This window comes from Pseudomonas cremoricolorata DSM 17059 = NBRC 16634 (assembly GCF_000425745.1).
In the GTDB taxonomy this organism is placed as follows: domain Bacteria; phylum Pseudomonadota; class Gammaproteobacteria; order Pseudomonadales; family Pseudomonadaceae; genus Aquipseudomonas; species Aquipseudomonas cremoricolorata.
Genome location: NZ_AUEA01000006.1, coordinates 335,315 through 392,985 on the forward strand (window position 1 = coordinate 335,315; position 57,671 = coordinate 392,985).

At 62.0% G+C, this 57,671-nt stretch carries 49 protein-coding genes and 1 pseudogene (2 of these 50 running past the window's edge); 16 read left to right on the forward strand and 34 right to left on the reverse strand.

Annotated elements, in window-relative coordinates; all coding sequences use genetic code 11:
• The 6 genes from moaA to H618_RS0108325 all read left to right on the forward strand — a co-directional run.
• On the forward strand, nucleotides 1-34 hold the 3' end of the coding sequence (gene moaA, locus H618_RS0108305; RefSeq protein ID WP_028694636.1) for a GTP 3',8-cyclase MoaA. The gene continues 962 nt to the left of window position 1, outside the view; only the last 34 of its 996 coding nucleotides appear in the window; its start codon lies off the left edge, out of view; it ends in the stop codon at nucleotides 32-34.
• 121 nt (nucleotides 35-155) lie between these two features.
• On the forward strand, nucleotides 156-1,040 hold the full coding sequence (locus H618_RS0108310; RefSeq protein WP_028694637.1) for a LysR family transcriptional regulator: 885 nt from the start codon (nucleotides 156-158) through the stop codon (nucleotides 1,038-1,040).
• Nucleotides 1,041-1,093: 53 nt separating this feature from the next.
• The gene (locus H618_RS0108315; RefSeq protein ID WP_028694638.1) at nucleotides 1,094-2,383 is read left to right on the forward strand and encodes a M18 family aminopeptidase; all 1,290 of its coding nucleotides are present in this window, start codon (nucleotides 1,094-1,096) and stop codon (nucleotides 2,381-2,383) included.
• 125 nt (nucleotides 2,384-2,508) lie between these two features.
• Nucleotides 2,509-3,054 (forward strand): lipocalin family protein, encoded by a 546-nt coding sequence (locus tag H618_RS0108320; RefSeq protein ID WP_028694639.1) that lies wholly within the window; start codon nucleotides 2,509-2,511, stop codon nucleotides 3,052-3,054.
• A 107-nt stretch (nucleotides 3,055-3,161) separates the two neighbouring features.
• Nucleotides 3,162-3,344: a type II toxin-antitoxin system HicA family toxin gene (locus H618_RS22365; protein WP_081673732.1), complete on the forward strand. Its 183-nt coding sequence runs from the start codon at nucleotides 3,162-3,164 to the stop codon at nucleotides 3,342-3,344.
• A 35-nt stretch (nucleotides 3,345-3,379) separates the two neighbouring features.
• Nucleotides 3,380-3,781 (forward strand): type II toxin-antitoxin system HicB family antitoxin, encoded by a 402-nt coding sequence (locus H618_RS0108325; RefSeq protein ID WP_028694640.1) that lies wholly within the window; start codon nucleotides 3,380-3,382, stop codon nucleotides 3,779-3,781.
• Nucleotides 3,782-3,880: 99 nt separating this feature from the next.
• Here the strand turns inward: H618_RS0108325 and mqo are convergent, their stop codons facing one another.
• The 28 genes and pseudogenes from mqo to mtnA form a co-directional block, all read right to left on the reverse strand.
• The gene (mqo, locus tag H618_RS0108330; protein ID WP_028694641.1) at nucleotides 3,881-5,524 is read right to left on the reverse strand and encodes a malate dehydrogenase (quinone); all 1,644 of its coding nucleotides are present in this window, start codon (nucleotides 5,522-5,524) and stop codon (nucleotides 3,881-3,883) included.
• Nucleotides 5,525-5,760: 236 nt separating this feature from the next.
• Nucleotides 5,761-7,113 (reverse strand): aminotransferase class I/II-fold pyridoxal phosphate-dependent enzyme, encoded by a 1,353-nt coding sequence (locus H618_RS0108335; protein WP_028694642.1) that lies wholly within the window; start codon nucleotides 7,111-7,113, stop codon nucleotides 5,761-5,763.
• 9 nt (nucleotides 7,114-7,122) lie between these two features.
• Nucleotides 7,123-14,637: a type I polyketide synthase gene (locus H618_RS0108340; RefSeq protein ID WP_028694643.1), complete on the reverse strand. Its 7,515-nt coding sequence runs from the start codon at nucleotides 14,635-14,637 to the stop codon at nucleotides 7,123-7,125.
• Nucleotides 14,638-14,985: 348 nt separating this feature from the next.
• Complete coding sequence (gene rfbA / locus H618_RS0108345; protein ID WP_028694644.1) at nucleotides 14,986-15,867, reverse strand: glucose-1-phosphate thymidylyltransferase RfbA; 882 nt, start codon at nucleotides 15,865-15,867, stop codon at nucleotides 14,986-14,988.
• Between the two features lie 5 nt (nucleotides 15,868-15,872).
• On the reverse strand, nucleotides 15,873-16,769 hold the full coding sequence (rfbD, locus tag H618_RS0108350; RefSeq protein WP_028694645.1) for a dTDP-4-dehydrorhamnose reductase: 897 nt from the start codon (nucleotides 16,767-16,769) through the stop codon (nucleotides 15,873-15,875).
• The gene (rfbB, locus tag H618_RS0108355; RefSeq protein WP_028694646.1) at nucleotides 16,766-17,836 is read right to left on the reverse strand and encodes a dTDP-glucose 4,6-dehydratase; all 1,071 of its coding nucleotides are present in this window, start codon (nucleotides 17,834-17,836) and stop codon (nucleotides 16,766-16,768) included. The genes rfbD and rfbB overlap by 4 nt, the downstream gene beginning before the upstream one ends.
• Nucleotides 17,837-17,945: 109 nt before the next feature.
• Nucleotides 17,946-19,943, reverse strand: a complete 1,998-nt coding sequence (locus H618_RS0108360; protein WP_028694647.1) for a polysaccharide biosynthesis protein — start codon at nucleotides 19,941-19,943, stop codon at nucleotides 17,946-17,948.
• A gap of 7 nt (nucleotides 19,944-19,950) precedes the next feature.
• Entirely contained in the window at nucleotides 19,951-20,982 is a 1,032-nt protein-coding gene (locus H618_RS0108365; RefSeq protein ID WP_028694648.1) for an MraY family glycosyltransferase, read from the reverse strand.
• Nucleotides 20,979-21,944 carry a UDP-glucose 4-epimerase family protein gene (locus tag H618_RS0108370; protein WP_028694649.1) on the reverse strand — a complete coding sequence of 322 codons (966 nt, stop codon included), beginning with the start codon at nucleotides 21,942-21,944 and terminating at the stop codon, nucleotides 20,979-20,981. Before H618_RS0108370 ends, H618_RS0108365 begins: the two co-directional genes overlap by 4 nt.
• Nucleotides 21,941-22,912 carry a glycosyltransferase gene (locus tag H618_RS0108375; RefSeq protein ID WP_081673733.1) on the reverse strand — a complete coding sequence of 324 codons (972 nt, stop codon included), beginning with the start codon at nucleotides 22,910-22,912 and terminating at the stop codon, nucleotides 21,941-21,943. The genes H618_RS0108370 and H618_RS0108375 overlap by 4 nt, the downstream gene beginning before the upstream one ends.
• Nucleotides 22,909-23,814 (reverse strand): glycosyltransferase family 2 protein, encoded by a 906-nt coding sequence (locus H618_RS0108380; protein ID WP_028694651.1) that lies wholly within the window; start codon nucleotides 23,812-23,814, stop codon nucleotides 22,909-22,911. Before H618_RS0108380 ends, H618_RS0108375 begins: the two co-directional genes overlap by 4 nt.
• Complete coding sequence (locus tag H618_RS0108385) at nucleotides 23,811-24,983, reverse strand: hypothetical protein (RefSeq protein WP_028694652.1); 1,173 nt, start codon at nucleotides 24,981-24,983, stop codon at nucleotides 23,811-23,813. Before H618_RS0108385 ends, H618_RS0108380 begins: the two co-directional genes overlap by 4 nt.
• A gap of 12 nt (nucleotides 24,984-24,995) precedes the next feature.
• Entirely contained in the window at nucleotides 24,996-26,447 is a 1,452-nt protein-coding gene (locus H618_RS21425) for a group 1 glycosyl transferase (protein ID WP_154660633.1), read from the reverse strand.
• Nucleotides 26,444-27,724, reverse strand: a complete 1,281-nt coding sequence (locus tag H618_RS0108395; RefSeq protein ID WP_028694653.1) for an O-antigen translocase — start codon at nucleotides 27,722-27,724, stop codon at nucleotides 26,444-26,446. The genes H618_RS21425 and H618_RS0108395 overlap by 4 nt, the downstream gene beginning before the upstream one ends.
• A gap of 8 nt (nucleotides 27,725-27,732) precedes the next feature.
• Entirely contained in the window at nucleotides 27,733-28,839 is a 1,107-nt protein-coding gene (locus H618_RS0108400; RefSeq protein ID WP_028694654.1) for a DegT/DnrJ/EryC1/StrS family aminotransferase, read from the reverse strand.
• Nucleotides 28,832-29,302 (reverse strand): acyltransferase, encoded by a 471-nt coding sequence (locus H618_RS22370; RefSeq protein WP_081673734.1) that lies wholly within the window; start codon nucleotides 29,300-29,302, stop codon nucleotides 28,832-28,834. The genes H618_RS0108400 and H618_RS22370 overlap by 8 nt, the downstream gene beginning before the upstream one ends.
• Entirely contained in the window at nucleotides 29,295-29,726 is a 432-nt protein-coding gene (locus H618_RS23445) for a sugar 3,4-ketoisomerase (protein ID WP_281169470.1), read from the reverse strand. The genes H618_RS22370 and H618_RS23445 overlap by 8 nt, the downstream gene beginning before the upstream one ends.
• Nucleotides 29,727-29,729: 3 nt before the next feature.
• Nucleotides 29,730-30,275: pseudogene (gene rfbC / locus H618_RS23450) on the reverse strand (dTDP-4-dehydrorhamnose 3,5-epimerase); the annotation flags it as partial.
• 176 nt (nucleotides 30,276-30,451) lie between these two features.
• Nucleotides 30,452-31,540 (reverse strand): LPS O-antigen chain length determinant protein WzzB, encoded by a 1,089-nt coding sequence (locus H618_RS21430; RefSeq protein WP_050577248.1) that lies wholly within the window; start codon nucleotides 31,538-31,540, stop codon nucleotides 30,452-30,454.
• A gap of 449 nt (nucleotides 31,541-31,989) precedes the next feature.
• Nucleotides 31,990-32,232 carry a lipopolysaccharide assembly protein LapA domain-containing protein gene (locus H618_RS0108415; RefSeq protein ID WP_028694656.1) on the reverse strand — a complete coding sequence of 81 codons (243 nt, stop codon included), beginning with the start codon at nucleotides 32,230-32,232 and terminating at the stop codon, nucleotides 31,990-31,992.
• A 20-nt stretch (nucleotides 32,233-32,252) separates the two neighbouring features.
• Nucleotides 32,253-32,555 (reverse strand): integration host factor subunit beta, encoded by a 303-nt coding sequence (gene ihfB, locus H618_RS0108420; RefSeq protein WP_028694657.1) that lies wholly within the window; start codon nucleotides 32,553-32,555, stop codon nucleotides 32,253-32,255.
• Between the two features lie 254 nt (nucleotides 32,556-32,809).
• Nucleotides 32,810-34,486, reverse strand: a complete 1,677-nt coding sequence (rpsA, locus tag H618_RS0108425) for a 30S ribosomal protein S1 (RefSeq protein ID WP_028694658.1) — start codon at nucleotides 34,484-34,486, stop codon at nucleotides 32,810-32,812.
• Between the two features lie 123 nt (nucleotides 34,487-34,609).
• Complete coding sequence (cmk, locus tag H618_RS0108430) at nucleotides 34,610-35,296, reverse strand: (d)CMP kinase (RefSeq protein ID WP_028694659.1); 687 nt, start codon at nucleotides 35,294-35,296, stop codon at nucleotides 34,610-34,612.
• Entirely contained in the window at nucleotides 35,293-37,533 is a 2,241-nt protein-coding gene (locus tag H618_RS0108435) for a bifunctional prephenate dehydrogenase/3-phosphoshikimate 1-carboxyvinyltransferase (RefSeq protein ID WP_028694660.1), read from the reverse strand. Before H618_RS0108435 ends, cmk begins: the two co-directional genes overlap by 4 nt.
• Nucleotides 37,534-37,593: 60 nt before the next feature.
• On the reverse strand, nucleotides 37,594-38,688 hold the full coding sequence (gene pheA, locus H618_RS0108440) for a prephenate dehydratase (RefSeq protein WP_028694661.1): 1,095 nt from the start codon (nucleotides 38,686-38,688) through the stop codon (nucleotides 37,594-37,596).
• The gene (gene serC / locus H618_RS0108445; RefSeq protein ID WP_028694662.1) at nucleotides 38,688-39,773 is read right to left on the reverse strand and encodes a 3-phosphoserine/phosphohydroxythreonine transaminase; all 1,086 of its coding nucleotides are present in this window, start codon (nucleotides 39,771-39,773) and stop codon (nucleotides 38,688-38,690) included. Before serC ends, pheA begins: the two co-directional genes overlap by 1 nt.
• A 68-nt stretch (nucleotides 39,774-39,841) precedes the next feature.
• Nucleotides 39,842-42,622 carry a DNA gyrase subunit A gene (gene gyrA / locus H618_RS0108450; RefSeq protein ID WP_028694663.1) on the reverse strand — a complete coding sequence of 927 codons (2,781 nt, stop codon included), beginning with the start codon at nucleotides 42,620-42,622 and terminating at the stop codon, nucleotides 39,842-39,844.
• A gap of 245 nt (nucleotides 42,623-42,867) precedes the next feature.
• Complete coding sequence (gene mtnA, locus H618_RS0108455) at nucleotides 42,868-43,944, reverse strand: S-methyl-5-thioribose-1-phosphate isomerase (RefSeq protein WP_028694664.1); 1,077 nt, start codon at nucleotides 43,942-43,944, stop codon at nucleotides 42,868-42,870.
• Nucleotides 43,945-44,112: 168 nt separating this feature from the next.
• Here mtnA and H618_RS0108460 point away from each other — a divergent pair, with 168 nt between their 5' ends.
• The 6 genes from H618_RS0108460 to H618_RS0108485 all read left to right on the forward strand — a co-directional run bounded on the left by H618_RS0108460 (nucleotide 44,113) and on the right by H618_RS0108485 (nucleotide 49,125).
• Nucleotides 44,113-45,438 carry a TRZ/ATZ family hydrolase gene (locus H618_RS0108460; protein WP_028694665.1) on the forward strand — a complete coding sequence of 442 codons (1,326 nt, stop codon included), beginning with the start codon at nucleotides 44,113-44,115 and terminating at the stop codon, nucleotides 45,436-45,438.
• Between the two features lie 64 nt (nucleotides 45,439-45,502).
• Entirely contained in the window at nucleotides 45,503-46,201 is a 699-nt protein-coding gene (ubiG, locus tag H618_RS0108465; protein WP_028694666.1) for a bifunctional 2-polyprenyl-6-hydroxyphenol methylase/3-demethylubiquinol 3-O-methyltransferase UbiG, read from the forward strand.
• Between the two features lie 2 nt (nucleotides 46,202-46,203).
• A complete protein-coding gene (gene mupP / locus H618_RS0108470; protein ID WP_028694667.1) occupies nucleotides 46,204-46,875 on the forward strand; it encodes an N-acetylmuramic acid 6-phosphate phosphatase MupP in 672 nt (223 codons plus the stop codon).
• Between the two features lie 38 nt (nucleotides 46,876-46,913).
• The gene (locus H618_RS0108475) at nucleotides 46,914-47,654 is read left to right on the forward strand and encodes a YciK family oxidoreductase (RefSeq protein ID WP_028694668.1); all 741 of its coding nucleotides are present in this window, start codon (nucleotides 46,914-46,916) and stop codon (nucleotides 47,652-47,654) included.
• 101 nt (nucleotides 47,655-47,755) lie between these two features.
• Nucleotides 47,756-48,649, forward strand: a complete 894-nt coding sequence (locus H618_RS0108480; RefSeq protein ID WP_033727562.1) for a DMT family transporter — start codon at nucleotides 47,756-47,758, stop codon at nucleotides 48,647-48,649.
• Complete coding sequence (locus H618_RS0108485; protein WP_028694670.1) at nucleotides 48,646-49,125, forward strand: DUF4265 domain-containing protein; 480 nt, start codon at nucleotides 48,646-48,648, stop codon at nucleotides 49,123-49,125. The genes H618_RS0108480 and H618_RS0108485 overlap by 4 nt, the downstream gene beginning before the upstream one ends.
• A gap of 47 nt (nucleotides 49,126-49,172) precedes the next feature.
• Here H618_RS0108485 and H618_RS0108490 read toward each other — a convergent pair whose 3' ends face one another.
• Nucleotides 49,173-50,108, reverse strand: a complete 936-nt coding sequence (locus H618_RS0108490) for an aspartyl/asparaginyl beta-hydroxylase domain-containing protein (protein WP_028694671.1) — start codon at nucleotides 50,106-50,108, stop codon at nucleotides 49,173-49,175.
• Nucleotides 50,109-50,266: 158 nt separating this feature from the next.
• Entirely contained in the window at nucleotides 50,267-51,241 is a 975-nt protein-coding gene (gene cysK / locus H618_RS0108495) for a cysteine synthase A (RefSeq protein WP_028694672.1), read from the reverse strand.
• Between the two features lie 127 nt (nucleotides 51,242-51,368).
• Here cysK and H618_RS0108500 point away from each other — a divergent pair, with 127 nt between their 5' ends.
• The 3 genes from H618_RS0108500 to H618_RS0108510 all read left to right on the forward strand — a co-directional run bounded on the left by H618_RS0108500 (nucleotide 51,369) and on the right by H618_RS0108510 (nucleotide 54,550).
• Entirely contained in the window at nucleotides 51,369-52,442 is a 1,074-nt protein-coding gene (locus tag H618_RS0108500; RefSeq protein WP_028694673.1) for an AsmA family protein, read from the forward strand.
• 72 nt (nucleotides 52,443-52,514) lie between these two features.
• On the forward strand, nucleotides 52,515-53,360 hold the full coding sequence (locus H618_RS0108505; protein WP_028694674.1) for an AAA family ATPase: 846 nt from the start codon (nucleotides 52,515-52,517) through the stop codon (nucleotides 53,358-53,360).
• A gap of 11 nt (nucleotides 53,361-53,371) precedes the next feature.
• Nucleotides 53,372-54,550 (forward strand): vWA domain-containing protein, encoded by a 1,179-nt coding sequence (locus tag H618_RS0108510; protein WP_028694675.1) that lies wholly within the window; start codon nucleotides 53,372-53,374, stop codon nucleotides 54,548-54,550.
• A 45-nt stretch (nucleotides 54,551-54,595) separates the two neighbouring features.
• Here the strand turns inward: H618_RS0108510 and H618_RS0108515 are convergent, their stop codons facing one another.
• Both H618_RS0108515 and H618_RS0108520 read right to left on the reverse strand, forming a co-directional pair.
• The gene (locus H618_RS0108515) at nucleotides 54,596-55,120 is read right to left on the reverse strand and encodes a hypothetical protein (protein ID WP_028694676.1); all 525 of its coding nucleotides are present in this window, start codon (nucleotides 55,118-55,120) and stop codon (nucleotides 54,596-54,598) included.
• A 51-nt stretch (nucleotides 55,121-55,171) separates the two neighbouring features.
• Nucleotides 55,172-55,693 (reverse strand): ankyrin repeat domain-containing protein, encoded by a 522-nt coding sequence (locus H618_RS0108520; protein ID WP_028694677.1) that lies wholly within the window; start codon nucleotides 55,691-55,693, stop codon nucleotides 55,172-55,174.
• Nucleotides 55,694-56,008: 315 nt separating this feature from the next.
• Between H618_RS0108520 and H618_RS0108525 the strand changes: the two genes are divergently transcribed.
• Nucleotides 56,009-56,281 (forward strand): DUF3509 domain-containing protein, encoded by a 273-nt coding sequence (locus H618_RS0108525; RefSeq protein ID WP_028694678.1) that lies wholly within the window; start codon nucleotides 56,009-56,011, stop codon nucleotides 56,279-56,281.
• A gap of 55 nt (nucleotides 56,282-56,336) precedes the next feature.
• Here the strand turns inward: H618_RS0108525 and H618_RS0108530 are convergent, their stop codons facing one another.
• The gene (locus H618_RS0108530) at nucleotides 56,337-56,870 is read right to left on the reverse strand and encodes a hypothetical protein (protein WP_028694679.1); all 534 of its coding nucleotides are present in this window, start codon (nucleotides 56,868-56,870) and stop codon (nucleotides 56,337-56,339) included.
• On the reverse strand, nucleotides 56,867-57,671 hold the 3' portion of the coding sequence (locus tag H618_RS0108535) for an MFS transporter (RefSeq protein WP_033727564.1). It continues 350 nt past the right edge of the window; the window shows 805 of its 1,155 coding nt (coding positions 351-1,155); the start codon falls outside the window, past its right edge — the gene reads right to left on this strand; the stop codon is at nucleotides 56,867-56,869. The genes H618_RS0108530 and H618_RS0108535 overlap by 4 nt, the downstream gene beginning before the upstream one ends.

The window sequence follows — 57,671 nt, forward strand, 5'->3', positions numbered from 1 at the left end:
GATTCTGCGCTTCATGAACATGACCGGCGGCTGAGGCCAGCTGCGCATGCAGACCATCGACGCCGCTCACCACACGATCAACGCGCTCTATTAAGGATGGCGGCAACCCCCAGACTTGGTTATGGTCACAGACCTACGCACGCGCAGGTTTTTCCATGGACATCAAGCAGCTCAAATTCCTTCTGGCCCTCGACCAGACCCGCCACTTCGGCCAGGCTGCCGCCCTCTGCCATGTCACCCAACCGACCTTGTCGATGCGCCTGCGCAACCTGGAAGACGAGCTGGAGCTGACCCTGGTCAAGCGCGGCCAGCGCTTCGAAGGCTTCACCGAAGCCGGCGAGCGTATTCTGGCCTGGGCGCGCACGCTGCTGGCGGCGCACGACGGCCTGCACGCCGAGGCCGCCAGTTGCCGTGGTCAGGTGGTGGGCAATCTGCGCCTGGGCTCGGTGCCATTGGCCAGCTTCAATCCCATGAGCCTGCTGGTGCCGCTGCGTGCCGAACACCCCGGCCTGCAGTTTCAGCTGTCCTCGCTCAGTTCCGAGCAGATCATCGATGGCCTGAGCCGTAACCAGCTCGACCTGGGCATCTGCTACCTGGATCAGGTCGACACCCGCTACTTCGACGTGCTCGAACTCGGGGTCACTACCATGGGCCTGCTGTACGACACCCGGCATCACCGCTTCGACACCGAGCAGTTGGCATGGCAGGCCCTGAGCAGCCTCACCCTGGGCCTGCCGAGCAAAGGCATGCATTACCGCCAGTCGCTCGACCTGAGCCTGCGCAGCCTCGGCCTGGAGCCTCGGGTGGTGCTGGAGAGCGACTCGACCTTCCAGTTGCTGCAGGCGGTCAGCAGTGGCCTGTGCTGCGCGGTGATGCCGCTGGACTTCGGCCTTGAAGATGCCAGCGAGCACCTGCGCATCGTGCCGCTCGAAGATGCGCGCATCCGCAGCCAGCTGGGCCTGCTGCTGCGCCGCAGCGAACCGCGTTCGGCCATCGCCGAGCAGTGTTTCGCCCAGGCGCAGAAACTCTTCGCCGCCTGATCAGCGCGCGACAAACTGCGTTAAACTCGCGCCTCTGCTGTCTGGAGCGACCTATGCGCGATGCCCTCAATGCCGGCCTGATCGATTTCCTCAAGGCCTCCCCTACCCCATTCCACGCCACCGCGAGCCTGGCCCAGCGCCTGGAAGCGGCCGGCTACCAGCGCCTCGACGAGCGTGACAGTTGGTCGACCGTGCCCGGCGGGCGCTACTACCTCACCCGCAACGACTCGTCGCTGATCGCCATCAGCCTGGGCAGACAAGCGCCGCTGCGCGGCGGCATGCGCATGGTCGGCGCGCACACCGACAGCCCTTGCCTGCGGGTCAAGCCGCAACCTGAACTGCAACGCCACGGCTTTCTGCAACTGGGCGTCGAAGTGTATGGCGGCGCCTTGCTGGCACCGTGGTTCGACCGCGACCTGTCGCTGGCCGGGCGCGTGACGTTGCGCCGCGACGGCAAGGTGGAAAGCCAGCTGATCGACTTCAAGCTGCCCATCGCGATCATTCCCAACCTGGCGATCCACCTCAACCGCACCGCCAACGAAGGCTGGGCGATCAATCCGCAGACCGAGCTGCCGCCAATTCTGGCGCAGGTGGCCGGGGACGAGCGTGTCGACTTCCGCGCCCTGCTCACCGAGCAACTGGCCCGCGAGCACGAACTGATCGCCGACGTGGTGCTCGATTACGAGCTGAGCTTCTACGACACCCAGGACGCTGCCCTGATCGGCCTGAACGGCGACTTCATCGCCGGCGCCCGCCTGGACAACCTGCTGTCGTGCTATGCCGGGCTGCAAGCGCTGCTCAGCGCCGACAGCGAAGAGACCTGCGTGCTGGTGTGCACCGACCACGAGGAGATCGGCTCGGCCTCGGCCTGCGGCGCCGACGGCCCGATGCTCGAACAGACCCTGCAACGGCTGCTGCCCAACGGCGATGAGTACGTGCGCACCATCCAGCGCTCGCTGATGATCTCGGCCGACAACGCCCACGGCGTGCACCCCAACTACGCTGACAAGCACGACGCCAATCACGGCCCCAAGCTCAATGCCGGGCCGGTGATCAAGGTCAACAGCAACCAGCGCTACGCCACCAACAGCGAAACCGCAGGCTTCTTCCGCCACCTGTGCATGGCCGAGGAAGTGCCGGTGCAGAGCTTCGTGGTGCGCAGCGACATGGGCTGCGGCTCGACCATCGGCCCGATCACTGCCAGCCACCTGGGCGTGCGCACGGTAGACATCGGCCTGCCGACCTTCGCCATGCACTCGATCCGCGAACTGTGTGGCAGCCATGATCTGGCGCATCTGGTCAAAGTGCTGGCCGCCTTCTACCGCAGCCACGATCTGCCCTGATCGAGCCGTTGCCGCGCAGTCAACTTTTGCCGCGGCGCGGCATCAAACCTTCAGACGCTGGCGCCGCCCGGTCCTCGTGGCGGCGCATCACCCGGCTACTCTGACCCGGCTACTCTGGAGGTTTCATGAAAACCCGCACGCTGCTTCTGCTTGCCTGTATCCCCCTCGCCCTGGCCGCCTGCAGTAGCAGCAGCGAGCGCTCGGCCTCGGCGCCCGCGACCATGCAGGTCGACCTGCAACGCTACCAGGGCACCTGGTACGAACTGGCCCGACTGCCGATGTTCTTCCAACGCAAGTGCGTGCAGTCCGAAGCCCACTACGCCCTGCGCGAAGACGGCCGCATCGACGTCACCAACCGTTGCCGCGACAAGAACGGCGAGCTCAGCGAGGTCAACGGCATCGCCGAGCCGCAGGTGGCCGGCCGTACCGACAAGCTGTGGGTGCGCTTCGACAGCTGGTTCAGCCGCATCGCCCCAGGCCTGACCAAGGGCCAGTACTGGGTGCTCTACCACGACCCCGACTACAAGGTTGCGGTGGTCGGCCACCCCGACCGCGACTACCTGTGGCTGCTGTCGCGCACCCCCGAAGTCACCCCCGCAGTGCGTGAGCGACTGCTGAAAGTGGCGAAGGATCAGGGCTATGACACTTCGGAGTTGATCTGGCGCAAGTGACTCGGCGACTGCGAGGGGTGGCAGTTGGTCACTTTCAGAAATACAGCTTCGCCCTATACTAGTCCCTCCAGAGTTACCTTCTGTCTTCCACTGACAGGGGGCTACGAGTGTCGAGCAGAGCATTGATAAAGGAATTGCTGGCCGCTGGATGGGTGCTAAAGCGCGTGACAGGGAGCCATCATATTTTCAAGCACCCTATCAATCCCAACACCGTCCCGGTGCCACATCCGAAAAAGGATCTTCCGGCCGGGACGTTGCAGAGCATTCGCAAAAGGGCGGGACTGGTATGAACAACCAACATGAATCACGCTCAGAGGAAAGCACCATGCAATACCCTATCTGCATCGAATGGGGAGACGAGCACACGGCTGTGGGCATCCAGATTCCAGATATCCCTGGCGCTGTCACTGCCGGTGATGACTTCCAGCAAGCCTACGCTGCGGCGCTTGAAGTCGCGCACATCATGCTTGAGGAAATCGCGTGCTCCGGTCAGCCTATTCCGCTGCCTGGTGATGCCGCCGAGCATCGCAGTAACAGTGAATTGGCAGGGATGGGTTGGGGCATGCTGGATATAGACATCGCCCCGTATCTGGGCAAGACAGAGAAGGTCAACGTGACGCTGCCTGGAACGGTTATCCAGCAGATCGACAGGTACGTGCATACCCACAACATCAAGAGTCGCTCGTCATTTCTGGCAGACGCCGCCCTGGAAAAGCTCAATCGCTGATCACAACACCCCAGACACAAAAAAACCGGGCCACTACTCAGTGGCCCGGTTTTTTTCATCTCGACGATGCCGCTCTCACAGCGGCACCGGCTCGATGGCTTACAGCGCCATGTCGCGTGCCGGATCGTTCTTGGCAGGCTTGGCTGGCGCATCGGCCGGGGCGGTTTCGACGCTCTGGTCGATGACCGGCGGCTTCTCCAGTTGCAGCACTTCGGCGGTATAGTTCCACTCTTTCTGCACCGCGGCAGCCGAGTCGTTCAGCTTGGTGCCGTAGCTCGGCACGATCTGGTGCAGCTTGGCTTGCCACTCAGGGGTCGCGACCTTCTCCTTGAAGATGGTTTCGAGCACGTTGAGCATGATCGGCGCAGCGGTCGAGGCACCCGGCGAGGCACCCAGCAGGCCCGCCAGGGTGCGGTCCTTGGAGGCGACCACTTCAGTGCCCAGCTTCAGCACGCCGCCGTGTTCGGCATCACGCTTGATGATCTGCACGCGCTGGCCGGCCTGCCACAGACGCCAGTCTTCTTTCTTGGCATGCGGGAAGTAGGTGCGCAGCGCTTCGAAGCGGTCTTCGTCCGACAGCATCAGCTGACCGGCAAGGTATTCAACCAGTGGGTACTGATCGACACCGACCTTGGTCATGGGCCACACGTTGTGCAGCGTAGTGCTCTTGAGCAGGTCGAGGTACGAGCCGTTCTTCAGGAACTTGGTCGAGAAGGTGGCGAATGGGCCAAACAGGATCACCCGCTTGCCGTCCAGAACACGGGTGTCCAGGTGCGGAACCGACATGGGTGGCGCGCCGGTGGAGGCGATACCGTAGGCCTTGGCCATGTGCTGCATGGCAACGCTCGGGTTCTCGGTGACCAGGAACGAGCCGCCGACCGGGAAGCCTGCGTATTCCTTGGCCTCTTCGATGCCCGACTTCTGCAGCAGCTTCAGCGCGCCGCCGCCAGCACCGATGAACAGGAACTTGGCGTCGGTGGCCGACTCGGTGCCATCCTTGAGGTTCTTGTACTCGACGTGCCACGAGCCATCGTCGTTGCGGGTGATGTCCTGCACTTCGCTGGACAGCTTCAGGTCGAAGTTGTCACGGGTCTGCAGGTGCTTGACGAACTGGCGGGTGATCTCGCCGAAGTTGACGTCGGTGCCGATCGGGGTCCAGGTCACCGCGAGCTTCTGGCTCGGGTCACGGCCTTCCATCATCAGCGGAACCCACTTGGCGATCTGCGCGTGGTCTTCGGAGTACTGCATCGGGCGGAACAGCGGGCTGGCTTGCAGCGCGTCGTAACGCTTCTTGAGGAACTTGATGTTGTCATCACCCCACACGAAGCTCATGTGCGGCGTGGTGTTGATGAACGAGTGCGGGTTGTTCAGCACACCCTGGCGCACCTGCCACGACCAGAACTGGCGCGAGATCTGGAACGCTTCGTTGATCTCGATGGCCTTGCTGATGTTGATGCTGCCATCCTGGTTTTCCGGGGTGTAGTTCAGCTCAGCCAGCGCAGAGTGACCGGTGCCCGCGTTATTCCAGCCGTTGGAACTCTCTTCAGCCACGCCGTCCAGGCGCTCGACCATCTCCATCGACCAGTTCGGCTCGAGTTCGTTGAGCCACACCGCCAGGGTGGAGCTCATGATCCCGCCGCCGACCAGCAGCACATCTACTTTCTTGGTTTCTGCGGCGTGCGCGTGCATGAAGCTCGCGGCAACAGCCAGACCCAGCAGGGTCTTGCCAGCTTTCTTGAACATTGATCAATTCCAATCGTTAGCACGTAAGGACGGCGAGTGCCTGACCTCGATTGTTTCTGTCCTTCAGCGCACGCTTGTTATTGATCATTGGAGTCGCCTGCCGGAAAACAGCAACGCTCAGTCAAGGGTCAGAAAAACCCTACAAGGCTGAAACGTTTTTCCGATTGTAACCGAAACTCTCGCACAAACAAATTGTCGGCGCGTCAAGGCGGCAGGTTGTCCCAGGGTGCAACGGCTCAGGCGAGCCGTGCCATTTCCTCGGCAACGATCGCGACTGTCTCGCGAATCTGCGCCTCGCTGTGCTCGCACGAGACGAAAAAGCGCACCCGCGCAGCCTGCTCCGGCACCGCCGGATAGACGATGGGCTGGGCATTGATGCCACGCTCGAACAGCGCGCTGGACAATCGTCCGGCCTTGAACGAGCTGCCGGTGATCACCGGAATCACCGCAAGCCCGGTGCTGGTGGCCGTGTCCAGCCCGGCGGCAATCGCCAATTGCAGGAACAACTCGCCGCGCGCCTGCAACTGCCCGACCCGCTGCCCTTCATCTTTTTTCAGCAGGCGCACCGCAGCCAACGCAGCGGCGGTCACCGACGGCGGCATGCCGACGCTGTAGAGAAAGCCCGGAGCGAAGAATTTCAGGTGCTCGACCAGCGCGCTGCACCCGGCAATGTAGCCGCCACAGCTGGCGAGGGTCTTGCTCAGGGTGCCCATCCAGATGTCGACGTCATCGCCGGCCAGCTGGAAATGCTCGCGAATGCCTTGGCCGGTACGCCCCATGACCCCCAGCGAGTGCGCCTCGTCGACCATCAGGAAGACCTTGTGCTTGCGCTTGAGCTCGACGAAGCGCGGCAGATCCGGATAGTCGCCGTCCATGCTGTAGATGCCCTCGACCACCACCAGCACCCGCTCGAAGTGCTGGCGCTGCTCGCCCAGCAGGCGATCCAGGGCCTGCCAGTCGTTGTGGGCGAACGACAGCCGCCGCGCGCCGGACAACTGGATGCCTTGCAGCACGCTGTTGTGGATCAGCTCGTCGTGCAGCACCAGGTCACGCGGGCCGAACAGGTAGCCGATGGTGGTGACGTTGGTGGCATGGCCGCTGACCATCACCACCGCGTCATCCACCTGGTACAGCTCGGCCAGCTCGCGCTCCAGCTCGCGATGCAAGGGCCGGTCGCCGGAAACCGGACGGCTGGCCGATACCGAAGTGCCGTAGCGATCGATCGCCGCCTTGGCCGCTTCGGCGACCTCGGCATGCCCGGAATAGCCCAGGTAGTTGTAGCTGGCGAAGTTCACGTAGCGGCGCTCGGTGATGTCCGTCTGCGCCCCGGCGGTGCCTTGGTGCAGGCGGAAGAACGGGCTGCTCAGGCCCATTCGCGCACCGGTCTGTTGCATCACCCGCAGGTGCTGGTAGCCCGGGTACTGGTCGAAGCGGTAGAAGGCCTCGGGGACTTTCTGCGCAGCCTGTTGTGCCTGCTCCAATGTGGCGCCGCTCGCCTGTTCCGGCTCACTGCGCCGGCGCGCCAGCGCTTGCTGGATCAGACGTTGCTTGGCATCCACACCGAGGCCCGTAGGCGTTCTTGCTGTCATCGAGGGCTCTTAGTCAATCAATCGGTTAGGCGCCGCACTGGCATCGGCCAGGTCGGCGTTCAGCGCAGCCATCTGCGTGGCGTCCAGCTCGCTGCCATGACGGGCAAGCAGGTTCTGCGCCAGGTTGTCCGGGGCCGCGGCGGTGTTGTCGGCGGCGTCGCCACGCAGCAGCTCGAGCAGGCGCACGCTCAGTTTGTCGATACTGGAACTCTCGCTGAGTTCCATGACCGGCAGACGAATGCCGAAGCGCTCTTCAAGCGCCACCACCAGCTCGACGCTCATCAGCGAGTCCAGACCCAGTTCCTGCAACGGCCGCTGGGTATCCAGGCGCGCCGCCGGCAGGCGAAGGATTTCGCAGACCTCGTGCTTGAGCATCTCGGCGAAGCGCTCGAGCAGCTCTGCATCACTGAGTTCGGCGAGCATGCGCTGGATGTCTTCGCCATCGTTGTCATCGTCCTGATCACCGCCATGGGCGCGGGCCAGCTCGATGAAGCGCGGGCTGCTGGAGGTGGGCAGGAAGCGCGACAACGCTTTGAAGTCCAGCTCCAGCACGCCGTGGCCATCCTCGCCTGCCAGCAGCATGTCTTCCAGCTGGGCCAGGGCCACCTCGGCGCGCAGCGCAGCGCCGCCCATGCGGCTTTGCAAGGCGTCCTTGATCTGCGTGTTGCGGGCCAGGAAACCGACGTCGTCGATGGCGCCCCACAGCACTGCCGTGGCTGCCAGGCCCTGGGCGCGGCGATGGCGCGCCAGGGCCTCGAGCCAATGGTTGGCGGCCACATAGTTGGCTTGGCCGGGGTTGCCGAACAAGGTCGTGGCCGACGAGAACATGACGAAGAAGTCCAGCGCCAGGTGCGCGGTCAGTTCGTGCAGGTATTGCGCGCCCTGGGCCTTGGGCGCCAGCACACGCTGCATCTGCGCGGCATCGAGGTTACGGATCAGGCCGTCGTCGATCACCGTGGCGGCATGCACCAGGCCGCGCAGCGGCCAGGTGCTGGCGTCGATCTGCTCGATCACCTGGGCCAGCGCTGCACGATCGGTGATGTCGCAAGCCACGGCACGCACATCGAGGCCGGCCGCCTGCCACTGGGCAAGGCTGGGTTGTGCCTCGACGCTGTCGGCGCCGCGCCGGCCGAGCAGCACCAGGTGCCGCGCGCCCTTGTCGATCAGCCACTGCGCGGTGCGCAGGCCGAAGCCGCCCAGGCCACCGGTGACCAGGTAGGTGGCATCGTCCTGCAGACGCAGCTCGCCACTGACCTGCTCACGGGTATCGACGGTCTGCTCGATGGGGTTGCCATAGGTGACGACGATCTTGCCGATCTGCCGCGCCTGCTGCATGTAGCGATAGGCTTCGACCACCTGGTTGGCATCGAACTCACGGAACGGCAACGGATGCAGGATGCCCTGCTCGAACAGCCCCATCATTTCGCCGAACAGGCGGCGGGTCAGCTGCGGGCGCTCGCTCATCAACTGGTCGGCGTCGATGCCGAAGTAGCTGATGTTGTTGCGGAACGGTCGCAGGCCGATGCGGGTGTTCTGGTAGAAGTCGCGCTTGCCCAGTTCGAGGAAGCGGCCGAACGGCTTGAGCACGCGCAGGTTGCGGTTGATCGCCTCGCCGGCCAGGGAGTTGAGCACCACGTCGACACCACGCCCGTTGGTTGCGGCCAGCACCTGATCGGCGTAGGCCAGCGAACGCGAATCGTAGACCTTGTCGACCCCGAGCAGGCGCAGGAAGTCGCGCTTCTCGTCGCTGCCGGCGGTGGCGTGAATGTCGGCACCGAGCCACTTGGCGATCTGGATCGCGGCAATCCCCACACCGCCCGCGGCGCCGTGGATCAGCACGCTTTCGCCAGGTTCCAGGCGCGCCAGGTGGTGCAGCGCGTAGTAGACGGTGAAGAAGGTGCTGGGAATGGTCGCTGCGGCTTCGAAGGACATGCCCTCGGGAATCCGCGCCACGGCATTGGCGTTGGTCACCAGGCGGTTGGCGAAGCTGCACGGGCCGAAGCCGACCACGCGATCGCCCGGGGCGAAGTCGCCTTCCACGGCACTGCCCTTGCCCTGCACCACCCCGGCGAACTCAAAGCCCAGGGTCGGGCCGGAGAACCCGTTTTCGATGGCTTCATCGGACAGCAAGCCCAGGGCGAACATCACGTCGCGGAAGTTCAGGCCGGTGGCGCGTACCGCGATGTCGAGCTGATCGGCGGCAGGCTGCTGCGGCTCACGCACTTCCCAGCGCAGGTTGCGCAGCTGGCCGGGCAAATCGAAGCCCAGGCAGACCCAGCCCTGATGCTCGCTGTGGCGCTGTACATGGCTGTCGAGCACACGCAGACGCGGCACGTAACGGCGGCCCTGGGCGTCGAGCGCCAGTTCGGTTTCGCTGTCGGCATGCAACAGCGCCGGCAGCATCCGCTCGATGGCAGTGTCCGCGGCCAGGTCGAGCAGGCGGATACGGCAGCTCGGCGACTCATTGGCCAGGGTCCGGCCGAAGCCCCAGAAGGCCGCGTCGGCCAGCCCTGGCAGGCTGCTGCTGGCCGCAGCGTCATGCCAGTGCTCGGCGGCGCCGCGGCTGATCAGCCAGCACTGCGGGGCGATGCCCTGCGCTTCGCAGGCCTGCACCAGGGCTGCGGCCAACAGGCAGCGCTCGGTCTGGCCATCGAGGCCAGCCGCGCTGTCCAGGCCAGCCAGGTGAATGATGTGCTGCGGCGCCTGATCGAGCGCGGCCAATTGCGCGGCCAGCGCCTGGGCATCGCCCGGTTGCAGCAGGCTGACCTGCTGGCCAGCTTCGCTCAGACCCGCCAGCAATGCGGTGCAGGCAGGCTGATCGGCCGAGCCCAGCAGCGCCCAGTGCGCAGGGGCCGGAGCAGCCTGGGCGGGCACGGCCCTGGCGGTGCTGTCGGCGAGCAGCACGTAGCTGCCGCAGGCGGTGCCAGGTAGCGCCTCAAGGGTGCTGACCGCACTCAGGCCATGGCGCTGCAATTCATGAATCCAGAAGCTCGGCGCCTGCTGACGCGACAGCGCCTGCTGCGGGCCGGCCAGCCACCAGTCGTTCTGCGCGCCGAAGACGAAGTCGACCCAACGCGCCGGATACTGCGCCAGCAGCGCCAGTTGACCCTGCGGATTGAGCCGCGCCGCCGCCTGCGCCAAGGCATTGCCGAGCACACCAAGGGCGCCCAGATCACTCGGCAACAGTACCCAGTCGAAGCTGCCCGCCTCGGCCAGTTGCTGCAGATCGATCACCTGCAAGGCCGGGCAATCGTCGCCCAGGCGCTGCTCCAGGTCAGGCTCGGCGACGCAGTAGCAATAGTCGAGGCGGTCAAAATCCAGCCCCGGGTATAACAGCTCGGCGAACGACGGCCCGCCGACACCGAACTCCAGCACCCGCAGGCGCTGGCCTTCGGGCAATTGCGCCAGGCGCTCGGCCAGGCTCTCGGCAATCCCGCCACGCAGGCGTTGCTGGCCGGCAGCACCGAGCACCAGGCGGGCCAGACTGGCGCCGCTGGTCTCCCGCGGCTGCAAGCTGTCCAGCGTGGCTTGGCCGTCGAGCAGGCCCTTGAGGTGGCGGCCAATGCGGCCCACCGAATGGATGATCTGGAAATATTCCGGGTAGCTCTGGAACAGCTCCTGCCAGATCGCTTCGCTGCTTGGGCGCTCGTCCAGTGCCGCCAGGCTCACGCTGCCGTCGTCGCTACGCAGCAGGCTGCCGTCCTGCTCGGCGTCGCGCAGCAGGCTGGTCAACCAGTCGCCGTGGCTCTGCGCCCAAAGCGCCAGTTGCTCGGCGCTCAGGCGGCCGCCGGCCTGCTCGACCAGGTCGAGTACGAAGCTTGCGCACAGCACATCGAGCAACGGCTCGACCTCATTGAGGTAGCGCTGCTGCGCGGGCTCGTCCTGGAGGCTGGCCATGGCTTCGACCAGCGCCGCAGAACCCGAGGCCGAACGTTGCAGCGGCACCACTTGGCCCGGCGCTGCGATACCGACATGGCCCAGGCGCTTGACCTGCCCGGCGCGGTCGTATTGCAGGCGCACGCCGCGGAAACGCGCATCCTTGATCGCCAGCACGGCAGCGCCGCTGGCGTCGAACAGGGTGAAATCCACCAGCAGCGAATGCTCGGTGCGCTTGCTTTGGCGCACCTCGACCCGCTCGGGCACGCCACCAGCGACGCTGAAGGCGATGCGCCCGAACTTGACCGGAATGAAGGCCAGGCCACGGTTGCGTCCAGGCTTGCTGGCCAGCAGCTCGGTAATCAGTTGGAAGGCGCCGTCGAGCAAGGCTGGATGCAGGTGCAACTGCGGCAGTTCCTGGGCGATGGCCGCAGGCACGCTCAACTGGGCAAGGATGCGACCCGGCTCGACCCAGGCCGCCGCCACCGACTGGTAGGCCGGGCCGTAGTTCAGGCCCACCGCGCGGGTCAGCGCCAGGTGTTGTTCGCCGGTGAAGTCGGGCGCACGCTCAGGCAACGCCGGGGCGCGGGCTTCGAGCAGCACGCCACGGGCTTCACCCGGTAGACGCGCAACTACGTGCTGCACCCACTCTTCCTGATGAGCCAAGGTCCGCGAGCGAATGCGCAAGGTGCCGTCGGCTTCCTCGATCTGCACGCGCACTTTCTTGCTGCCGTCACTGCCCAGCAGCAACGGGTTGTGAATCTCCAGTTCTTCGATATCGACGAACTCGCCCGGCTGGTGCAGTTGCGCCGCCGCCATGGCCAGTTCGGTGAAGCCGGCGCCGGGGAACAGCACCGACTCACCGACCTTGTGATCGCCCAGGGTGGGGAACAGTTGAGTATCCAGACGGCTTTCCCAAGTCAGCGGCTGATCCGGCAAGGTGTAGCCGAGCAGCGGATGGCTGCGCTGACGTTGCAGGGTGCCGCCACTTTCGGCGCTGACCGGCAGCAGGAAGCTGTCGCGCTGCCAGGCATAGTTGGGCAGGCGCACTGGCTGGCCAACCACCGGGAAGCGCGGCTGGCCCTGGGGTTCGATGCCGGCGATCAGCAGGCGAGCGACGCAGCGCTCGAGCAGCAGCGGGCTGTGCTCGTTGCGCTTGAGGGTGGCGACCACCTGGCCGGGTCGCTCACAGGCGTTGAGCACGTCAGTGACGTAGCTGCGCAGAATCGGATGCGGGCCGATTTCGACGAACAGGTTCGAGCCATCGCGCACCAGCGCATCGATGGCGCCCTGGAACAGCACCGGCAGGCGGATGTTCTGCCACCAGTACTGGCTGTCCAGGCGTTGGCCGTCGAGGGCACCGCCGACCACGGTGGAATAAAACGCAATGTCGCCGCTGCGCGGGGTGATGTGGGAAAGGTCTGCGATGACCTGCTGCTCGATCGGGTCCATCGCCGCCGAGTGGAAGGCGTAGTCCAGGTCGAGACGACGGGCGAACACCTGGCGCTCGGTGAGCACCTGTTCCAACACGCTCAGCGCATCGACGTCGCCGGCCACGGTGGCGCCGCGCTCGCTGTTCTCGCCAGCGACCACGATACGCTCGCCCAGGCCCAGCTCGGCAATCAGCGCCGCCGTGGCTTCACCCGACAAGCCCACGGCGGTCATCCGCCCGCTGCCGCGGGTCAGGCCCTGCAGGCGGCTGCGGTGATAGATCACTTGGGTCGCATCGCTCAGGCTCAGTGCACCGCTGGCCCAGGCCGCGGCCACTTCACCGACGCTGTGACCAACCACCGCCTGCGGCGTGAAGCCTTCGCTGCGCAGGACCTGGGTGACCGCCACTTGCAGGGCGAACAGCGCCGGCTGGGCGATCTCGGTACGCGCGTAGCGCTCGTCACCGTTGTCACCGCGAAGCTCGGCCTCCAGTGAGAAGCCTGCCAGCGGCTGGAACAACGCATCGACCTCACGCACACCCGCGATGAACTGCGGATGCTCGAGCAGCGCGCGGCCCATGCCCTGCCATTGCGAGCCGTTGCCCGAATAGACGAACACCGGCCCGCTCGGCGCATCCAGCGCCTGGCCGCTTTCCAGCACCGCGCTCAGTTCGCTGAGGCTTGGGTCCTGAGCGTAGTCATCCAGCGCCTGGGCCGCTTCGGCCGGGTCATCGCTGATCAGCACCAGGCGCTGGGCATGGGCGTCGCGGCGGAACATGGCCTGGTAGGCCACATCGTAGTAATCAGCCTGCGGCTGCTCGGCGAGCAATGCCGCGAAGCGCTCGGCAGTGGCACGCAGGCCCTGCTCGCTCTTGGCACTGAGCAGCAGCGGTACGCGGCGCTGTTGTGCAGTGTGCGCGGCGCGGGCCTGCGGCGCCGGGCTTTGCAGAATCACGTGGGCGTTGGCGCCGCCGAAACCGAACGAGTTGATGCCCACGGTGAGCGGGCCCTCGGCTTTCAGCGACAGCGGTTCGGTGACCACCTGCAGGTTGAGGTCGGCGAACGGAATATTGGCGTTGAGCGCTTTCACGCCAATGGTCGCCGGCACGGTACGGGTTTGCAGGCAGTGCAGCGCCTTGACCATCCCGGCCACGCCGGAGGCGGCCTCAAGGTGGCCGACGTTGCTCTTCACCGAGCCGATCGGCAGCGGATTGCCGGCGCCGCGGCGCTGCGCCAGGGCCTGGCCGATGGCGCGTGTCTCGATCGGGTCACCGACCGCAGTGCCGGTGCCGTGGGCTTCCAGGTAGTCGAGCTGCGAAGGTTCGATGCCGGCCTTGGCGTAGGTGCTGTCGAGCAGCGCAGCCTGGGCCTCGGCGTTGGGCAGGGTCAGGCTCGACTTGCGTCCATCGGTATTGACCGCGCTGCCGGCAACCACGGCAAGGATGGTGTTGCCGTCTGCCACGGCCTGGTCATAGTCCTTGAGCAGGAACAGGCCACCGCCTTCGGAGCGTGCGTAACCGTCGCCGTTGTCATCGAACGACTGGCAGCGCCCGGTGCGCGAGAGCATGGTGGCCTTGGCGAAGATCATGAAGCCGAACGGGTGCATATGCAGGCTGATACCGCCGGTTACCGCCTGGTCGACATCACCGCTGAGAATCGCCTGGCAGGCCTGGTGGAAAGCCACCAGCGACGACGAGCAGGCGGTGTCGATGGCCATGCTCGGGCCGCGCAGGTCGTAGAAGAACGACAGCCGGTTGGCAGCGATGCTCATGGTGTTGCCGGTAGCGGTGGCGGCATCGATCGAGGCCAGGTCATCGACCAGGCGGTACGCCTGCTCGACCCCGGCGATGCCCAGGTACACGCCGCAATTGCTGCCGCGCAGGCTCGAAGGCTTGACCCCGGCGTTTTCGAAGGTTTCCCAGCACATCTCCAGCAGCATGCGCTGCTGCGGGTCCATCATGGCCGCTTCGCGCGGCGAGATGTTGAAGAAGCCCGCATCGAACGCACTGATGTCGCCCAGGGTGCCAGCCGCAAACGTGTAACTGGTGGCTGGGTTGGCTTTGTCCGGGTGGAGGAACTCCGCCTTGTCCCAGCGGGACGGATCGACCTGGGTCACCAGATCGCGTCCGTCCATCAGGTTTTGCCAGAAGCTGGCCGACGTCGAGCCGGGGAAGCGGAATGAAGAACCAACGATTGCTACCTGTCTACGCTTGATCAAAACCCATTCCTTCAAAACTCATCGGGGGCACCGTCCCTTGCTACAGACAGCCGCCATGCCTGGCCTGTCCACGATAGGGCAGGTCGGATGTCGCTGATGATCGTCTGATAACCAGAAGCCACGAGGCTCGTCACGGAAAGCTAGACACCTTCGTCTGAAAAAGGCGTCAGAAGTTTCCTTGATATGTAAATAGATGATACGCGGTCGGCAGAGTAGGGAAAACCCTTGCCCTTGTGGTGGGTATCACAGTGTGGCGGGGCAAACCGCAGCCTGGGCCTGTGCCAGGCCCGGAAACGACAAACCCGCCTGCACCGACGAGGCGGCGCAGACGGGTTCCGGGGAGCTGAATCAGTAGATCTTTTCTTGCAGCACGCGCTTGAGGTATTGCCCGTAGCCGTTCTTGCACAGCGGCGCCGCCAGCGCTTCGAGCTGCTCGGCGCTGATCCAGCCCTGACGGAAGCTCACCTCTTCCGGGCAGGCCACTTTCAGGCCCTGACGGCGCTCGATAGTGGCGATGTAGCCGCTGGCTTCGAGCAGCGAATCATGGGTGCCGGTGTCGAGCCAGGCATAACCGCGGCCCATGATCTCGACCGACAGGCGCCCCTGCTCGAGGTAGATACGGTTCAGGTCAGTGATTTCCAGCTCGCCACGCGGGGACGGTTTGATGCCCTTGGCGATCTCGACCACATCCCGGTCGTAGAAGTACAGGCCGGTCACGGCGTAACTGGACTTGGGCTGCTGGGGTTTCTCTTCCAGGCTGATGGCCTTGCCCTGCCCGTCGAACTCGACCACGCCATAACGTTCGGGGTCTTGCACGTGGTAGGCGAAAACGCTGGCGCCTTGGTCCCGGCCCATGGCGTTGCGCAGCAGGTGCTGGAAGTCGTGACCGTAGTAGATGTTGTCACCCAGCACCAGCGCCGACAGATCGTTGCCGATGAACTGCTCACCGATCAGGAAAGCCTGGGCCAGACCGTCCGGCGAAGCCTGCACGGCATAACTGATGTTCAGGCCCCACTGCCCGCCATCGCCGAGCAGTTGCTCGAAACGCGGGGTGTCCTGCGGCGTGGAGATGATCAGGATGTCGCGAATGCCGGCCAGCATCAGAGTGGTCAGCGGGTAATAGATCATCGGCTTGTCGTACACCGGCAGCAACTGCTTGGAAATCGCCAGCGTCGCAGGGTGCAGGCGCGTGCCGGAGCCGCCTGCGAGGATGATGCCTTTACGGTTCATGTCGATCATTTCCCATGGATTTCAGTCAGCATGCGCGCGACGCCTTGGCGCCAGTCAGGCAGGGTCAAGGCGAATGCGGCTTGCAGTTTGCGGGTGTCCAGGCGCGAGTTGGCCGGGCGCCGGGCGGGGGTCGGATACGCGTCGGTGGTCAGTGCAGTGATCTGTTGCGGGCCGATCTTGAGGTTGGCGCCAAGCGCCTGCGCGTGCGCGAGGACGAACCTTGCGTAGTCGCACCAGGTGGTCTCCCCCGCCGCAGCCAAGTGGTACAGCCCGCTCAACGCAGGTGTGCGGCGGGTGGCCACGATGGCCTGGGCCGTAACGTCGGCAATCAGCTCGGCACCGGTCGGTGCGCCATGCTGGTCGTCGATCACGCCCAGGCTTTCACGCTCGCCGGCAAGGCGCAGCATGGTCTTGGCGAAGTTGTTGCCACGGGCGGCGTAAACCCAGCTGGTGCGCAAGATCAGGTGCGCGCAGCCTGCAGCCTGGATCGCCCGCTCACCGTCCAGTTTGGTCTGCCCATAGGTATTGAGCGGCGCCACAGCGTCGGTTTCGCTCCAGGGCTGAAGGCCATCACCGGGAAACACGTAGTCGGTCGAGTAATGCACCAGCAGCGCGCCACGTTCGGCAGCAGCGCGGGCCAGAACGTCCACCGCGTCGGCGTTGAGCAAGCGCGCCTGGTCGGGCTCGCTTTGCGCCTTGTCGACCGCCGTGTAGGCCGCCGCATTGACGATCACCTCGGGGGCGAAGGCGGCGACGGTCGCCGCCAGCCCTTGCAGATTGGCCAGGTCGCCACAGTACTCGGTGCTGCGCGAGCTGAGCGCCAGCACCTCACCGAGCGGCGCCAGGCTGCGCTGCAGCTCCCAGCCGACCTGGCCCTCACAGCCCAGCAACAGAATCTTCATGCCGAGCGCCCGCCATAGTTCTTCTCGACCCAGGCGCGGTAGCCACCGGACTGCACGTTATCGACCCAGTCCTGATTGCTCAGGTACCACTCCACCGTTTTGCGAATCCCCGTTTCGAAGGTTTCCGCCGGCTTCCAGCCCAGCTCGCGCTCCAGCTTGCGCGCGTCGATGGCGTAACGACGATCGTGCCCCGGTCGATCGGTGACATAGGCGATCTGCTCGGCGTAGCGCATGCCGTCAGGACGCGGACGCAGCTCGTCGAGCAGCGCGCAGACGCGGTGAACGATGTCCAGGTTGGGTTTCTCGTTCCAGCCACCGACGTTGTACACCTCGCCCACCTGCCCCGCTTCCAGCACACGACGAATCGCGCTGCAGTGATCCTTGACGTACAACCAGTCACGAATCTGCTGGCCGTCGCCATACACCGGCAACGCCTTGCCCGCCAGCGCGTTGACGATCATCAGCGGAATAAGCTTCTCGGGGAAATGGAACGGCCCATAGTTGTTCGAGCAGTTGGTGGTGAGCACTGGCAAACCGTAGGTGTGGTGGTAGGAGCGCACCAGGTGATCACTGGCGGCCTTGCTCGCCGAATACGGGCTGTTGGGCTGGTAGGGGTGGGTCTCGGTGAATGCCGGTTCGTCGGCGGACAGCGAGCCATAGACTTCATCGGTGGACACGTGCAGGAAGCGGAACGCGCCGCGCTGCTGCTCAGGCAAGGCACCCCAGTACGCACGCACCGCCTCGAGCAGGCGGAAGGTGCCGACGATGTTGGTCTCGATGAAGTCTTCGGGGCCGTGGATCGAGCGGTCGACATGGGACTCGGCAGCGAAATTGACGATGGCGCGTGGCTGATGCTCGCGCAACAGACGCTGCACCAAGTCGGTGTCACCGATATCGCCGTGGACGAAGATGTGCCGCTCATCGCCTTCCAGGCTGCTCAGCGTCTGCAGGTTGCCGGCATAGGTCAGCTTGTCGAGATTGACGACGGGCTCGCTGGAGCCAGCGATCCAGTCGAGAACGAAGTTTGCGCCGATGAAGCCGGCGCCGCCGGTTACCAAGATGGTCATTGTGATGAACGTCCTCTGTGCACGTGTTCACCCAGGGCAGGCATGCCCATGACGGGTGAGGCGCCGCGTGGTGGCGACGCTTTGAATAGTCGGGGGTCGAGCGGCTCGCTCATGGTTCGAGCCGGCGTTGCTGGTACAGCCAGTCGACGATATCGCCGCTCGGCGCATAGCCGCTTACGCTGTCGCGCAGCAACTGGCGAATGATCTTGCAGTCGTCGGTCGCCACCGCAGCCAGCAGCAGATCGAGGCGTTGCTTGAGGGTTTCCCAGGGCAGGTGGTCTTCATTGGCACTCATGATCATCGGATGCCCCGTGGCAAGCACGTTCTCGCCGATCAGCAGTTCCTCGTAAAGTTTTTCACCCGGACGCAAGCCAGTGAACTCGATGGCGATGTCGCCCAGAGGGTTGCGCTCGGAGCGCAAGGTGAAGCCAGACAGGTGAATCATTTTCTCCGCCAGTTCGACAATCTTCACCGGCTCGCCCATGTCGAGCACGAAGACATCGCCACCCTGCCCCATGGACCCTGCCTGGATCACCAGTTGCGCGGCCTCGGGGATGGTCATGAAGTAGCGGGTGATCTTCGGGTGCGTGACCGTCAACGGGCCACCGGCCTTGATCTGCTTGTGAAACAGCGGAATCACTGAACCGGACGAGCCCAGCACGTTGCCGAAGCGGACCATGGTGAAACGCGTCTTGTTGACCTGGGATACATTGCCTTCTTCGCCGAACAACACCGGTGCCAGCTCACGACTGAGCGCCTGCAGGACCATTTCCGCCAGACGCTTGGTACTGCCCATGACATTGGTCGGGCGCACCGCCTTGTCGGTGGAGATCAGCACGAAGTTGGCGACGCCCGCCTTGAGCGCAGCCTGGGCGGTGTACAGCGTGCCCATGACATTGTTCAGAACGCCCTCACGCACGTTGTGCTCGACCATCGGCACATGTTTGTACGCCGCTGCGTGGTACACCGTATCGACCCGCCAGGCGCTCAGCACTTCCAGCAGCGTGACCGAGTCGCGTACCGAACCCAGCATCGGAATCACCTGTACGGCCAGACCCTCGCGTGCGACGCGCTGATCCAACTCGCTGCAGATGCTGTACAGGTTGAATTCGCAGTGCTCGAACAACAACAGCGTGCGCGGTGCCTGGCCGACGATCTGCCGACACAGCTCCGAGCCGATCGAGCCGCCGGCGCCCGTGACCATCACCACCTGCCCGACGATGCAGCGTTCGAGCAGGTCATGCTGCGCAGGTACGGCATCACGCCCCAGCAGATCGCCGATATCGACTTCCTGAATGTCATCGACCTTGACCCGGCCGCTGGCAAGGTCCATGAATCCGGGGACACTGCGCACATGCAAAGGGAAAGCCTCGAGCAGGCCAAGGATTTCTCGCCGACGACTGCGGCTGGCCGACGGAATTGCCAAGAGGATCTCTTCGGCGCCAGTGGCATCGATCATGCGTTGCAGCTTGTCAGGTGCATAGACCTGCAGACCAGCAATGACCCGGTCGCTGATGCTCGGATCATCGTCGATGAACGCCACCGGACGCATGTCCTTGCCCATGCGCAGCGCACCCACCAACTGGTTGCCCGCAGCCCCGGCACCATAGATCGCGACCCGCGGCAGACCATCGTCGCGACTGGCAAACGGCACATGCTGCGCAGCCGCCGCGAACCAGTCACCGAGAAAGTACTGACGCATGGCCAGGCGCAGCCCACCGATCATGATCAGGCTGAGCCACCAGTAGTTGAAGGTGATCGAACGTGGGACGACAACTTGCCGATCACCCGCCAAATAGATGATGAAACCCAATAGCAAGGCCGACATTGAAACCGACTTGATAATGGCGATCAGCGCGTCGTTACCGAAGTAGCGCATCACCGCTCGGTACAGCCCGAAGCGGATGAACAAGGGAATCGACACCAAAGGCGCGCAAATGAACAGCCAGGTGTGATCCAGGACAGGGTTGGCCAATTCGTCGATTCCCAGGCGTACGACGAAAGCCAGCCATAGTGCGATCCATACCAGCAGCACATCCGCCACTACCTGAATCGCCCGTTTCTGCCGACGAGGCAGCCCGAGAAGGAACACGCGCAGCTTTTCCATAAGACCCCTAAGTTCTCAAGTCGCTTGGTCGCTCGAGCGTTCCGGCGCCCCAGCGTGCTGCAAGCAGCACCAGCGGCACATAGGCGATCAGCACGCCCAATGCACCATCAAGCCCCAGCAGTGCCACACACAACGCAATGGGCAGAAGCCAGAAAAGGTTGAGCGCTCCAACCGCCAAGGTGACCGGCAAGTGCCGAGCGTAGTGCCGTGAGGCGAACTGATAGGCATGACTGCGATGCGCTTCGTAAACTTTGTCGCCGCGCAGCAACCGGCGCATCAGCGTGAGCGTGGCATCGACGACGAACACGCCCAACATGATCAACCAGCACCAGAACAGGGCCGAGGACTGCCAAGCTGCTTGCAGTGAAAGGCCTGCCAATACGATGCCGAGAAAACCGCTGCCTGCATCGCCCATGAAAATCTTCGCAGGTGGAAAGTTCCAGAAGAGGAATCCTGCTGCAGCGGCCGCCAGGATTAAAGGTAGCACCAGCAGCGAAGATAGCCCTGTGAGCCCTGCGAGCAGCGCCATGCTCAGGCAAACCGTGATGGCTTCAATACTGGCCAGGCCATCGATACCATCCATGAAGTTGTAGAGGTTGAGCATCCATACGCAGTAGAAAGCGGTCAGCACTGCGCCAATCCAATGCAAGTCGAGCTCATACCCCACTACCAGCAGCGGCGGCAGTCCCCCTAACCAGAGTAGCAGCCACAGGGCTGCTGCAAAGTGACCCAGCAGTCGCCAACGTGCAGCGATATGGCCGTGATCGTCCATGAAGCCGATGACAGCGATCAGGGCGCCGCTCCCCCCGATGCCTAGCAGGACGGCGCTATCGACGACAGCGAGCACGCCCAATACCGGCAGGCACGCCAAAAACGTCAAGACGATGCTGAGTCCACCACCGCGCGGCGTCGGGACCACATGCGAACTGCGCGCATTCGGCACATCAATGATCTGCTTGTGCAGCGCATAGCGGCGCAATAACCCTGTCAGCAGACAGGAGAGCGCAACGACTACCGGTAACAACCACCACCCAATCATCTTTCACTGCCCTTGAGAAAATGCTGAGCTGTCGCCTGCAACGCCGCGTCGACGCTGACAGGCGGGTTCCAATCGAGCAATTCGCGAGTTTCGCTTATGTCCACTTGCAACGATCCGCATAGGCGCTTGGCCAGAGCGCTCGCATTTCTGCCACGGGCGAGCGCATACATGAGCCCGGTGGGAAAAGGCAGCAACCGGGCAGGCTTGCCCAGAACCTTGCCCAGCCGCCGAAGGAGTTCGGTCGTCGAAAGGTCTTCCCCATCACTGACAAGCAAGACCCGATTGGCGGCGCGCGGATGAGCGATGCACGTCACCAGCAGGTCAGTGAGGTTGTCCAGCGCGACCAAGCTACGTTTGTTGTCAATGGCGCCGAACGGCAAGGGCACGCCCCTGCGCAACCACTTCATCATGGTCTGGAAGTTGGCTTTTACACCCGGCCCGTAGACCAGCACGGGCCTGACGACTACGCATTCCATGGATGTTTCCCGCGCCAATGCCAACAAGGCGACTTCCGCCTCGAGCTTGGAAACGCCATAGGGGTCGGTCGGGTGCGGTCGATCGCTGGCACGATATGCGGCGCGATCGTCTGTACCTTCGCCATTGACCTTGATGGAGCTGACGAAGATGAACCGCCGCACACCAGCTGCTGCCGCAGCGCGAGCCAATTGCAGCGTGCCCTCGACGTTGATACGGCGATACTCAGCCAGCGGGTCACTGTCGGTTTCGCGCATCACGTGAACGCGCGAGGCCAGGTGGATGACCGTATCGGCGGCTTGCAGAAGCGCTGCCGGACAGGCCGCCATATAGTCTTCCACTACCTCATAGCGGAGGTTTTCTCCTGGACATACCGGCCGTTTGCGGACCAGTCCGACGGCCGTATAGGACGTGTCGGCGCGCAACCGCTCCATCAAGGCGCTGCCAATGAATCCATTGGCCCCTGTAACCAGTACCACTGCACTCATGACTTGACTCCTTTCACCGCGAGGCCGATGCACAACAGAGCAAAGGCTGCCTTGTCACGCGGCCTGCGCCGGCATTGATTGCAACTGAGGGCTAGGCGTAGCAGGCCGACACGGTTGAAGGAGCGCCAGGAGCGCACGAAGGCATCGTCACCGCGCCCGGCCAAGTCGGCGATCAGTCGAGCCTGACCGAGCCACCAACCGGCGAAGACTTTGCCGATTCGGCGTTGGAAAGCTTGCAAGCCTGTGTTGACGCCGACCTGATTGCTGGCGTGCTGGCGGTAGCGCATATGGATCTGTTGGTCGATGAACCACCGGTGGCCACTGGCTCTGGCGATGGCATAGCAGTACCAGTCATGCAGGGTGACCTGCTTGATCGACGCACACTGTCGGCCCACGGTGTCGATCAGCTTACGTGCCAGCGTTTTGTTGAAAACGTACGTACAGCCTGGGCCAGCGGCTTCGAACAGATAGTCGTACGCGACCAGGGGCTGCGATTTGCGTACAGTTTGCTCTCGACCATCGGGCCAGTAGGCCAGCACGTCCGCCGAATAGGCTGAATACACCCCTGCGGCCAACACTTGATGGGCGCGCTGGAGCTTGCCCGGCAGCCATTGGTCATCCTGATCGGAGAAAGCGATATAGTCGAAGCCGTCGGGGTCGCATTCGGCAAGCAGGCGGAAGAAATTGGCGGCCGCCCCCCCGAAACGCTGGCCGTGCGCCAGATGCGTCACCCGCGGCTCTTGCTCGGCCCATTGAGTCACTAACGATTCGGTGTCATCGTCGCTGGCATCTACGCTTACCAATACATGCACTGCTACACCGGTCTGGGCGAGGATCGAAGCTATCTGTTCGTCGAACCACTGCCGTCCGTTGAATGCCGCCAGCAACACCAGCACCCGCGGAAGCGACTGACTGGCGACGGTTGGATCGCCGGAGTGATCGGCGGCTGCATTTGTCCACAGCGTCATCTGACACCACCCAACTTATTACTTAGACCATGGCCGATGCCGCGCAACATCATGCGTAACGACTCGGCTCGCCGAGTGTCGATCAAAAGGTTCATGAAAAACCGCAGCATCAGTCCCTGACCCAAGCGAAGTTTCCAACGCCAAGGGGTGTGCGCCATCCTGATGACCGCCACGGTATTCCTGAAATAGAAATATCGACGCACCGGCGAATAGACGAAGAAGCTGAGCCCCAGGATCTTGACGGGAGGCGCTTCGGACAAGGCGTGCCCCATCTCTACGTCGGTGCATCCATACACAGTTTGCCCCGCGTTCATGACACGGAAGCACCATTCGGTATCGGTGTAATCCACGAACAGGTCTTCGTTGTACGTGAAGCCTCGTCGCCACGCCGATACCGTCACCATCATGCCCGAGGTGATGAGGGTGTCGGCGGCGACCAATCCATCGCCGTCGCTCGACGCATAGACCGCGTTGATCTTGCCCCCCGCCGAACTGTAGAACGGAAAAGGCTTTTTTTCGGCCATACGACGGTCATGAAACTGTGGTCCAACCGCCACGCAGCGTGAATCTTTTGCCTGCCCCCTTTTCAGGGCAGCGTGCAGCCGCTCGATCAAATCAGCACTGACCTGACTGTCTTGATCGAATGTGACCAGACACTCAACGCCCGAGGCTTGCGCAATCGCGAAACCACGATTCAGCGCAGCGCCGAGCCCCTGATTGCCCTGCATGTCCAGGTAATGGATGTTGCTCCTGAGCAACGGATCGGCCATGAGAAAATCGCGCCCCCCGCCGTTATCCACCAGAATCAGCAGCTCAACCTGTGGTGATAGCGCTTCCAACAACCCATCCAGCACTGCCATTTCCGGGTGGTAAGCGACCACCACGGCTCCAAGCCTACTCATGCCGCAATCCCTTCCTGTTGAACCGTCAGGTGAGGCGCCACCTGGATGCGAGGTGTCAAAACGCTGCTCCAGAACCAGAGCACGACGATGAAACCGAATGAGTTGAAAAGCACCGGATTGCTCAATGACATGATCAGGTAGATAAGCACCATGATCCGAGCGCTGGAATGTGACCAGTCGCCTAACCTGACATAGCGACTTGGGAATATGATGGCCACCAGTAGGACAAAGGTCAGCGGCAGTCCGAAGAAGCGTAGACTGTCCATCCAGGTAATTTCGGTTTGTGCGACCCAACGGTTGTAACCGCTAGTGTAGAAATAGTTCCCCATGCCATTACCGGTAAGCAACGAACGCGCATCGATCTGTTCGTAGAACGAAAGCAGGTGGCCGAGCTTGATACCGTTGGATGTTTCAGTAGGGCTGAATACGGCAGTATGGGTGACCAAATAGAACAAGATACCCATCGTCAACGGCACCGTCACAGCCAATGTCAGCAAACGCAAGCGCCAAGGGCTTCTGAAATAGAACAGGGCCACAATCATGAAGGCGCCCATAAGCATCAGCCCTCGCGACGCGGTGAAAAAGATGCACAGCAGAATGAGAGATGCCCATAAGCCATCACGCCATTTCCCGTCGAGAAACGAGAGAAAAAAAAGCGCCAGGGGAATTAGCAGGAAAGGAGAAGCCCTATGATGCAACATGAACATTTGCAGGCTTCCAAATTGGCGAATGCCATAGAATCCTAGTTCATGCTGCATGTAGTAGTTGAGCAGGTACTGGCTGAGGTCGGCGGTGGGCATCAGCAGCAATGCGCAGGAAAACAGCGTCATGATCAACGCGAAAGAGCCACCCACTCCCTTCAGAATCGAAGTCATGTCGATAGCCTGATCGTCAATCAAAAAAATGAAAAACAAAGTGGTGGAACCCAGCAGCATCTGCCGCGCCAAGGCAAGATCACTATGGCTGAACAGGGACAGCACGAAACCGTATAGGAAAACGGAAAAGATGATGAAGGGTGACAGCGTGCGCACGGGCGCACTCAACGCCGCATAGACGGACGCCAAGATCAACGGAACGAACAATAACTTGTTCAGCACGAAAACTGGCAGCAATATGCTGGTCAGGCAATAGCAGAAAATCAGCATGTAAACCAATTTGGCGTTACGCATCACAATCGGCTCTCAATGACCTGTACTCCGTGAACGATGCCGTGTGCAGTACAAGCACAGCTTGATGATCAACTTGCATTTCTTCATCACCCCGAGGCGCCTGAACACTGCCAGCGCCAGTCGCCTACGCAGTCTCATCAGTTGCCAAAACGTCCGTACGTCAACATCGGCATCACGCCCCCCTCGAGCAGACTGCATGAAACGAATGTCACCCGACCATGGGCAAAATTGGTCCATCAAATTAGGCGACACTATGCCGGCGTACAGGCACTCGATGTAACGCGCCTTGACGTGCGCGTAGCCGTTGACGAGGTTTACCTGTTCGGCAGTTTGCGGGGTTAGAACATAAGTCTTCACCTGCTGTATGGCCGCATCAACATCGGCGGACTTCATATTTTCGGCAGGTGAATACCCTTGAAATGGCGATACCAGACCTATGCACTTCTGCCCGGAGAGCAGTTGTTCGGCATAGGCCGTACCCCCGGGGAACGGATGACTGTCAACATAGAAACTGGCGCATTTCACAAGCTGTTGGTATTGATCGAAGGGAACATGCCGCATCGTTTGGAAACGCCGTGGAAACTGTAATCGCAGCCCCCACCACCAAGGATTCAGTGACACATTGGGACCGATGACCAGGAACGTGGCATCTGGAAAATCCTGTAACAAGCGCCGAATCAGTGGGCGCATATCCTGATCGCCCCTGGGTTTGTATTTAATGTCCGCGCCCGCCGATAAAAAAATCAGCTTATCAGCTCCATGTTGGGCATCGTCCGTTCGTACGACTTTGCAGGAGGGTTGATTTACCGGAATTCCCAAGAAGGACTTGCGACCTGTAATGTCCTTGTGCTCATCGACCCGCCGTCCATAACTGCTCAGTTCAAAGTAGACATCGGCTGCGGCGGAACCCAGACTGAAACAATGATCTGCATGGTTGACGAAATACACCTGGGTCGAGGATATTTGCTTGGCAAGCAGCGCCGAGACGACTGCGGTAATATCGTCGGGATGGATACTCAGCACGACCCGCTGGTAATTCGACATGGTATGAACCATGTACCGAATCGATCGCAGATCGTCCACAGTTGATTCGACAACGTAGACCTCACTGAAATAGCGGCTCACCTTTTCGATCACCTGCGCATCCGCGGTCCGGGTGACAAGCAGATCAGGCGCAGTATCATGCATACTCGCCAGCTTTTCCATCAGGCGGGTGTGCCCCCCCGTCAGATACGCTTCGCTGATCACATGAAGTGTATCCCGGGTGGGCGAACAGACAGTCTCCTGTAGCATCAGGGATTGCCCAGCGCGTTCCGCCATTGCCCGTTCTAGCAATGGCGCGTCGTAGATGCCGACATTCATCGACCAACATAAATTGGCATAGCAACGCGAAAGGTTCAGTGCCGTATGTAAGCATGGCTCCTCAACGGCAGCGCTATGCAGCGCCTGCAATTCACGCTTCATGCCGTAGCCTGTGCGGACGTCGGAGCTAAAAGTCCATCGAGACGGCGGTAAACTAAAAAATACATAATCAAAGCATAAAATGAATAATTGACAGCATATGCCCAGACGGCCCCTTCGAGCCCATATTGACTGGTCAAAAGCAATGTCAAAGCGTAGAGCGAGAGGCACGCAGCGATCTCGGTCGCGATGAACATTTTGAACATTGCCTTGCTCAACATAATGTAGGCGATCAACCAACTACAGATCTTCAATGCGTCGCCAATCAATTGTCCGGCGAACAGCGAAGTCATCGGTAAAAATTCGGGAGTGAACAGCAACTTCACGATCAAGTCGCGCAGCAAAAAAACTACCACACAACTCACCATCAACGCCGGCACGATAATCGTGTAGCCTTCGCGCACTTCACGCTTTATCTGCGCAGCCGACGTAAGTTCAGACAAGCGCGGCAGGTAATAAACCCCCAGCGTGGTAGTGACCAGCAGCAAATACGCGCTGCTCAAACGTGTCATGGCCTCCCAATAACCCGCTGCGTCGCTGCCGAAGGACTGGATCAGGTGATGACGGATCGCGATCTGCATGACGGGAACACAAGCCGCAGACACCAACGCCATGAGAGCGAAGCGCCCGAGATTCGATGCGATGGTTCGATCAATCTGGCCGAAAATGAAGCCCCAACGAAACCAGTCACGCGTAGACACGATCAAGGCAGTCACGAGAAAACTGAACGATTGGTACGTGACCAACGCAATCAGCGCACCTGCCAGACCGTATAAACGCGTCAGCAATACGGTCGCGCAAAAGGAAAGTAAACTGCCTGCGATGTTAGCGCATACATACCACTCGATTTCCTTGCGACCGTTGAGGATTGCCAACAGCAGCGCGTTATAGGAAAAGAATAAAATGCCTCCGGAAAACCAAAGAAATACGCTGGAAAACTGCTCGCTGGCGAAGAAAACTTGCGACAGTGTTACACTAAACATCGCCATCATCACGGCGATGAGCGTGCAGGCGATAGCCGTCATCGTGCCGCTGGTTCGCCACAACACAATTTCTTTTTCACGCCCCCCTTGATATTCAGCCGTGTATTTGACCACCCCAGAGGTGATCGCGCCACTCGACGCCGTCGTGAGGACTTGAATAGCATTCTGCAACTGGCCAATCGCCGCGTAACCGGCAGGCCCGATATGTAACGCTAGCACCTTATTGAGGCCCAGCATCGTCGCCATCTTCACAGCGACGGCGATGGCATTCAACAGACTGGTTCTGATCAACTTCATGTAAGCATTCAGCCCAAAGCGAAACGGTTGCAAGCTTCAATGACCTGCTGTATTTGAGCGTCACTGAGGGTTGGATCCATAGGTAGGCTCAAGACTTCATCGTGAATCTGCTTGGTCAATGGCAGGCTTAAGTGGTTGTAGGCCGGGTAAGCCGCTTGGAGGTGAGGAGGCGTCGGGTAATGCACCAACGTTTGCACACCTTGCTCTGCCAGGTGTGCCTGCAATTCATTTCTTCGAGTCGTACGTACCACGTAGAGATGCCAGACGTGTTGCCCCTGATCACCCGCAGTGGGCAGGCGTATATCGGCGTGGTCGATACCTTCGGAGTAATGCTTGGCAATCTCACAACGCCGCTGCACTTCAACATCGAGATATTTCAATTTGACATCTAATATCGCCGCCTGTATTTCATCCAGACGGCTGTTCACTCCCACGTACTGATTCATGTACTTCTTTTGTGAGCCATAGTTACGCAGGGCTCGAAGTGCCCGAGCCAGGTCACAATCATTGGTCGTGATAGCACCGCCGTCGCCTAGCGCCCCTAGGTTCTTGCCTGGATAGAAGCTGAAACCCGAAGCGTCTCCCCACACGCCGCTGCGCTTTCCTGCCAATGCCGCACCGTGTGCTTGTGCCGCATCTTCAAGTACCAGCAGATCATATCGCCGAGCGATCTCCACCAATGCCGGCATATCGGCCAGACGGCCATACAAATGCACGGGCAAGAGCGCGCGAGTCTTGATGCTAATTGCAGACTCAACCCGTGCGGGATCAAGATTGAACGAAGACTCATCCGGCTCGACCAGAACGGGAACCAGACCATTCTCGGTGATCGCCATTATGCTTGCGATGTACGTATTGGCTGGGACGATGACTTCATCCCCGTCGTTAAGACGCCCCAGCAACTTCCAGGCGCGAAGCGTCAGGGTCAGCGCATCCAGACCGTTGGCAACGCCAATACAGTGTTTGACACCACAGTATTGCGCAAAATTTTCCTCGAAACGCTGTAAGCGCTCGCCCAGGATGTACCAGCCGGAATCGATCACTTCAGTACACGCGGCGATGAGTGCTTCGCGGTATTGGTGGTTGACGGCCTTTAGATCGAGAAATTTAACCATTGCTGTTTACCATCCTGAGAACTTTCGCCGGATTTCCGACTACCACAGCATGTGCAGGCACATCTTTCACGACGACAGCCCCAGCTCCAACCATTGCACCTTCACCTATTGTGATGCCTGGCAAGAGCGTGGCATTTGCACCGATACTGCACCCTCGGCCTAGTCGTGTGCGGATAAAGTGATCGGGGTACACCTTCGAGCGCGGCATGGGGTCATTGGTAAAAGTGGCATTAGGGCCAATAAAAACGTCGTCCTCAACGTCTACACCCGACCATAAGAAAACACCGCTCTTGATTGTCACGTTGTTTCCTATATTGACATCTCCCTCAATCAACGTATGCGCACAGAGATTGCAATTCTTACCAATCACAGCTCCTGGTAATATGACCACGAACTGCCAGACGCGAGTGCCTTCCCCGATGCTGTCCGACTGAACGTCAGAAAGAGGATGAATATCAACCATGCTTCACGGCTTCCCTGAATGCTGAGTAGTCACGAATGTAGTCAGACTCTTCATACGGTGCGCTCGCCAATACCAGCAGGACACAGTCGTCACTGAAGTCGTGCATCTCGTGCCATACACCCGGAGGAATCAAAACACCTCGATCCGGTGTATCCAGCCAGTAGTCGACCCGGCTGACACCGTCATCCATCAGCATCCGGCAACGCCCTGCCACGCAAACGGCGAGTTGCTGGAGCTCTCGATGCGCATGAAAACCGCGCGAGATTCCTGGCTTGGTATGCGTCAGGTAGTAGACACGAGCGATGGGAAATGGAACGTCGCCGCCCCGTTCCAATGCGACGAGTGCGCCTCGCTGATCACCTTTGATCTGAAACTGAAGGCCCAGTCCCTGCGCACTATGAACGGGTGCCGCAACCCCATTGATTGCTGCGTCAAACGTAGGGGCTTGCGCATCTTTTTCACTGACTATCAGCGCGTCGGTTAACGGCCAGTCAATCGCCAGCGTCGGATCATCCCAACGAATGCTCCCCTCTGCATCCCGGGTATATATATCCGTTGTCTTGTAAAGAAAGTGCGTGTCATCTTCAAGCGCAATGAATCCGTGAGCAAAACCCTCAGGAATCCACAACATGCGGTTGTTGTGTTCGCTCAACTCAACACCCACCCAACGCCCAAATGTTTCAGAATTGGGTCTAATATCTACCGCCACGTCAAATGCGGCCCCCTTTGTAACGCGCACCAATTTACCTTGAGCATGTGGCGCGCGTTGATAATGCAAGCCACGCAGGACCCCTCGTCGCGAGCACGAGTGATTATCCTGTACAAAGGCACGTGGCACGGGCAAACCCAACTCTCGCAGTCCTTGGTGGAAACGCGGCTCGTTGAACGTTTCCATAAACCAACCTCGATCATCGCCATACAGCGACGGCTCGATAATCACGACCTCAGGGATCGTGGAACGGACAAACTTCATGACCAACCCTTACGCTGTGAGTTAAACGTCGCTAAATCTTCCAAGTATTCATCCCAGTCGTTGGAGACGGGAAGCCAATAGCCCGATCCGCGCCCCACATGCCTGCCGCCCTCAACCTCTTCTTCGTTGCAGCTCGCACACGACAGGCGGCCGTCTTGAAATGAGGACCTGCTCATTCAAAGTCCTCTGGCATGGGACAGCTTGTAGTGACTGAACAAATATCGAATCAATGTCACCAAACTGCCAATAAACAAGCCAGCGATAAGCGCTAGTATCACAATGGTCAAGCGCTTGGGCTTGATGGGCACCTCAGGTTGCTCAACTGCTCCATCGACCTGAAACACGACGATATCAGGCTGCCGAGCGGCGATCTCCTCATACAATCTTTGCCTAGCCTGCAAACCGCGGAGCTCATTGATGAATGGATCGTCATTCGCACGATTTTCAAGACCTGTGATTTCAGCACGCAGCGCCTTTGCGCCTCTCATATAGGTCAAATCATCCCCCATCCGAGGTGTTACTGCAGATCGCCCGTCGTTGATAAGCATCGGCTTTTCAAGACCTAACAACGTTGCGATCCGTAACGCCTCGCGGAGTTGAACAATTTTGTCTTCGCGACTTTTGCTGCCTTTTAGACGGGCCACTTCGATCTGCTGGCCGACGCCTTCAGCTCTAACCTCTACCTCCCGCCTTACATTAGTAACGATTTCATCCTTGGCGGCATCTCCGGCCAGGCTGGCATACGCCATTAGCCAATCGGCAAGCCGGTGAGGATCAGAGCCGCGCAATGAAAGCTGGAGATGATCGCCGAGCGTATCGCTGATGGGTGTTACATCCAGCGACCTTATAAAATCCTGGTACAAATCATTGCGCCAGCCTGCTGCGGCATCCACGCCTATGGAGCGCAAGTAGACAGTCTGAAAAAACGTGCGGTTTACGCTTTCACTCCTGACGTGTTGCAAATACACAGAAAAAACTTGCTTCACGCCGATGACGTCCAAATTGGATAATTTGTCTCGACCATAGTTGAGCTCAGCAATATCACTGGCTACGGGAGGCAGTATTCGAAGTTTGACTTCATATATCGGCTTGGCCAAGTAAGCGTATGCGCAAGCACAGAGTGTAATTACCAAAGCAATGACAAGCACTGTCCATCGTTGCCGCCAGACTTGAAGCATGACCTCAACAAGATCCACATCCTCAGCTCTACTCGCACGCCCACTGTCATTGCGCATTCGGCCCTCAGCCCCACGTTTTTCCAACATCTGCAATTTGTCCAGTGAAGATCAATTAGATCAGACCACTGGTAGCTATACCGGGATACTTGTGAGGACGCCCATTTAAACCCCTTGAGCAGCCCAACATTTATCGTAGACATGAGCGTAGTCTAGGCGTGGCAAAAGTGCTGGATAAATTTGTTAAGTGCCTCGATCAATTTCTCAGCCAAATTCTAGGCGCCAGAAAGCACATCACCGCTGGCTCACCGCCAGCATGAAGTGCTTTCTTCAGCGCCTATTGAAGCAATAAGAATGGATATGGACAGATTTGCAAACTGTACGGTCAAGCAGAGCATGTGAGGGCTGTCTTCGAGTCAAGAGTGAGACATTACCTCATAAGCCAACGCAGAATTCTATGTAGCACTTTCCTCTTGCTTCGTAGGAAATTTCCACTACAGCGCAGACTGAGGCTAAATCACCCCTCACGCCCAGCAGACTCAGTGAGACAAGGCTCGCAACCGTCGCTTACTACGCATGAAGCCCCAAGCCCCCAACAGCGGACCCACGGCCAAGCCTAGCAGCAATGCCGCCAGCAGTGGAACTGCAACAGGCATGGCGGGCGCCGACCAGCCGAACAGCACCAGCGATACCGCCTGCTGATTTTCCAGCACGAAAAACAACACCACCGCCGCTAGCAGCAGCACGAACAGCGCCACGATGAGGCGCTTGAGATTACGCATTGATCTGCTCCTTGTAAGCGTCAGCCATGGGTGAGTTCGTCCTCTTCTTCATTGACTCGGTCACGCAGCTCCTTGCCAGGTTTGAAGTGCGGCACGTACTTGCCTTCGAGGCTCACCGACTGGCCGGTTTTGGGGTTTCGCCCTACTCGCGCTGAGCGGTAGTGCAGAGAAAAGCTGCCAAATCCACGGATTTCGATGCGATCACCGGTGGCAAGGCACTGCGACATCTGCTCAAGCATGGTCTTGATTGCCAATTCCACATCCTTGGGCGAGAGCAGCCCCTGATGGGTGACAATGCGTTCGATCAGCTCCGACTTCGTCATGTTTTTCCCTTCGTTATCAAGCAGCTAGATCATTGCTCTGTCAGGTTGTAGCACGCTCGGCGGGATTTGAACAGACCGGTTCTTGACTTGTTTAAAAAATTCAAGATCAACACTTTGATCGGGGCGCCACATTCCGCGCACAGACGCCTGTGCCTGCGCGATGCACAAAGTTAGGCATCGGCCTCGGGGAAAGGGTCAAATTTCAGGCAAAAAAAAGAGCGACCGAAGTCGCTCTTTTTTCACCGAAGCAGAACTTAGTTCTGCTTAGCCATTGCTTCGCGCAGCAGCGCAGCCATGGTGGTGTCTGCAGCCGCTTCCGGAGCTTGTTTCAGGCTCTGGATGGCTTCACGCTCTTCAGCGTCGTCTTTCGATTTGATCGACAGGCTGATAACGCGGGACTTGCGGTCGACGCTGATGATCTTGGCTTCGATCTCTTCGCCTTCTTTCAGGACATTGCGCGCGTCTTCAACGCGGTCACGGCTGATTTCGGAGGCTTTCAGGGAAGCTTCGATGTCGTCGCCCAGGGTGACGATAGCGCCCTTGGCGTCAACTTCCTTGACGATACCTTTAACGATAGCGCCCTTGTCGTTGACAGCAACGAAGTTGGAGAACGGATCGTCTTCCATCTGCTTGATGCCCAGGGAGATGCGCTCGCGCTCTGGGTCAACCGACAGGATGACGGTTTCCAGCTCGTCGCCCTTCTTGAAGCGACGCACGGCTTCTTCGCCAGCTTCGTTCCAGGAGATGTCGGACAGGTGAACCAGACCGTCGATGCCGCCTTCCAGACCAATGAAGATACCGAAATCGGTGATCGACTTAATGGTGCCGGAGATCTTGTCGCCCTTGTTGAAGTGGCCAGAGAAGTCTTCCCATGGGTTGGACTTGCACTGTTTGATGCCCAGGGAGATACGACGACGCTCTTCGTCGATGTCCAGAACCATGACTTCCACTTCGTCGCCAACCTGAACGACTTTCGACGGGTGGATGTTCTTGTTGGTCCAGTCCATTTCGGAAACGTGTACCAGACCTTCAACGCCTTCTTCCAGCTCAGCGAAGCAGCCGTAGTCGGTCAGGTTGGTAACGCGAGCGGTCACGCGAGTGCTTTCTGGGTAACGAGCCTTGATAGCGACCCATGGATCTTCGCCCAGCTGTTTCAGACCCAGGGAAACGCGGTTGCGCTCACGGTCGTACTTCAGGACTTTGACGTCGATCTCGTCACCAACGTTGACGATCTCGGAAGGATGCTTGATGCGCTTCCAGGCCATGTCGGTGATGTGCAGCAGGCCGTCGACGCCGCCCAGGTCCACGAAGGCGCCGTAGTCGGTGAGGTTCTTGACGATACCTTTGACCTGTTGGCCTTCCTGCAGCGATTCCAGCAGCGCTTCGCGCTCTGCACTGTTCTCGGCTTCCAGGACACTGCGACGGGAAACGACAACGTTGTTGCGCTTCTGGTCCAGCTTGATGACCTTGAATTCCAGCTCTTTGCCTTCGAGGTGGGTAGTGTCGCGCACTGGGCGGACATCAACCAGGGAGCCCGGCAGGAACGCACGGATGCCGTTAACGTCGACAGTGAAGCCGCCTTTAACCTTACCGTTGATAACGCCCTTGACCACTTCTTCGGCAGCGAAAGCAGCTTCCAGAACAATCCAGCACTCGGCGCGCTTGGCTTTTTCACGGGACAGCTTGGTTTCGCCAAAGCCGTCTTCGACCGCGTCCAGCGCAACGTGAACTTCGTCACCGACCTTGATGCTCAGCTCGCCAGCTTCGTTGAAGAACTGCTCGAGCGGGATGACGCCCTCGGACTTCAGACCAGCGTGTACGGTAACCCAGTCGCCGTCGATGTCGACAACGATACCGGTGATGATTGCGCCCGGCTGAAGATTGAGGGTTTTCAGGCTTTCTTCAAAGAGTTCTGCAAAGCTTTCGCTCATTTTCATTCCTGTAGATTCGGGCGAAACAGACGCCCATCGCCACATTCCAGACAATGTGGGTTTCGTTTAAATAAAGAAAAGCAGGCAGGACGTTGACTGGTGCCCCTGCCGGCTTTCCTGGTATCAGGCGATGTCGCGCAGGGCGATCTCGCTTCTGATTCGTTGCAACACCTGCTCGATGGACAACTCGGTAGAATCCAGCTGAATGGCATCGGCCGCCGGCTTGAGCGGGGCCACTGCGCGCTGGGTGTCACGTTCATCACGTGCACGTATCTCATCTAGCAGACTCGACAGACTAACATCTTCATTCTTGCCCTTCAACTGCAGGTAGCGGCGGCGAGCTCGCTCCTCGGCGCTGGCGGTCAGGAAGACTTTCAATGGTGCGTCGGGAAATACCACCGTGCCCATGTCGCGCCCATCGGCGATCAACCCGGGTACTTCACGGAAGGCACGCTGACGCTGCAGCAGCGCCTCGCGCACCGCAGGCAGCGAGGCGACCGCAGAAGCCCCAGCCGCCACGGTTTCGGTACGAATCACGCTGCTGACATCCTCACCTTCGAGAATGATCTGCTGCAAACGCCCAGGTGCCGCGGCGATGAACTGCACGTCAAGGTGTGCCGCGAGCCGGGTGAGCAGCTCTTCGTTGGTCAGGTCGACGCCATGATTGGACGCGGCGAAGGCCAGCAAGCGGTACAGCGCGCCGGAATCCAGCAGCTTCCAACCCAGCTCGCGAGCCAGCAGGCCCGCCACTGTGCCCTTGCCCGAGCCGCTTGGGCCATCGATGGTGATGACAGGTGCCGATACGATCACGGGTTGCCCTCTTCTGCTACACGAATACCGACTTCGGCGCACAGGGCCAGGAAGTTGGGGAAGGAGGTGGCGACGTTGGCGCAGTCATGGATGCGAATAGGCGCACTGGCGCGCAGTGACGCCACGCTGAAGGCCATGGCGATACGGTGATCGCCGTGGCCATGCACTTCGCCGCCACCGATCTGGCCGCCGTCGATGATGATGCCGTCCGGTGTCGGCTGGCAGTTGACACCCAGCGCGATCAGGCCGTCCGCCATCACCTGGATGCGATCGGACTCCTTGACCCGCAGCTCTTCGGCGCCACGCAGCACCGTGCGCCCTTGCGCACAGGCCGCGGCCACGAACAGCACCGGGAACTCGTCGATTGCCAGCGGCACGAGATGCTCGGGAATGTCGATACCTTTGAGCTGAGCGCCGCGCACACGCAGATCAGCGACCGGCTCGCCACCCACTTCACGCTGGTTCTCCAGGGTGATGTCACCGCCCATCAGACGCAGAATATCGATGACGCCCGTGCGGGTCGGGTTGATCCCGACATGCTCCAGCACCAGGTCAGAACCCTCGGCGATGGAAGCCGCGACGAGGAAGAACGCCGCCGAGGAAATATCGGCAGGCACTTCGATACGCGTGGCGCGCAAGGTACCGCCAGCCTGCAACGAAGCCACCGGGCCATCGCTGTGCACGGCGTAACCGAAGCCGCGCAGCATGCGCTCGGTATGGTCACGGGTAGGCGCAGGCTCGGTGACCGTGGTCTGCCCCTGAGCATACAGGCCGGCGAGCAGCAGGCAGGACTTCACCTGGGCGCTGGCCATCGGCAAGGTGTAGTTCAGCGCCTTGAGGGTCTGGCCGCCGCGAATGGTCAGCGGCGGACGCCCTTCCGGCCCCGTCTCGACCACCGCGCCCATTTCCCGCAGCGGATTGGCGACACGGTTCATCGGACGCTTCGACAGCGAGGCATCACCGGTCATGGTCACATCGAACGGTTGTGCCGCCAGCAGGCCCGACAACAGGCGCATCGAGGTGCCGGAGTTGCCCAGGTAGATCGGCCCCGGTGGCTGCTTGAGACCATGCAGGCCGACACCGTGGATGGTCACGCGGCCGTGGTGCGGGCCTTCGATGACCACACCCATGTCGCGGAAGGCCTGGAGAGTCGCCAGTGCGTCCTCGCCCTCGAGGAAACCTTCGACCTCGGTGGTACCCTCGGCCAGCGAGCCGAGCATGATCGAGCGGTGGGAAATGGATTTGTCGCCCGGTACGCGAATACGTCCGGACAGGCGGCCACCCGGTTGGGCCAGGAAGATCAGGTCGTTGGCGTTCATAGCGTCCACATAGGCCCGGCGGGCCAGGATTTTACTGAAATGCTCGCGGGCTACCTTGGCGCGGGTGAATACCCCCAGCAACTGGTGCCCGTCCCCAGCATCGACCGCATCGCGCAAGGCGTCGAGATCGCTGCGAAAAGTGTCCAGAGTGCGCAGGACAGCCTCGCGATTGGCGAGGAAGATGTCGTGCCACATGATCGGATCGCTACCGGCAATCCGTGTGAAGTCACGAAAACCGCCCGCCGCATAGCGGAAGATTTCCAGATTCTCGTTGCGCTTGGCCAGTGAATCGACCAGGCCAAACGCCAACAGGTGGGGCAAGTGACTGGTGGCCGCCAGCACCTCGTCGTGGCGCTCGACCGGCATGTGCTCCACATCCGCATCCAGAGCTCGCCACAGCTGATCGACCAGTTGCAGCGCATCGGCATCGGTTTCGGCCAACGGCGTGAGAATCACCTTGTGCCGACGAAACAACGCGGCATTAGACGCCTCGACGCCACTTTGTTCGGAACCGGCGATCGGATGACCGGGCACGAAGCGCGACAGGCCGTTGGCGAACGCCTGGCGCGCGGCACGCACCACGTTGCCCTTGGCACTGCCCACGTCAGTGATGACGGCGCGACCGAGATCGAGTTCGGCCAGCAGCGCCAGCAGTTTTTCCATCGCCAGGATCGGCACGGCCAGCTGGATCACATCGGCGCCCACGCAGGCCAGCGCAAGGTCTGACTCACAGCGGTCGACCACGCCCAGGGCCACTGCCTGACGCCGCGACTCGGCGTCCAGATCGACCCCGACCACTTCCCGGCACAGGCCGCTTTCGCGCACGCCCTTGGCGAACGAGCCACCAATCAACCCCAGGCCCACGACCACCAGGCGCCCGACGATCGGGCCTGGCTCTTTTGCTACCGCTTCAACCACGCGTGGAAATCCTGTTCTGTACGACAATCGTTGCCAGTCGAGTCACCGTCATCGGAAGACCTAGAGCACCGCTTTCGGATAGGAACCCAGCACCTTCAGCCCCACCGCTTCCTGGCTGATGCTCTCGAGCACGGCTTTGATCAGCGGATCGCGGTGATGACCGACGAAATCGATGAAGAACACGTAGGTCCATTTACCGCTGCGCGACGGCCGGGTTTCGATACGCGTGAGGTCGATACCGTTTTCGTGGAACGGCACCAGCAGCTCGTGCAGCGCACCTGGCTTGTTGCTCATGGAAACGATGATCGAGGTCTTGTCGTCGCCGGTCGGCGGCACTTCCTGGTTACCGATCATCAGGAAGCGCGTGGCGTTGTCCGGGCGGTCTTCGATCTTCTCGGCCAGGTGGGTCAGGCCGTACAGGCTGGCCGCCATTTCACCGGCGATGGCCGCCGAATTCCACTCACCCTTGACCCGCTTGGCCGCTTCGGCGTTGCTCGACACGGCAATTCGCTCGACGTTCGGGTAGTGCGCGTCGAGCCACTTGCGACACTGCGCCAGTGACTGCGCATGGGAATAGATGCGCGTGATGCTGTCGGTCTTGGTGTTTTCGCCCACCAGCAGGTGGTGGTGGATGCGCAGCTCCACTTCGCCACAGATCACCATGTCGTGTTCGAGGAAGCTGTCGAGGGTGTGACTGACGGCGCCCTCGGTGGAGTTCTCCACCGGCACTACACCGAAATTGACGGCACCGGCAGCCACTTCGCGAAACACTTCATCGATAGCGGCCATCGGACGACTGATCACCGCGTGACCGAAATGCTTCATCGCGGCAGCCTGGGTGAACGTGCCTTCAGGGCCGAGGTAGGCGACCTTGAGCGGCTCTTCCAGGGCCAGGCACGACGACATGATTTCCCGGAACAAGCGCGCCATCTCTTCGTTGCCCAGCGGCCCGCGATTGCGCTCCATGACGCGCTTGAGCACCGCCGCCTCACGCTCGGGACGGTAGAACACCGGCTGTTCGCCTTCGGCCAGGGTGGCGGTCTTGACCCGCGCCACTTCCTGGGCGCAGCGCGCGCGATCGCTGATCAGTTCGAGGATCTTTTCATCGAGGCTGTCGATGCGCACGCGCAGCGCCTTGAGCTCGTGTTCCGACATCAGCCGTGCTCCTTCGCGAATTCACCCATGTAGGCCACCAGCGCTTCGACGGCATCCAGACCCAGGGCGTTGTAGATCGAGGCACGCATGCCGCCGACCGAGCGATGGCCCTTGAGGTTGAGCAGGCCACGGGCGTCTGCACCGGCCAGGAAGGCCTTGTCGAGACGCTCGTCCGCCAGGCGGAACGGCACGTTCATCCACGAGCGGGCGTTAGGGCTGATGGGGTTACTGTAGAAGTCGCTGGCATCGATGAAGCCGTACAGGCGATCTTTCTTGGCCCGGTTGCGCTGCTCCATGGCCTCGACGCCGCCCTGTTCCTTGAGCCACTCGAAGACCAGGCCCGAGAGGTACCAGGCATAGGTGGCCGGCGTGTTGTACATCGACGCGTTGTCGGCCGAGACCTTGTAATCGAGCATGGTCGGGCAACTGCTGCGCGCGCGGCCGAGCAGATCTTCGCGAACGATCACCACCACCAGCCCGCTGGGGCCGATGTTCTTCTGCGCGCCGGCGTAGATCAGACCGTACTGCGAGACGTCGATTGGCCTGGAGAGAATGTCGGAGGACATGTCGACCACCAGCGGAACATCACCGGTTCGCGGCACCCAGTCGAACTGCAGGCCGCCAATGGTTTCGTTGGAGGCGTAGTGAACGTAGGCGGCATCGGCTGTGAGCTGCCACTCGTTCTGACCGGGAATGGCGAGGTAATCGTAGGGCTTGGCGCTGGCGGCGACGTTGACGTTGCCGAAGCGGCGGGCTTCTTCGATGGCCTTTTTCGACCAGATACCGGTCTCGATGTAGTCGGCGGTGCCGTTTTCCGGCAGCAGGTTCAGCGGAATTTCGGCGAACTGCTGGCTGGCGCCGCCCTGCAGGAACAGCACCTTGTAGTTCGAGGGGATGGACAGGAGATCTCGCAGGTCCTGCTCGGCCTTTTGTGCGATGGCCACATAGTCGTCGCTACGGTGGCTCATTTCCATGACCGACAGGCCCTTGCCGTGCCAGTCGAGAAGCTCGGCCTGAGCCCGTTGCAGGACGGCTTCAGGAAGCGCAGCAGGGCCTGCGCAGAAGTTAAAGGCTCGTTTGCTCACATCCACTCTCGCTCTGCTCTATTCAGTCAACGGGGCGACCTGTGTCGCCCCGCCGGGTTATCGCCATGTCATTCCTGCGGCAGGTCGTCCGCGGCCTGCGGGCCGTCGTCATCCTGGCCCTCAGCGGCATCAGGCAGCTCGCCCTCGCCACCCTCTTCGCCCAGCTCAAGCAGCTCGTCGAGGTCTTCGGAAGGCTCCTGGATACGCTCCAGCCCCACCAGCGTCTCGTCGCTGGCCAGCTTGATCAAGGTCACGCCCTGGGTGTTACGGCTAAGGCTGGAAACCTCGCCCACCCGAGTGCGCACCAGCGTGCCCTGGTCGGAGATCAGCATGATCTCTTCGCCTTCGTGCACCTGGATGGCGCCGATCAGATTGCCGTTGCGGCCCTTGGTGCCCATGGCGATGACGCCCTGGCCACCGCGACCGCGGCGCGGGAACTTGGACAGCGGGGTGCGCTTGCCAAAGCCACGTTCGGAAGCGGTGAGGATCTGCGCGCCGGATTCGGGAATCAGCATCGAGATGACTTCGTGACCTTTGGGCAGACGCATGCCGCGAACACCGCGAGCGCTACGCCCCATCTGCCGGACTACGCTTTCGGCGAAGCGAATCACCTTGCCGGCGCTGGAGAACATCATCACTTCCTTGGCGCCATCGGTGATGGCTGCCGCGATCAGTGTGTCGCCTTCCTTGAGCTTGACGGCGATCAGGCCGCTGCTGCGAGGACGGGCGAATTGCGCGAGCGGGGTCTTCTTGACGGTGCCGAAGGCGGTGGCCATGAAGATGAACGCGCCGGTAGGCTCGGCCACCAGCTCAGGCGTGTCGCCGTCTTCTTCGTCGACTTCTTCGGCCTCGATCACTTCACCTTCGAGCACGACGTCTTCGCCGTCCTCGATGTCTTCGTCAGGGTCGGCGTTCTGTTGCAAGGCTTCGAGGTCGATCTGCAGCATCGCGGTGATGCGCTCGCCCTCTTCCAGCGGCAGCAGGTTGACCATCGGCCGACCACGCGCGGCGCGCGAGGCTTCGGGGATGTCGTAGGTCTTGAGCCAGTACACCTTACCCTTGCTGGAGAACAGCAGCAGCGTGGCGTGGCTGTTGGCGACCAGCAGGTGCTCGATGTAGTCCTCGTCCTTGACGCCGGTCGCCGACTTGCCCTTGCCGCCGCGGCGCTGGGCCTGGTAGGCGGTCAGCGGCTGAGTCTTGGCGTAGCCACCGTGGGAGATGGTCACCACGCGCTCTTCTTCGGGGATCATGTCGCCGTAGTTGAGGTCGTGGCGCGCATCGAGGATCTCGGTGCGACGCGCATCGCCGTATTCGGCGCGGATCGCTTCGAGCTCTTCGCGGATCACTTCCATCAGACGCTGGGAGCTGCTGAGGATGCGGATCAACTCGCCGATCTGGGCGAGGATTTCCTGGTACTCGGCCAGCAGTTTCTCGTGCTCAAGGCCGGTCAGGCGGTGCAGACGCAGATCGAGGATGGCCTGGGCCTGTTCCGGCGACAGCCAGTACTTGCCGTCATGCAGGCCGAACTGCTCGGGCAGGTCTTCGGGGCGGCACGACTCGGCACCGGCGCGCTCGACCATCACCTGCACGGCGCTCGATTCCCACGGCGTGGCGATCAGCGCTTCCTTGGCTTCCGACGGGGTCGGCGAGGCCTTGATCAGGGCGATGACCGGATCGATGTTGGACAGTGCAACGGCCTGGCCTTCAAGGATGTGTCCACGCTCACGGGCCTTGCGCAGCTCGAACACGGTACGCCGGGTGACGACTTCGCGGCGGTGGCGGACGAAGGCTTCGAGCAGGTCCTTGAGGTTGAGCAGGCGCGGACGACCGTCGATCAGGGCGACGATGTTGATGCCGAACACGCTTTGCAGCTGGGTCTGCGAGTACAGGTTGTTGAGCACCACTTCCGGCACTTCGCCACGGCGCAGCTCGATGACGATGCGCATGCCGTCTTTATCGGACTCATCGCGCAGCTCGGTGATGCCTTCGAGCTTCTTCTCTTTGACCAGCTCGGCGATCTTCTCGATCAGGCGCGCCTTGTTCAGCTGGTAGGGCAGCTCGGTGACGACGATCTGCTGGCGGCCACCGACCTTGTCGATGTCCTCGATCGTCGAGCGGGCACGCATGTAGATGCGCCCGCGACCGGTGCGGTAAGCCTCGATGATGCCCTGGCGGCCGTTGATCTGGCCGGCAGTGGGGAAGTCCGGACCCGGGATGAACTGCATCAGCTCATCGACCGTGATCTCGGCGTTGTCGATCAGGGCCAGGCAGCCGTCGATCACTTCACCCAGGTTGTGCGGCGGGATGTTGGTCGCCATGCCCACGGCGATGCCGCTCGAGCCGTTGACCAGCAGGTTGGGAATACGGGTCGGCATGACCGCCGGGATCAGCTCGGTGCCGTCGTAGTTGGGCACCCAGTCGACGGTTTCCTTATGCAGGTCGGCCAGCAGCTCGTGGGCCAGCTTGGCCATGCGCACTTCGGTGTAACGCATCGCCGCGGCGTTGTCGCCATCGACCGAACCGAAGTTGCCCTGACCATCGACCAGCAGGTAGCGCAGCGAGAACGGCTGGGCCATGCGCACGATGGTGTCGTAGACGGCGGTATCGCCGTGGGGGTGGTACTTACCGATGACGTCACCGACCACACGGGCGGACTTCTTGTACGGCTTGTTCCAGTCGTTGCCGAGTTCGCTCATCGCGAACAGGACGCGGCGATGCACGGGCTTCAAGCCGTCACGCGCATCGGGCAGCGCTCGCCCGACAATCACGCTCATCGCGTAATCGAGGTAAGACTGTCTCAGTTCGTCTTCGATATTGACCGGGAGGATTTCTTTGGCCAGTTCGCCCATGAGAAGCCTGATTCCTTTTTCTGGTGAAACTCCGCTGGATCCCTCCTGGGACCAACGAAGCTCGTCGCCGCGACCCTCGAGAGTGCGACGACTTACGACAAATCAATGAGTTGTGACATGGATCTGCGCAAAGAAGGCGGCCGTCATACGCCGCCTTGGAAACTGCCGGATGGTATCACAACGGCCGCGCCGATGGGAGATATGGCAGCATGCCTCGCCGCGCGCTGAAACGGCGCGCTCAAGCCTCAATGCAGGCGCTTGCGGCACACCATCTGCGCGATCTTGGCGGTGTCGGGACGCTCGATGATGCCGCGCTCGGTGACGATCGCGTCGATCAGATCGGCCGGGGTCACATCGAACACCGGGTTGATCGCCTCGACCTGCGCCGCCAGCGGCGCCCCGGCCAGCTCCAGCAATTCGTTGACCGGGCGCTCCTCGAGCGGAATGTCCTCGCCGCTGGCAAGGTTCAGATCGATGCAACTGCTCGATGCCACGACCATGAAGCGTACGCCGTGGTGCATGGCGCAGACGGCCAGCTGATAGGTGCCGATCTTGCTCGCGACATCGCCGTTGGCGGCGATGCAGTCGGCACCGACCACCACCCAGGTGATGCCCTTGATCTTCATCAGGTGCGCCGCCGCGGAATCGGCGTTCAGGGTTACCGCGATGCCCTCGCGCGCCAGCTCCCAGGCGGTCAGCCGCGAACCGTGCAGCCAGGGCCTGGTTTCGCCGGCGTAGACCCGCTCGACCATGCCTTCCAGGTGCGCCGCACGCAGCACGCCGAGGGCCGTGCCGATACCGCCGCTAGCCAACGCACCGGCGTTGCCGTGGGTGATGAAGGTCTGCTCGCTGCCCTGATGGCGACGGATCAGCTCGAGGCCGAACTGCGCCATGGCCAGGTTGGCCTCGCGATCGCTCTGGTGAATGGCGATAGCTTCGGCTTCCAGCGCGGCCAAAGGATCTTCCTGCGCGCGCAGACGCAACAGCCGCTCACGCATGCGCTGCAAGACCCAGAACAGATTGGCTGCGGTCGATCGGGCTTCGCCCAAAAGCTCGAAGTCTTCTTCCAGCGCACGCTCCCAGTCAGCGCCTTCGGCCAGTCGGTCACGCAACGCCAGAACCAGGCCATAGGCGGCACTGATGCCGATCGCCGGGGCGCCGCGCACGGCCATGCCGCGAATGGCCGCAGCCACTGCGGCGACGTCGGTGCAGACCAACCAGTGCTCGGTGCCAGGCAGCAGGCGCTGGTCGAGCAGATGCAAGGCACCGTCCCGCCAGCGGATCCCGATCACCTGCTCCGCTGCCAAAAGTCGCTCGCGCATCCCCACTCCCCGTGCCTGGCTGGTAAAAAACGGCGAAGTATACCCAGCTGTATCGGCAGGCGCTCGGGAAACCTCCGGACTGCCTTGCGGCAGACCGCCAGCGGGAAGCTCAACTTTCTGCCATTGCGGTATACTCGCCGATCCGCCGAAACCCCAGGTACATCCTGAATGCCCAGCGCCGCACCTCCCCTCGACCTGCTGCTGATTCCTGACTGGCTGGTGCCGGTCGAGCCTGCCGGTGTGGTGCTGCGTGAACACGCGCTGGGCGTGCGTGACGGGCTGATCGCCTGGATCGGCCCGCGTGACCGCGCGCCGGCTGCCAATCAAGTGCGTGAGCTGCCCGACTGCCTGCTCACCCCTGGCCTGATCAACGCCCACGGCCACGCGGCCATGAGCCTGTTCCGCGGCCTGGCCGATGATCTGCCGTTGATGACCTGGCTCAAGCAGCACATCTGGCCAGCCGAGGCGCGCTGGGTCGACGAAGCCTTCGTGCGCGACGGTACCGACCTGGCCATCGCCGAACAGCTGCAGGGCGGCATCACCTGTTTCGCCGACATGTACTTCTTCCCCCGCGAAGCCTGCGACCGCGTGCATGAAAGCGGGATTCGCGCGCAGATCGCCGTGCCGCTGCTGGATTTTGCCGTGCCTGGCGCGCGCACCGCCGAAGAAGGCCTGCACCTGGCCATCGAACTGTTCGGCGACCTGCGCCACCACCCGCGCATCAGCATCGCCCTTGGGCCGCATGCGCCTTATACGGTGAGCGACGCCAACCTCGAGAAGATCCGCGTTATCGCCGACCAGCTAGACGCGCCGCTGCAGATGCACGTGCAGGAAACCGCCAGCGAGGTCGAGCAGGCGGTTGCCGCCACCGGCGAGCGGCCCCTGGCGCGGCTCGAGCGCCTCGGCCTGCTGGGCCCGCGCCTGCAGGCTGTGCATATGACCCAAGTCAGCGACGCTGACCTGGCCCTGCTGGTAGAAAGCAACACCAGCGTGGTCCACTGCCCCGAATCCAATCTCAAGCTGGCCAGCGGCTTCTGCCCGGTCGAGCGCCTGTGGCAGGCCGGCGTCAACGTCGCCCTGGGCACCGACGGTGCGGCCAGCAACAACGACCTCGACTTGCTCGGCGAAGCGCGCACCGCCGCGCTGCTGGCCAAAGCCGTGGCTGGCTCGGCCACCGCCCTGGACGCCCACCGCGCACTGCGCATGGCCACGTTGAACGGCGCACGCGCCCTGGGCATCGAAACCTGTACCGGCTCGCTGGAAGTGGGCAAGGCCGCCGACCTTGTGGTGTTCGATCTGTCCGGTCTGGCCCAGCAACCCGTGCACGACCCTGTTTCGCAACTGATTTACGCCACGGGCCGCGATTGCGTCCGCCATGTGTGGGTCGAAGGCCTGCATTTGCTCGACGAACGCCGCCTGACGCGCATGGACGCCCAGGCCCTGGCCGCCACCGCGCGGGCCTGGGGCGAACGCATCCGTGCCGGCGATCAATGACCGCGTGCCAGCCGAGGCTGGCAGCGCTGACACCTTTAATGAAGTTTTTCCGAGGAATGGTTCAATGAGCAACGTCGACCGCGCCGAAATTGCCAAGTTCGAGGCCCTGGCCCACCGCTGGTGGGACCGCGAGAGCGAGTTCAAGCCGCTGCACGACATCAACCCACTGCGCGTCAACTGGATCGATGAACGGGTCGGCCTGGCCGGCAAGAAAGTCCTCGACGTGGGTTGTGGCGGCGGCATTCTCAGTGAAGCCATGGCCCTGCGCGGCGCCAGCGTGACCGGCATCGACATGGGCGAGGCGCCGCTGTCGGTGGCGCGCCTGCACCAGTTGGAATCTGGGGTCGAGGTGGAGTACCGGCAGATCACCGCCGAGGCCCTGGCTGACGAAGCGGCCGGTCAGTTCGACGTGGTCACCTGCCTGGAAATGCTCGAGCACGTACCCGACCCTTCTTCGGTGATCGAAGCCTGCAAGCGATTGGTCAAACCCGGCGGCCAGGTGTTCTTCTCGACCATCAACCGCAACCCCAAGGCTTACCTGCTGGCCATCGTCGGTGCCGAGTACATCCTCAAGATGCTGCCGCGCGGCACCCACGACTTCAAGAAATTCATCCGCCCGTCCGAGCTGGGCGCCTGGAGCCGCAACGCCGGCCTCGAGGTCAAGGACATCATCGGCCTGACCTACAACCCGCTGACCAAGCACTACAAGCTCAGCAGCGATGTCGACGTCAACTACATGATCCAGACCCTGCGCGAGGAATGAGCATGCGCCTTCGAGCTGTACTGTTCGACATGGACGGCACCCTGCTGGATACCGCGCCGGACTTCATCGCCATCTGTCAGGCGATGCTTGCCGAACGCGGCCTGCCGGCGATTGCCGACAAGACCATCCGCGACGTGATTTCCGGCGGCGCGCGGGCGATGGTCGCAGCGACTTTCGCCATCGACCCGGACGATGAAGGCTTCGAGGCGCTGCGCCTGGAGTTCCTCGAGCGTTACCAGCAGGACTGCGCCGTGCACAGTGCGCTGTTCCCGGGCATGGCCGAACTGCTCGCCGACATCGAGAAAGGCAATCTGCTGTGGGGCGTGGTAACCAACAAGCCACTGCGTTTCGCCGAGCCGATCATGCAGCGCCTGGGGCTGGCCGAGCGTTCCGCGCTGTTGATCTGCCCCGACCACGTCAAACGCAGCAAGCCCGACCCTGAGCCGCTGACCCTGGCCTGCGCTACGCTCAAGCTCGACCCGGCCAGCGTGCTGTTCGTCGGTGACGACCTGCGCGACATCGAATCGGGACGCGACGCCGGCACCCGCACCGCGGCCGTACGCTATGGCTATATCCACCCCGAGGACAACCCCAACAACTGGGGTGCCGACGTGGTGGTGGACCACCCCCTGGAACTGCGCAAGGTGCTCGACAGCGCGCTGTGCGGGTGCTGAAGGCACCCTCCCGCCCTCCGATCTGAAGGACTCATTCCATGTTTGACTACACCGCCCGCCCCGAACTGCTCAAAGACCGGGTGATTCTGGTCACCGGCGCCGGCCGCGGTATCGGCGCCGCAGCGGCCAGGGCCTACGCCGCGCTGGGCGCCACGGTGCTGCTGCTGGGCAAGACCGAAGCCAACCTCAACGAGGTCTACGATCAGATCCTGGCCGCCGGCCACCCTGAACCTGTGGTGATACCGTTCAATCTGGAAACCGCCCTGGCGCACCAGTACGACGAACTGGCGGTGATGATCGAAAACCAGTTCGGCCGCCTCGACGGTTTGCTCAACAACGCCTCGATCATCGGCCCGCGCACGCCCCTGGAGCAGTTGTCGGGCGATAACTTCATGCGTGTCATGCACATCAACGTCAACGCCACCTTCATGCTCACCAGCACGCTGCTGCCGCTGCTCAAGCTGTCCGAGGACGCTTCGGTAGCGTTCACCTCCAGCAGCGTCGGCCGCGTCGGGCGCGCCTACTGGGGCGCGTATGGCGTGTCGAAGTTCGCCACCGAGGGCCTGATGCAGACCCTGGCCGACGAGCTTGAAGGTGTGGCCACGGTGCGCGCCAACAGCATCAACCCCGGCGCCACCCGCACCGGCATGCGCGCCCAGGCTTATCCCGGCGAAAACCCGCAGAACAACCCACTGCCCGAAGACATCCTGCCGGTCTACCTGTACCTGATGGGCCCGGACAGCAAGGGCATCAACGGCCAGGCCTTCAACGCGCAATAACCTCCTTGGCGAGCGGCGTCCACGCGCCGCTCGGCTTTGCCCCGCGACGCTGTCACAGCGATCCAGTAGACTCGCGCCCCGCCCTGCCTCCGGAGCCGTCCGTGCCCGCTACCGCACTTGTTCGCCTGTTGCTGCTCGCCGCCGTCTGGGGCGCGAGCTTTCTGTTCATGCGCATCATCGCCCCGCAACTGGGCACAGTGCCCACGGCGTTCTTTCGCGTCGCCATCGCCTGCCTTGGCCTGCTGGCCATCGTTGCCGTCTCAGGTGCAGGTTGGCGCTTCCAAGGCAAGCTCGGCGCCTGCCTGCTGCTGGGGATGATCAACTCCGGCATTCCGGCCACGCTGTATTCGGTGGCCGCGCAAGTGCTGCCGGCTGGCTATTCGGCGATCTTCAATGCCACCACGCCGCTGATGGGCGTGCTGATTGGCGCGCTGTTTTTCCAGGAAGCGCTCACCGCGGCCAAGCTGACGGGGATCTTCCTCGGCCTGCTGGGGGTGGGCATCCTCAGCGGCGCCGGGCCGGTGGCGCTGGATGCAGCGCTGTTGCAAGGCGCCCTGGCGTGCCTGGCGGCCACCACCTGCTATGGCTTTGCCGGTTACCTGGCGCGGCGCTGGGTCAGCGGCCTGGACAGCCGACTGTCGGCCTTGGGCAGCATGCTCGGCGCCACCCTGCTGCTGGCCCCGGCATTCGTCTGGAGCGCTGCCACCCAGCCTCCAGCCAGCTGGGGCGGCTGGCAGGTGTGGTTGTCGCTGCTGGGCCTGGGCCTGGTCTGCACGGCTTTCGCCTATGTGCTGTATTTCCGCCTGCTGGGCGATATCGGCCCGGTCAAGGCCAGTACCGTGACCTTCATGATTCCGGTATTCGGCGTGCTGTGGGGCGCCTGGCTGCTGGATGAGCCGCTGTCGCTGGCCCACGCCTATGGCGGCGCGCTGATCGCCGTGGCCTTGTGGCTGGTGCTGCGGCCAAGTGCCGTTCGGCCCGGCAAGCCGGCATGAGCACCGACGACGCTGCCACCTGCGGCGCGCGCAAGATCCTGGTACGCCTGGCGCACGACCACAACGGCTACCCCACCGCTTCGGTCGAGGGTCTGTGGGCGCAACCGGTCGAGGGTGGCTATCGCATCGACAGCCTGCCCTTCCATGCCTACGACGTGGCGCCGGGCGATATCGTCGAGGTGCGCATCGACGGCGAAATGGCCTGGCTGGAGCGCGTACGACACAGCAGCGGCGCCTCGGTGCTGCGGGTGATCGTCAAGGCTGCGGATGAGCTGAACGAGGTGCTCGTCGCGTTGCAACAGTTCGCCTGCCCTTGCGAGCTGGAGCGCTCGACACGGATGATCGCCGTGCACGTGCCGGCGCAGGTCGGCATCGATGCGCTGCTGTACTTCCTGCTGGTGCAACGCCAGGCGGGGGTGGTGGATTTCGAGGAGGGGGTGCTGCGGCACAGGTATTCGGCGGGGCTACCGCTGTAGCCGGAGTGATCCTGGGGCCGACAGCGGTAGCTTTTGAGGCGCTGAACTCAGAACAGCCAGCGATACAGCAGGTACGCCACCAGCACTGCCAGCACCGGGCGCAGGATGCGGTAGGCCTTGGGGTTGGCGCGCTTGAAGCGTTTGACGTGGGTGCTGAGCTTGTTGCTGAAGCGCTTGCTCCAGGCGTAGGCCTGGTTGATCCCGCCAACGCGTTCTTCATCGGTATTCTGCGGCGCGGTGGCACGGCCGAGGAAGGCACTGACCTTGCGATTGATGCGGGTCATCAGTGGGCTGGTCAGCGGACGCTCGACGTCGCAGAACAGAATCACCCGAGTCACCTCGGTTTCGTTCTTCACCCAATGCACGTAGGTTTCGTCGAACATCACGTCTTCGCCGTCGCGCCAGGCATACACCTGACCGTCGACGTAGATGCGGCAGTCGTCGGAGTTGGGCGTAGACAGCCCCAGGTGATAGCGCAACGAGCCGGCGAACGGATCGCGGTGCGGATTCAGGTGGCTACCGCCGGGCAGCAGGGCAAACATCGCGCCCTTGACGTTGGGAATGCTGCTGACCAACTCGACGGTGCGCGGGCACAGCGCCTCGGCCGAGGGCAGTGGCTTGTCGTACCACTTGAGGTAGAAACGCTTCCAGCCCTTCTTGAAGAACGAACCGAAACCGGCGTCGTTGTCTTTCTCGGCGGCGCGGATATAGCCCTCATCGAACAGGCGCATGGCCTCGACGCGGATTTCCTGCCAGTTGTCCTTCAGCACGTCCAGTTCGGGGAAGCGCTGGCGGTCGAGGTAAGGCTTGGACGGCACGCCCGAGAACAGGTACATCAGCGCGTTGTACGGAGCGAACAGCGCCGAGTGGTTGACGAACTGGCGCAGTACCGGCAGGCGCGCCTTGCCGCGCAGGTGCACGAACAGCACGCTGGCGAAGAACACCAGCAGCACACCCGCCTTGGCGATGAAGGAAAACGTCATGCAACACTCCTTGGAGAGAAAAACCGGCGATCGCAGGCAGATCGCGCGACATCATAAACCCATCCGCCCCAGGGAAAAACAACCCAGGGGCGGGCGGTGGTTCGGGAGTGTGCGGTGAAACCGGCGCAGAAACGTTGCGGCGGATCAGTCGAGGGTCATCACTGCTGGTTTTCCTGCTCGCTGAACAGGTCGCTGAACAGCATGCTCGACAGGTAGCGCTCGCCCGAGTCAGGCAGGATGACGACGATGGTCTTGCCCTGCATCTCGGGTTTCTCGGCCAGGCGCACCGCGGCCGCCATGGCCGCGCCGCAGGAGATACCGCAGAGGATGCCCTCTTCCTGCATCAAGCGCAGGGCCATGGCCTTGGATTCGTCATCGGTGACCGTTTCCACTTGATCGACCAGCGTCAGGTCGAGGTTCTTCGGAACGAAGCCGGCGCCGATGCCCTGGATCTTGTGCGGGCTGGGCTGCAGCTCCTGGCCGGCCAGGGTCTGGGTGATCAACGGCGAGCTGGCCGGCTCGACCGCCACCGAGAGAATCGGCTTGCCCTGGGTGTTCTTGATGTAGCGCGACACGCCGGTGATGGTGCCGCCGGTGCCGACGCCTGCGACCAGCACGTCCACCGCGCCGTCGGTATCATTCCAGATTTCCGGGCCGGTGGTCTTTTCATGGATCGCCGGGTTTGCCGGGTTCTCGAACTGGCCGGGCATGAAGTAGGCGTCAGGGTCGGAGGCGACGATTTCGCCAGCCTTCTCGATGGCGCCCTTCATGCCCTTGGCCGGCTCGGTCAGCACCAGTTCGGCGCCCAGCGCCTTGAGCACCTTGCGCCGCTCCAGGCTCATCGATGCCGGCATGGTCAGCAGCAGCTTGTAGCCACGCGCCGCAGCGACGAACGCCAGGCCAATGCCGGTGTTGCCCGAGGTCGGCTCGACCAGGGTCATGCCGGGGCGCAGCTTGCCGCTGGCTTCGGCGTCCCAGACCATGTTGGCGCCGATCCGACACTTGACCGAATAACCCGGGTTGCGCCCCTCGATCTTGGCCAGGATGGTCACCCCACGCGGCGCGATGCGGTTGATCTGGACCAGCGGCGTGTTGCCAATGGAGTGGGCGTTGTCTGCGAAGATGCGGCTCATTGCAGGGTCCTTGAGCAGGCGGGTTAGGCGTTCAAGGGTAAGCCTGCCCCGGGGAACCCGTAAAGCCCGTTCGAACTCGCCGCGCGGCAGCACGGTCAACCAGCTACCGCACTTGGGAGAGCCCCTGATGAAAGCCCGTTATCGCTGGCCGCTGCTCAGTATCGCCGGCCTGGTCGCGCTGCTGGTGGCCCTGCACCTGGCCCTGCCCTGGCTGGTGCGCGACTACCTCAACGGCAAACTGGCCGACATGGGCGAGTACCGTGGCGAGATCGCCGATGTCGACCTGGCCTGGTGGCGCGGCGCCTATAGCATCAACGGCCTGAAGATCGTCAAGACCAGCGGCAAGGTGCCGGTGCCGCTGCTGGAGGCGCCGCTGATCGACCTGTCGGTGAGCTGGCATTCGCTGTGGTACGACCAGGCGGTGGTCGCCCAGGTGACCTTCGAGCGGCCGGTGATCAACTTCGTCGACGGTGGCAGCAAGCAGAACTCGCAGTCTGGCCGCGGCACCGACTGGCGCCAGCAACTGGGCAAGCTGCTGCCCATCACCCTCAACGAAGTGCGCATCCACGACGGCAACGTGCGCTTTCGCAATTTCCAGTCCAAGCCACCGGTACAACTGCAGGCCACCCAGCTTGAAGCCAGCATCCATAACCTGACCAACGTACGCGACCAAGAGGGCCGCCGCGACGCCAGCTTCGAGGCCAAGGCGCGCCTGTTCGGCGATGCCAAGGTCGAGAGCAGCGCCACCTTCGACCCGTTCAGCGACTTCGACGACTTCCAGTTCCGCCTGCGCGCCAGCGACATCACCCTGCGCCAGCTCAATGATTTCGCCAGCGCCTACGGCAAGTTCGATTTCAACGCCGGCACGGGGGATGTGGTGATCGAGGCCCAGGCCGAAAACGGTCGCCTCAATGGCTATATCAAGCCGCTGCTGCGCGACGTCGAGGTGTTCGACTGGCAGCAGGACGTCGAGAACCAGAACAAGGGCTTTTTCCGCTCGGTCTGGGAAGCCTTGGTCGGCGCTGGGCAGACCGTGCTGAAGAACCAGCCGAAGAACCAGTTCGCCACCCGCGTCGAATTGCGCGGCAGCGTGCATCAGCAGGACATCAGCGCCTTCGAGGCCTTCCTGCAGATTCTGCGCAACGGCTTCGTGCAAGCGTTCAGCGCCCGCTATGAACAACCCAAGCCCGATGCCGAGTGACGCGCGTTTTCACGCCCGGCAACGGCGGTTATAGTCGCGGGCACCTTATTTGAAGCTTCTGAGGACCGCTGGATGAAATTCGAAGGCACCCGCGACTATGTCGCCACCGATGACCTCAAGCTTGCGGTCAACGCTGCGATCACCCTGCAGCGGCCGTTGCTGGTCAAAGGTGAGCCCGGCACCGGCAAGACCCTGCTGGCCGAGCAACTGGCGCAATCGTTCGGCGCGCGGCTGATCACCTGGCACATCAAGTCCACGACCAAGGCCCAGCAAGGCCTGTACGAATATGACGCGGTCAGCCGCCTGCGTGATTCGCAACTGGGCGTGGACAAGGTGCACGACGTACGCAACTACCTGAACAAGGGCAAGCTGTGGGAAGCCTTCGAGGCCGATGAGCGGGTGGTGTTGCTGATCGATGAGATCGACAAGGCCGACATCGAATTCCCCAACGACCTGCTGCAAGAACTCGACAAGATGGAGTTCTACGTCTACGAGACCGACGAGACCATCAAGGCCCGTCATCGGCCGATCATCATCATTACCTCGAACAATGAAAAGGAGCTGCCCGACGCCTTCCTGCGCCGCTGCTTCTTCCACTACATCGCCTTCCCCGACCGCACCACCTTGCAGCGCATCGTCGATGTGCATTACCCCGACATCAGCCAGTCGCTGGTCAGCGAGGCGCTGGACGTGTTCTTCGATGTGCGCAAGGTACCGGGGCTCAAGAAAAAGCCGTCCACCTCCGAACTGGTCGACTGGCTCAAGTTGCTGATGGCCGACAACATCAGCGAAGCGGTGCTGCGCGAGCGCGACCCGACCAAGGCCATTCCTCCGCTGGCAGGGGCTCTTGTGAAGAACGAGCAGGACGTGCAACTGCTCGAGCGCCTGGCCTTCATGAGCCGTCGCGGCAATCGCTGAGGAGCCTGGCCATGCTGCTCAACCTGTTCACCGAACTGCGCGCGGCCAAGGTGCCGGTATCGCTGCGCGAGTTGCTCGACCTGCATGCGGCGCTGGAGCAGCACGTGGTGTTCGCCGACATGCAGCAGTTCTACTTCCTCGCCCGCGCCATCCTGGTCAAGGACGAGCGGCATTTCGACAAGTTCGACCGCGCCTTTGCCGCCTATTTCGACGGCCTGCAAGACCTCGACCAGCACCTCGAAGCGTTGATTCCCGAAGAGTGGCTGCGCAAGGAGTTCGAGCGCTCGCTGAGCGCCGAAGAGCGCGCGCAGATTCAGTCGCTGGGCGGTCTGGACAAGCTCATAGAGGCGTTCAAGCAGCGCCTGGCCGAGCAGAAGGAACGCCATGCCGGCGGCAACAAGTGGATAGGCACCGGTGGCACCAGCCCGTTCGGCTCGGGTGGCCACAACCCCGAAGGCATTCGCGTCGGCGATGCCGGCGAACGCCAGGGCAAGGCGGTGAAAGTGTGGGAACAGCGCGAGTACCGCAACCTCGATGACCAGGTCGAGCTGGGCACGCGCAACATCAAACTGGCCCTGCGCCGCCTGCGCAAGTTCGCCCGCCAGGGCGCGGCGGACGAGTTCGATATCGCCGGCACCATCGATCAGACGGCCCGCGATGCCGGCCTGCTCAACATCCAGATGCGCCCCGAGCGGCGCAACGCGGTCAAGCTGCTGTTGCTGTTCGACATCGGCGGCTCGATGGACGCCCACGTGAAGGTGTGCGAAGAGCTGTTCTCGGCGTGTCGCAGCGAGTTCAAGCACCTGGAGTATTACTACTTCCACAACTTCATCTATGAAACGGTATGGAAGAACAACCTGCGTCGCAACAGCGAGCGCATGGCGACCTTCGACCTGCTGCACAAATACGGCGACGACTACAGCGTGATCTTCGTCGGTGATGCCGCCATGGCGCCCTACGAAATCACCCAGCCGGGCGGCAGCGTCGAGCACTGGAACGAGGAAGCCGGCGCTGTGTGGATGCAGCGGCTGCTGGAAAAATTCAGCAAGGTCATCTGGATCAACCCGTATCCGCTGCGCGCCTGGGACTACACCGCCTCGACCCAGCTGGTGCGCGAGCTGATCGGCGAGCGAATGTTCCCGATGACCTTGCAAGGCCTGGAAGACGGCATGAAGTACCTGGCCAAGTGAGAAAGGCCCTGCCCGTCCCAGCACAGGCTCAGCCGTACAGGCCGCTCACTGCGCCGCTTTCAATGCCTCCAGCGCAGGCTCGGCAGCGATGCCGACGTGCGCAGCCAGTTCCAGCACCCGCGGCAGGTCGTTTTGACCGACGATGATCATCTGCAGCGGGTCGTCCAGCAGCTGGCTGAAGTTGATCAGCACGTAACCACCGGCCTCCTTGTTCAAGGCAGCCATCTGCACCTGGATGCGGTTCAGTGCCGTCAGCGCTTCGGTGCGCTGCAATTGCTTGGGCTTGAGGTTGAAACCGATGCTGGGGTCGAACGACGCGCTGATGACTTCGAACAACTGCGGGTAGCTTTCGGCCTGGAACAGCACGGTATCGGGCAAGCTGCCGACCACGACCCACTCGCCCAAGGGGATGGGGAAGCTGTCGTCGTAGTTGATATCAGGGTTGGCAGCGAGGAACGCGGCCGGGTCTGCATAGGCCTGGGCCGCTTCCTCGGCGATACGCTCGATGTCGGCCTCGGGCATGCAGCCTGCGCCGATGAGGCTGATGAGTTCGCGCAGTGAATCTTTCATGGGAGGGGCCTGGCACCTTGGAAAAAGGTGCCAAGGATACCCCCCGGGCGGTCAGCCAGCCAGCGCTTGCAGACGCTCGACCGCTTCCACCGCGCCCATGGTCTGCGCCGCCACCAGTGCCGTGGCGCCGCGAGCGTCGCGGTGCGTGGGGTCGGCACCTTCGGCCAGCAGGTACTCGAGAATTTCGCCGCGGTTGAACATGGCCGCAAGCATCAGCGCGGTACGGCCATCCTGCGCAGCGGCATCGACCGGCACGCCGTTCTCGACCAGCAGACGAATCATTGGCAGATCGCCCTTGAATGCCGCACCGGCGATGGGTAGCTGGTTGTTGTCGTTGGCGATCAGCGGGTCTGCACCATGGCGCAGCAGCACCTGCACCGCCTCGAAATGCCCGTGATAGCTCGCCAGCATCAGCAACGTGTCGCCCTTGCCATTGCGCAGGTCGACCGGCAGACCGCTGCTGATCAGGCGATCGAGCATCTGCGCGTCGCCCGCGCGAGCGCAGTCGAAAACTTGTGCGGCGAAGGCGGCGGTTTCTTCATCGGTCATGGCAGCGGGGGCAGCGTCTTGCATGGTGAACCTCCTGGCAGAATGTGAGCCCAATGATGTGTGAGGCTGCACGGCGCGGGCAAAGGTTCCGAATCTATCGTCGCGACAGAGTCAGGCTATTTGTCTGCCTGGCTACGCGTGCTGTCGATCAGCGCGGGAAAGGCTGGCATTGCAAAATGCACTGTGCAAAATGCACGACCTTGCAGGCTGCATGGAAGCACTTCTGCAAAAACATCATAACTAACTGATTTAAAAGGTTTTTATCTAAATCAAAATGCTGGCACAGTCGCTGCAACTACTGAACATAGAATCTTCGACCATTCCCGTTCAGGAGTTGACATGGACCTTATCCAACAGAAATTCACCTCGATTTTCCCGGCTTTCCAAGTCAATACCCAGCCTCGCCCTGACGGAGGCGTTCTGCTGACCCTGCGCGCCACCGATGGCAAAGTCAGCCGCCGTGTGCTGTCTTACGGCCAACTGCACAGCGCCGAGCAGCTGTCCTGGGCGATCAGCGCCATCCGCCGTGACCTGGCCGAACAAGCCAGCGAACTGCCAGTGATTTCCATGCTGCAGAGCCAACAGCGCTTCGCCCTGCCAACCTACCGCTGATCGCTGCACGCAGCACCGCGCCAACAGGGGCCATGACTATGGCCCCTCGAATCGCTCAGAGTTCATCCATCCCCGGAAATGCCTTCGCCGTCGAAGCCTCTTCGAATACCGGCAACCCCCCTTCTTCTGCCAGCAACCTCAGCGCCAGGCAAAACGGCCGATCGCCTAGACTCAGCCAGCGCCCCGCACCTTGTGGTACCCGCAGTACATCGCCCTTCTCGCTCAGCAGCGCGCAGACCCAGTCGCCGCAACGCACGCTCACCTGTGCCCGCCCGCTGACTACGACGAACACTTCATCACATCCATAGCTGTGCTCGTCCGCCAGCCACAGATTGCTGTCGCTGTCGCCATCGACGTCGATCACGCTGACGGCCTGACAGCGCTGCTCGTCCAGCCATTGCCCTACGCGTTCACCCAGCGCTTGCAAGGCCGCCTCAGCCCCGGCGCCGGGCCGCGGCGGTGAGGCGATTTCGCTGCGGCTGTAGCCCAGGCCATGCTCGGCCAGGGTGGAGCGGATGTCGTCGCTGTGGGTCAGCACCTTGTAGGGCTGTTGCACATCGCTGTAGTGAAAGACGCTGAGAATGCTCATGGCGATTGACTCCTGCGCGCGCTCAGACCGAGCGCGGTGATGATGGCAGCGGCCAGAGCGGCAACGCTGGCCACGGCAAAAGTGAAGGATGGACCCAAGAGGTTCCAGCTATAGCCTGCATACAGTGCGCCCAGAGCGCCGCCGGTGCCCGACAGTGCGGCATACAGCGCCTGGCCCTGACCCTGCTGGCGTGCAGCGAAACTGGCCTGGACGAAAGCGATGCTGGCTGCATGGAAGCAGCCGAACGTGGCGGCGTGCAGCAGTTGTGCCAGCACCAGCAGCCCGGGAATGTCGGCCAATGTCCCGAGCAACAGCCAGCGGCCACTGGCGAGCAGAAAGCTCACCAGCAGCACCGCCTGCACCGAACAGCGGGCAAAGACTCGGCTCATCAGCAAGAACATCAGCACCTCGGCCACCACGCCAAGCGCCCACAGCAAGCCGATGGCGCTGCGGCTATAGCCCAGTTGCTCCAGGTGCAAGGTGAGGAAGGTGTAGTACGGGCCGTGGCTCAGTTGCATCAGCGCCACGCAGGCGTAGAAGGCCAGCACGCCAGGCGCACGCAGTTGGCGCAGAAAACCTTGTGCCGCAGGGCGCTCGCCCTGTTCCAGCGGTTGCGCCGAAGGCACCCACAGACTGGCAACGACAATGGCCGCCATGATCGCCAGCACCGCCAGCGGATACACATCCAGGCTCAACCACTCGAACAGCCGGCCGAGGCCGACCACGGCGAGGATGAAGCCGATCGAGCCCCACAGGCGCACCTGGCTGTAGCGTGATGTCTGCCCGTGCAGGTGCGCCAGG

Excerpts from the sequence above, each read along its gene's own strand:
- H618_RS0108310 (WP_028694637.1), top strand. The coding sequence starts at position 156 with ATGGACATCAAGCAGCTCAAATTCCTTCTGGCCCTCGACCAGACCCGC.
- H618_RS0108315 (WP_028694638.1), top strand. The coding sequence starts at position 1,094 with ATGCGCGATGCCCTCAATGCCGGCCTGATCGATTTCCTCAAGGCCTCC.
- H618_RS0108320 (WP_028694639.1), top strand. The coding sequence starts at position 2,509 with ATGAAAACCCGCACGCTGCTTCTGCTTGCCTGTATCCCCCTCGCCCTG.
- H618_RS0108325 (WP_028694640.1), top strand. The coding sequence starts at position 3,380 with ATGCAATACCCTATCTGCATCGAATGGGGAGACGAGCACACGGCTGTG.
- mqo (WP_028694641.1), bottom strand. The coding sequence starts at position 5,524 with ATGTTCAAGAAAGCTGGCAAGACCCTGCTGGGTCTGGCTGTTGCCGCG.
- H618_RS0108335 (WP_028694642.1), bottom strand. The coding sequence starts at position 7,113 with ATGACAGCAAGAACGCCTACGGGCCTCGGTGTGGATGCCAAGCAACGT.
- rfbA (WP_028694644.1), bottom strand. The coding sequence starts at position 15,867 with ATGAACCGTAAAGGCATCATCCTCGCAGGCGGCTCCGGCACGCGCCTG.
- rfbD (WP_028694645.1), bottom strand. The coding sequence starts at position 16,769 with ATGAAGATTCTGTTGCTGGGCTGTGAGGGCCAGGTCGGCTGGGAGCTG.
- rfbB (WP_028694646.1), bottom strand. The coding sequence starts at position 17,836 with ATGACCATCTTGGTAACCGGCGGCGCCGGCTTCATCGGCGCAAACTTC.
- H618_RS0108360 (WP_028694647.1), bottom strand. The coding sequence starts at position 19,943 with ATGGAAAAGCTGCGCGTGTTCCTTCTCGGGCTGCCTCGTCGGCAGAAA.
- H618_RS0108365 (WP_028694648.1), bottom strand. The coding sequence starts at position 20,982 with ATGATTGGGTGGTGGTTGTTACCGGTAGTCGTTGCGCTCTCCTGTCTG.
- H618_RS0108370 (WP_028694649.1), bottom strand. The coding sequence starts at position 21,944 with ATGAGTGCAGTGGTACTGGTTACAGGGGCCAATGGATTCATTGGCAGC.
- H618_RS0108375 (WP_081673733.1), bottom strand. The coding sequence starts at position 22,912 with ATGACGCTGTGGACAAATGCAGCCGCCGATCACTCCGGCGATCCAACC.
- H618_RS0108380 (WP_028694651.1), bottom strand. The coding sequence starts at position 23,814 with ATGAGTAGGCTTGGAGCCGTGGTGGTCGCTTACCACCCGGAAATGGCA.
- H618_RS0108385 (WP_028694652.1), bottom strand. The coding sequence starts at position 24,983 with ATGCGTAACGCCAAATTGGTTTACATGCTGATTTTCTGCTATTGCCTG.
- H618_RS21425 (WP_154660633.1), bottom strand. The coding sequence starts at position 26,447 with ATGAAGCGTGAATTGCAGGCGCTGCATAGCGCTGCCGTTGAGGAGCCA.
- H618_RS0108395 (WP_028694653.1), bottom strand. The coding sequence starts at position 27,724 with ATGAAGTTGATCAGAACCAGTCTGTTGAATGCCATCGCCGTCGCTGTG.
- H618_RS0108400 (WP_028694654.1), bottom strand. The coding sequence starts at position 28,839 with ATGGTTAAATTTCTCGATCTAAAGGCCGTCAACCACCAATACCGCGAA.
- H618_RS22370 (WP_081673734.1), bottom strand. The coding sequence starts at position 29,302 with ATGGTTGATATTCATCCTCTTTCTGACGTTCAGTCGGACAGCATCGGG.
- H618_RS21430 (WP_050577248.1), bottom strand. The coding sequence starts at position 31,540 with ATGTTGGAAAAACGTGGGGCTGAGGGCCGAATGCGCAATGACAGTGGG.
- H618_RS0108415 (WP_028694656.1), bottom strand. The coding sequence starts at position 32,232 with ATGCGTAATCTCAAGCGCCTCATCGTGGCGCTGTTCGTGCTGCTGCTA.
- ihfB (WP_028694657.1), bottom strand. The coding sequence starts at position 32,555 with ATGACGAAGTCGGAGCTGATCGAACGCATTGTCACCCATCAGGGGCTG.
- rpsA (WP_028694658.1), bottom strand. The coding sequence starts at position 34,486 with ATGAGCGAAAGCTTTGCAGAACTCTTTGAAGAAAGCCTGAAAACCCTC.
- pheA (WP_028694661.1), bottom strand. The coding sequence starts at position 38,688 with ATGTCGGAACACGAGCTCAAGGCGCTGCGCGTGCGCATCGACAGCCTC.
- gyrA (WP_028694663.1), bottom strand. The coding sequence starts at position 42,622 with ATGGGCGAACTGGCCAAAGAAATCCTCCCGGTCAATATCGAAGACGAA.
- mtnA (WP_028694664.1), bottom strand. The coding sequence starts at position 43,944 with ATGCGCGAGCGACTTTTGGCAGCGGAGCAGGTGATCGGGATCCGCTGG.
- H618_RS0108460 (WP_028694665.1), top strand. The coding sequence starts at position 44,113 with ATGCCCAGCGCCGCACCTCCCCTCGACCTGCTGCTGATTCCTGACTGG.
- ubiG (WP_028694666.1), top strand. The coding sequence starts at position 45,503 with ATGAGCAACGTCGACCGCGCCGAAATTGCCAAGTTCGAGGCCCTGGCC.
- mupP (WP_028694667.1), top strand. The coding sequence starts at position 46,204 with ATGCGCCTTCGAGCTGTACTGTTCGACATGGACGGCACCCTGCTGGAT.
- H618_RS0108475 (WP_028694668.1), top strand. The coding sequence starts at position 46,914 with ATGTTTGACTACACCGCCCGCCCCGAACTGCTCAAAGACCGGGTGATT.
- H618_RS0108485 (WP_028694670.1), top strand. The coding sequence starts at position 48,646 with ATGAGCACCGACGACGCTGCCACCTGCGGCGCGCGCAAGATCCTGGTA.
- H618_RS0108490 (WP_028694671.1), bottom strand. The coding sequence starts at position 50,108 with ATGACGTTTTCCTTCATCGCCAAGGCGGGTGTGCTGCTGGTGTTCTTC.
- cysK (WP_028694672.1), bottom strand. The coding sequence starts at position 51,241 with ATGAGCCGCATCTTCGCAGACAACGCCCACTCCATTGGCAACACGCCG.
- H618_RS0108500 (WP_028694673.1), top strand. The coding sequence starts at position 51,369 with ATGAAAGCCCGTTATCGCTGGCCGCTGCTCAGTATCGCCGGCCTGGTC.
- H618_RS0108505 (WP_028694674.1), top strand. The coding sequence starts at position 52,515 with ATGAAATTCGAAGGCACCCGCGACTATGTCGCCACCGATGACCTCAAG.
- H618_RS0108510 (WP_028694675.1), top strand. The coding sequence starts at position 53,372 with ATGCTGCTCAACCTGTTCACCGAACTGCGCGCGGCCAAGGTGCCGGTA.
- H618_RS0108515 (WP_028694676.1), bottom strand. The coding sequence starts at position 55,120 with ATGAAAGATTCACTGCGCGAACTCATCAGCCTCATCGGCGCAGGCTGC.
- H618_RS0108520 (WP_028694677.1), bottom strand. The coding sequence starts at position 55,693 with ATGCAAGACGCTGCCCCCGCTGCCATGACCGATGAAGAAACCGCCGCC.
- H618_RS0108525 (WP_028694678.1), top strand. The coding sequence starts at position 56,009 with ATGGACCTTATCCAACAGAAATTCACCTCGATTTTCCCGGCTTTCCAA.
- H618_RS0108530 (WP_028694679.1), bottom strand. The coding sequence starts at position 56,870 with ATGAGCATTCTCAGCGTCTTTCACTACAGCGATGTGCAACAGCCCTAC.